53 protein-coding genes, 1 tRNA gene and 1 riboswitch (2 of these 55 cut by a window edge) are annotated in these 56,333 nt (G+C 71.2%); of the genes, 28 read left to right on the top strand and 26 right to left on the bottom strand.

Translation table 11 applies throughout. The features are described 5' to 3' along the window. From ABZ562_RS25525 to ABZ562_RS25500, 6 genes are all read right to left on the bottom strand, one after another. Positions 1-999 carry the 5' portion of a tryptophanase gene (locus ABZ562_RS25525; RefSeq protein WP_361483879.1) on the bottom strand. It extends 1,647 nt beyond the left edge of the window, so the window shows 999 of its 2,646 coding nt (coding positions 1-999); it begins with the start codon at positions 997-999; its stop codon lies beyond the left edge, outside the window. Positions 1,000-1,284: 285 nt separating this feature from the next. Further along, entirely contained in the window at positions 1,285-2,619 is a 1,335-nt protein-coding gene (locus ABZ562_RS25520; RefSeq protein WP_361483877.1) for a cytochrome P450, read from the bottom strand. A gap of 8 nt (positions 2,620-2,627) precedes the next feature. Beyond that, complete coding sequence (locus ABZ562_RS25515; RefSeq protein WP_055557696.1) at positions 2,628-3,218, bottom strand: ATP/GTP-binding protein; 591 nt, start codon at positions 3,216-3,218, stop codon at positions 2,628-2,630. Further along, positions 3,193-3,564 (bottom strand): DUF742 domain-containing protein, encoded by a 372-nt coding sequence (locus tag ABZ562_RS25510; RefSeq protein WP_361483874.1) that lies wholly within the window; start codon positions 3,562-3,564, stop codon positions 3,193-3,195. Before ABZ562_RS25510 ends, ABZ562_RS25515 begins: the two co-directional genes overlap by 26 nt. Then, positions 3,561-3,959 carry a roadblock/LC7 domain-containing protein gene (locus tag ABZ562_RS25505; RefSeq protein ID WP_055557694.1) on the bottom strand — a complete coding sequence of 133 codons (399 nt, stop codon included), beginning with the start codon at positions 3,957-3,959 and terminating at the stop codon, positions 3,561-3,563. The genes ABZ562_RS25510 and ABZ562_RS25505 overlap by 4 nt, the downstream gene beginning before the upstream one ends. Further along, positions 3,956-5,065, bottom strand: a complete 1,110-nt coding sequence (locus ABZ562_RS25500; RefSeq protein WP_361483872.1) for an ATP-binding protein — start codon at positions 5,063-5,065, stop codon at positions 3,956-3,958. The genes ABZ562_RS25505 and ABZ562_RS25500 overlap by 4 nt, the downstream gene beginning before the upstream one ends. Positions 5,066-5,687: 622 nt before the next feature. On the opposite strand from ABZ562_RS25500, the gene ABZ562_RS25495 reads away from it, so the two are divergent. From ABZ562_RS25495 to ABZ562_RS25455, 9 genes are all read left to right on the top strand, one after another. Continuing rightward, positions 5,688-6,941, top strand: coding sequence for a cytochrome P450 (locus tag ABZ562_RS25495; RefSeq protein ID WP_361483870.1), 1,254 nt, complete (start codon positions 5,688-5,690; stop codon positions 6,939-6,941). Positions 6,942-7,053: 112 nt separating this feature from the next. Further along, a complete protein-coding gene (locus ABZ562_RS25490) occupies positions 7,054-7,998 on the top strand; it encodes a transglycosylase family protein (RefSeq protein ID WP_361483868.1) in 945 nt (314 codons plus the stop codon). A 254-nt stretch (positions 7,999-8,252) separates the two neighbouring features. Continuing rightward, a riboswitch (cyclic di-AMP (ydaO/yuaA leader) is annotated at positions 8,253-8,419 on the top strand. A 6-nt stretch (positions 8,420-8,425) separates the two neighbouring features. Further along, on the top strand, positions 8,426-9,097 hold the full coding sequence (locus ABZ562_RS25485) for a transglycosylase family protein (RefSeq protein WP_361483866.1): 672 nt from the start codon (positions 8,426-8,428) through the stop codon (positions 9,095-9,097). A gap of 114 nt (positions 9,098-9,211) precedes the next feature. After that, on the top strand, positions 9,212-10,498 hold the full coding sequence (eno, locus tag ABZ562_RS25480; RefSeq protein ID WP_199831129.1) for a phosphopyruvate hydratase: 1,287 nt from the start codon (positions 9,212-9,214) through the stop codon (positions 10,496-10,498). A 109-nt stretch (positions 10,499-10,607) separates the two neighbouring features. After that, the gene (locus ABZ562_RS25475) at positions 10,608-11,081 is read left to right on the top strand and encodes a septum formation initiator family protein (protein ID WP_361483864.1); all 474 of its coding nucleotides are present in this window, start codon (positions 10,608-10,610) and stop codon (positions 11,079-11,081) included. Between the two features lie 67 nt (positions 11,082-11,148). Continuing rightward, on the top strand, positions 11,149-11,691 hold the full coding sequence (locus ABZ562_RS25470) for a DUF501 domain-containing protein (protein WP_361483862.1): 543 nt from the start codon (positions 11,149-11,151) through the stop codon (positions 11,689-11,691). Then, positions 11,688-12,650 carry a Ppx/GppA phosphatase family protein gene (locus ABZ562_RS25465; RefSeq protein WP_361483860.1) on the top strand — a complete coding sequence of 321 codons (963 nt, stop codon included), beginning with the start codon at positions 11,688-11,690 and terminating at the stop codon, positions 12,648-12,650. Before ABZ562_RS25470 ends, ABZ562_RS25465 begins: the two co-directional genes overlap by 4 nt. Positions 12,651-13,047: 397 nt before the next feature. Next, positions 13,048-14,436 (top strand): NAD(P)/FAD-dependent oxidoreductase, encoded by a 1,389-nt coding sequence (locus tag ABZ562_RS25460; protein ID WP_055557686.1) that lies wholly within the window; start codon positions 13,048-13,050, stop codon positions 14,434-14,436. Between the two features lie 233 nt (positions 14,437-14,669). After that, positions 14,670-15,986 carry a cyclopropane-fatty-acyl-phospholipid synthase family protein gene (locus tag ABZ562_RS25455; protein ID WP_361483858.1) on the top strand — a complete coding sequence of 439 codons (1,317 nt, stop codon included), beginning with the start codon at positions 14,670-14,672 and terminating at the stop codon, positions 15,984-15,986. 74 nt (positions 15,987-16,060) lie between these two features. On the opposite strand, the gene ABZ562_RS25450 is transcribed toward ABZ562_RS25455, so the two are convergent. Together ABZ562_RS25450 and ABZ562_RS25445 are read right to left on the bottom strand one after the other, a co-directional pair. Further along, positions 16,061-18,607 carry an ABC transporter permease gene (locus tag ABZ562_RS25450; protein ID WP_361483856.1) on the bottom strand — a complete coding sequence of 849 codons (2,547 nt, stop codon included), beginning with the start codon at positions 18,605-18,607 and terminating at the stop codon, positions 16,061-16,063. Positions 18,608-18,684: 77 nt separating this feature from the next. Next, positions 18,685-19,467, bottom strand: coding sequence for an ABC transporter ATP-binding protein (locus ABZ562_RS25445; protein ID WP_361483855.1), 783 nt, complete (start codon positions 19,465-19,467; stop codon positions 18,685-18,687). A 401-nt stretch (positions 19,468-19,868) separates the two neighbouring features. Between ABZ562_RS25445 and ABZ562_RS25440 the strand changes: the two genes are divergently transcribed. Further along, positions 19,869-19,951: transfer RNA gene (locus ABZ562_RS25440), tRNA-Leu, on the top strand. Positions 19,952-20,157: 206 nt separating this feature from the next. Then, positions 20,158-21,054: a Bax inhibitor-1/YccA family protein gene (locus ABZ562_RS25435; protein WP_361483853.1), complete on the top strand. Its 897-nt coding sequence runs from the start codon at positions 20,158-20,160 to the stop codon at positions 21,052-21,054. A gap of 330 nt (positions 21,055-21,384) precedes the next feature. Here ABZ562_RS25435 and ABZ562_RS25430 read toward each other — a convergent pair whose 3' ends face one another. Beyond that, positions 21,385-21,615 (bottom strand): DUF4287 domain-containing protein, encoded by a 231-nt coding sequence (locus tag ABZ562_RS25430; RefSeq protein ID WP_055557681.1) that lies wholly within the window; start codon positions 21,613-21,615, stop codon positions 21,385-21,387. Positions 21,616-21,738: 123 nt separating this feature from the next. On the opposite strand from ABZ562_RS25430, the gene ABZ562_RS25425 reads away from it, so the two are divergent. Next, entirely contained in the window at positions 21,739-22,077 is a 339-nt protein-coding gene (locus tag ABZ562_RS25425; protein ID WP_361483851.1) for a hypothetical protein, read from the top strand. A gap of 15 nt (positions 22,078-22,092) precedes the next feature. Here ABZ562_RS25425 and ABZ562_RS25420 read toward each other — a convergent pair whose 3' ends face one another. From ABZ562_RS25420 to ABZ562_RS25410, 3 genes are all read right to left on the bottom strand, one after another. After that, complete coding sequence (locus ABZ562_RS25420; RefSeq protein WP_361483849.1) at positions 22,093-23,049, bottom strand: hypothetical protein; 957 nt, start codon at positions 23,047-23,049, stop codon at positions 22,093-22,095. A gap of 244 nt (positions 23,050-23,293) precedes the next feature. Further along, positions 23,294-24,514, bottom strand: a complete 1,221-nt coding sequence (locus ABZ562_RS25415) for an acetyl-CoA C-acetyltransferase (RefSeq protein WP_361483848.1) — start codon at positions 24,512-24,514, stop codon at positions 23,294-23,296. 819 nt (positions 24,515-25,333) lie between these two features. Beyond that, positions 25,334-26,341: an SGNH/GDSL hydrolase family protein gene (locus ABZ562_RS25410; RefSeq protein WP_361483846.1), complete on the bottom strand. Its 1,008-nt coding sequence runs from the start codon at positions 26,339-26,341 to the stop codon at positions 25,334-25,336. A 190-nt stretch (positions 26,342-26,531) separates the two neighbouring features. Between ABZ562_RS25410 and ABZ562_RS25405 the strand changes: the two genes are divergently transcribed. Continuing rightward, the gene (locus tag ABZ562_RS25405) at positions 26,532-27,917 is read left to right on the top strand and encodes a cystathionine beta-synthase (RefSeq protein WP_361483844.1); all 1,386 of its coding nucleotides are present in this window, start codon (positions 26,532-26,534) and stop codon (positions 27,915-27,917) included. 251 nt (positions 27,918-28,168) lie between these two features. On the opposite strand, the gene ABZ562_RS25400 is transcribed toward ABZ562_RS25405, so the two are convergent. Beyond that, a complete protein-coding gene (locus tag ABZ562_RS25400; protein WP_361483842.1) occupies positions 28,169-28,579 on the bottom strand; it encodes a hypothetical protein in 411 nt (136 codons plus the stop codon). 84 nt (positions 28,580-28,663) lie between these two features. Here ABZ562_RS25400 and ABZ562_RS25395 point away from each other — a divergent pair, with 84 nt between their 5' ends. Next, entirely contained in the window at positions 28,664-30,046 is a 1,383-nt protein-coding gene (locus tag ABZ562_RS25395) for an acyl-CoA synthetase (RefSeq protein WP_361483840.1), read from the top strand. Positions 30,047-30,146: 100 nt separating this feature from the next. Further along, positions 30,147-30,422 carry a hypothetical protein gene (locus ABZ562_RS25390; RefSeq protein WP_361483838.1) on the top strand — a complete coding sequence of 92 codons (276 nt, stop codon included), beginning with the start codon at positions 30,147-30,149 and terminating at the stop codon, positions 30,420-30,422. Positions 30,423-30,442: 20 nt separating this feature from the next. Here the strand turns inward: ABZ562_RS25390 and ABZ562_RS25385 are convergent, their stop codons facing one another. After that, the gene (locus tag ABZ562_RS25385) at positions 30,443-31,231 is read right to left on the bottom strand and encodes a helix-turn-helix transcriptional regulator (RefSeq protein WP_361483836.1); all 789 of its coding nucleotides are present in this window, start codon (positions 31,229-31,231) and stop codon (positions 30,443-30,445) included. A gap of 350 nt (positions 31,232-31,581) precedes the next feature. Here ABZ562_RS25385 and ABZ562_RS25380 point away from each other — a divergent pair, with 350 nt between their 5' ends. Then, complete coding sequence (locus tag ABZ562_RS25380; RefSeq protein ID WP_361483835.1) at positions 31,582-32,844, top strand: tetratricopeptide repeat protein; 1,263 nt, start codon at positions 31,582-31,584, stop codon at positions 32,842-32,844. 8 nt (positions 32,845-32,852) lie between these two features. On the opposite strand, the gene ABZ562_RS25375 is transcribed toward ABZ562_RS25380, so the two are convergent. Next, complete coding sequence (locus tag ABZ562_RS25375; protein WP_361483833.1) at positions 32,853-33,314, bottom strand: SRPBCC family protein; 462 nt, start codon at positions 33,312-33,314, stop codon at positions 32,853-32,855. Positions 33,315-33,506: 192 nt separating this feature from the next. Between ABZ562_RS25375 and ABZ562_RS25370 the strand changes: the two genes are divergently transcribed. Further along, the gene (locus ABZ562_RS25370; protein WP_361483831.1) at positions 33,507-33,644 is read left to right on the top strand and encodes a hypothetical protein; all 138 of its coding nucleotides are present in this window, start codon (positions 33,507-33,509) and stop codon (positions 33,642-33,644) included. Between the two features lie 413 nt (positions 33,645-34,057). On the opposite strand, the gene ABZ562_RS25365 is transcribed toward ABZ562_RS25370, so the two are convergent. From ABZ562_RS25365 to ABZ562_RS25335, 7 genes are all read right to left on the bottom strand, one after another. Beyond that, entirely contained in the window at positions 34,058-34,576 is a 519-nt protein-coding gene (locus tag ABZ562_RS25365; protein WP_361483829.1) for a hypothetical protein, read from the bottom strand. 210 nt (positions 34,577-34,786) lie between these two features. Continuing rightward, positions 34,787-35,155 (bottom strand): hypothetical protein, encoded by a 369-nt coding sequence (locus ABZ562_RS25360; protein ID WP_361483827.1) that lies wholly within the window; start codon positions 35,153-35,155, stop codon positions 34,787-34,789. 174 nt (positions 35,156-35,329) lie between these two features. Then, complete coding sequence (locus tag ABZ562_RS25355; RefSeq protein ID WP_361483826.1) at positions 35,330-36,745, bottom strand: cytosine permease; 1,416 nt, start codon at positions 36,743-36,745, stop codon at positions 35,330-35,332. 6 nt (positions 36,746-36,751) lie between these two features. After that, a complete protein-coding gene (locus ABZ562_RS25350; RefSeq protein WP_361483824.1) occupies positions 36,752-37,687 on the bottom strand; it encodes an ABC transporter substrate-binding protein in 936 nt (311 codons plus the stop codon). A 34-nt stretch (positions 37,688-37,721) separates the two neighbouring features. Further along, positions 37,722-38,399, bottom strand: a complete 678-nt coding sequence (locus tag ABZ562_RS25345; protein ID WP_361483822.1) for an ABC transporter permease — start codon at positions 38,397-38,399, stop codon at positions 37,722-37,724. Between the two features lies 1 nt (position 38,400). Further along, complete coding sequence (locus ABZ562_RS25340; protein WP_361483820.1) at positions 38,401-39,042, bottom strand: ABC transporter permease; 642 nt, start codon at positions 39,040-39,042, stop codon at positions 38,401-38,403. Next, positions 39,039-40,130, bottom strand: a complete 1,092-nt coding sequence (locus ABZ562_RS25335; RefSeq protein ID WP_361483925.1) for an ABC transporter ATP-binding protein — start codon at positions 40,128-40,130, stop codon at positions 39,039-39,041. The genes ABZ562_RS25340 and ABZ562_RS25335 overlap by 4 nt, the downstream gene beginning before the upstream one ends. A 175-nt stretch (positions 40,131-40,305) precedes the next feature. Here ABZ562_RS25335 and ABZ562_RS25330 point away from each other — a divergent pair, with 175 nt between their 5' ends. From ABZ562_RS25330 to ABZ562_RS25320, 3 genes are all read left to right on the top strand, one after another. Further along, entirely contained in the window at positions 40,306-41,898 is a 1,593-nt protein-coding gene (locus ABZ562_RS25330) for an aromatic amino acid lyase (protein WP_361483819.1), read from the top strand. Positions 41,899-41,924: 26 nt separating this feature from the next. Then, positions 41,925-42,824 carry a MurR/RpiR family transcriptional regulator gene (locus ABZ562_RS25325; RefSeq protein ID WP_361483923.1) on the top strand — a complete coding sequence of 300 codons (900 nt, stop codon included), beginning with the start codon at positions 41,925-41,927 and terminating at the stop codon, positions 42,822-42,824. A gap of 78 nt (positions 42,825-42,902) precedes the next feature. After that, on the top strand, positions 42,903-43,463 hold the full coding sequence (locus ABZ562_RS25320; RefSeq protein WP_361483817.1) for a hypothetical protein: 561 nt from the start codon (positions 42,903-42,905) through the stop codon (positions 43,461-43,463). 88 nt (positions 43,464-43,551) lie between these two features. On the opposite strand, the gene ABZ562_RS25315 is transcribed toward ABZ562_RS25320, so the two are convergent. The 3 genes from ABZ562_RS25315 to ABZ562_RS25305 all read right to left on the bottom strand — a co-directional run bounded on the left by ABZ562_RS25315 (position 43,552) and on the right by ABZ562_RS25305 (position 46,983). Further along, positions 43,552-44,919: a diaminopimelate decarboxylase gene (locus ABZ562_RS25315; protein WP_361483816.1), complete on the bottom strand. Its 1,368-nt coding sequence runs from the start codon at positions 44,917-44,919 to the stop codon at positions 43,552-43,554. Positions 44,920-45,321: 402 nt separating this feature from the next. Beyond that, entirely contained in the window at positions 45,322-46,341 is a 1,020-nt protein-coding gene (locus ABZ562_RS25310; RefSeq protein WP_361483814.1) for an NADP-dependent oxidoreductase, read from the bottom strand. Between the two features lie 288 nt (positions 46,342-46,629). After that, a complete protein-coding gene (locus ABZ562_RS25305; protein ID WP_361483812.1) occupies positions 46,630-46,983 on the bottom strand; it encodes a hypothetical protein in 354 nt (117 codons plus the stop codon). A 337-nt stretch (positions 46,984-47,320) separates the two neighbouring features. On the opposite strand from ABZ562_RS25305, the gene hutU reads away from it, so the two are divergent. The 4 genes from hutU to hutI all read left to right on the top strand — a co-directional run bounded on the left by hutU (position 47,321) and on the right by hutI (position 52,903). Next, positions 47,321-48,979, top strand: coding sequence for a urocanate hydratase (gene hutU / locus ABZ562_RS25300; protein ID WP_361483810.1), 1,659 nt, complete (start codon positions 47,321-47,323; stop codon positions 48,977-48,979). A 95-nt stretch (positions 48,980-49,074) separates the two neighbouring features. Next, positions 49,075-50,262, top strand: coding sequence for an allantoate amidohydrolase (locus tag ABZ562_RS25295; RefSeq protein WP_361483921.1), 1,188 nt, complete (start codon positions 49,075-49,077; stop codon positions 50,260-50,262). Continuing rightward, a complete protein-coding gene (locus tag ABZ562_RS25290) occupies positions 50,259-51,632 on the top strand; it encodes a formimidoylglutamate deiminase (protein WP_361483919.1) in 1,374 nt (457 codons plus the stop codon). The genes ABZ562_RS25295 and ABZ562_RS25290 overlap by 4 nt, the downstream gene beginning before the upstream one ends. A 74-nt stretch (positions 51,633-51,706) precedes the next feature. Next, a complete protein-coding gene (gene hutI, locus ABZ562_RS25285; RefSeq protein WP_361483808.1) occupies positions 51,707-52,903 on the top strand; it encodes an imidazolonepropionase in 1,197 nt (398 codons plus the stop codon). Positions 52,904-52,983: 80 nt separating this feature from the next. On the opposite strand, the gene ABZ562_RS25280 is transcribed toward hutI, so the two are convergent. Further along, positions 52,984-53,931, bottom strand: coding sequence for an RNA polymerase sigma factor SigF (locus ABZ562_RS25280; protein WP_361483806.1), 948 nt, complete (start codon positions 53,929-53,931; stop codon positions 52,984-52,986). Between the two features lie 252 nt (positions 53,932-54,183). On the opposite strand from ABZ562_RS25280, the gene ABZ562_RS25275 reads away from it, so the two are divergent. From ABZ562_RS25275 to ABZ562_RS25260, 4 genes are all read left to right on the top strand, one after another. Beyond that, positions 54,184-54,552 (top strand): STAS domain-containing protein, encoded by a 369-nt coding sequence (locus ABZ562_RS25275; protein WP_055557610.1) that lies wholly within the window; start codon positions 54,184-54,186, stop codon positions 54,550-54,552. A gap of 183 nt (positions 54,553-54,735) precedes the next feature. Continuing rightward, complete coding sequence (locus tag ABZ562_RS25270) at positions 54,736-55,257, top strand: ATP-binding protein (RefSeq protein WP_361483804.1); 522 nt, start codon at positions 54,736-54,738, stop codon at positions 55,255-55,257. 252 nt (positions 55,258-55,509) lie between these two features. Continuing rightward, positions 55,510-56,304 (top strand): LPXTG cell wall anchor domain-containing protein, encoded by a 795-nt coding sequence (locus ABZ562_RS25265; RefSeq protein ID WP_361483802.1) that lies wholly within the window; start codon positions 55,510-55,512, stop codon positions 56,302-56,304. 9 nt (positions 56,305-56,313) lie between these two features. After that, positions 56,314-56,333, top strand: partial view of a hypothetical protein gene (locus tag ABZ562_RS25260; protein WP_361483801.1) — the start only. It continues 892 nt past the right edge of the window; the window shows 20 of its 912 coding nt (coding positions 1-20); its start codon is at positions 56,314-56,316; its stop codon lies beyond the right edge, outside the window.

Raw genomic sequence — 56,333 nt, 5'->3', positions numbered from 1 at the left:
CGCGATCAGGCCCGAGCCGTCCTCCAGGGGGCGCGAGGTGATCGCGCCCAGCGCCCGGTCCAGCGCCGTGCCGTCCATGCCGTGGCGGCGCAGGACGGCCATGGCCCGCTCCCGCGCCTGGGCGTCGTCGCGCACGTAAGTCCGGACGGGCACATGGGAGGTGAAGCCGCTGGGCAGGCCGGTGCGCGTCTCCGTGATGGAGTGGCAGGAGATGGCGGGCCGGCCGTACAGCCCCTTGCCGGTCCCGGCCGGGAGGCCCGCGGCGGTGCGGAAGAACTCCTCCAGTCGCGCCCGGCCGGGGTGGGGAGCCATCCGGGAGAGGGTGGCGGCCCGGTCGGGGGACAGGCCGTGGTGGGAGAGGTAGACCTTCAGGCGTGGCGCGGACCACTCGCCGAGGTCCAGGGCCACGAACGGGTAGCCGTCGGCCGCCGGCAGGGTGTCGAACGCCTGGCGGCAGCCGAGCCGGTCCAGTGCCTCGCCGACGGTTTCCGCGGCCCGGTCCGGGCCGTTGGCCGAGGGGTTGAGGTACACCTTGACCGCGGGGACGCCGCCGGGGCGCAGCTCCAGGGCGCACCACAGGGCCAGCGGTCCGACGGGGGAGTCGGGGAAGAACAGGTCCTCGAGCCGGTCGAGCCGGTCGGTGGAGAACGCCCAGCGGTCGGCCATGGCGCGGATCGTGCGCAGGCCGATGCGGCCGTTCTCCCTGAGGTCTTCGGCTTGGCACCCCGGCTCCAGCAGCACCCTGAGCGCCGGAAGCCGGTCCGGGGTGAAGGCCAGGGAGTACTCGACCGGGGTGTGGTCGTCGGACAGGAAGCTGGGGGACGGCGGCGGCAGCTCCAGCGGGCGCTTGGCCACCGGCCCCAGGGTCTCGGTCACGATCTGTGCGTAAGCCGTGGTGTCGGCTTCGCTCAGCCCCGCCACCTCGCCCAGCCGGGTGAGCTGGCTGGTGACGAGGTCGCCGAGCCGTGTGGGGTGCGTACGGGTTTCGCGCGCCCCCACACGTCTCCTCCCCCCGAAGCGGAAGAGCTTCACCGAACCTCCCGAGGCGCGGTGGAGTGAAGAAAACCGGGTTGGGGAGGAGTGAAAACGTAGTGTGGCGTCACACTTCGTCGACCCAAAAGGGGTTTGAGTGAAACCGCGGAACTTCGATCAACGCCGGGGTGGTCGGCGATAGGCTGCACGACAGCTCCTTGTTCTCATTTAACCAAGAAATTTTCGCGATACGACCTACCCGATCGATTGATTAAGCATGCGGTGCGAAAAAAGTGGGTGACGTTGCGTGGGTCACACCCTCCACCAGGCGAGGAACGAACTCCACAACCCGCCCTTTTCCCGCTTGGTGTTCGGTCGGCTCTGATCCCCGGACGTAACAGGCTGTTGCTGCGGAGTCGGGTGTTTATCCATCCGTATGGGAGTGAAACGGGCGGGCAGTGCCGCCAGGCCGCGGTTGAAGGGGCCGGGACGCCAGGTCAGGCTTTCGCTGGGCACCGCCAGCTCGACGTCGGGCAGCTGGTTGAGCAGGTTCTCAATGGCCGACACCGTGATGAGCTGGGCCGGATCCTTCGCCGGACAGGCGTGCGGACCGGCGCTCCAGGCGAGGTGGGCACGCTTGCTCTGCTGCTCGCGGGAGGCGGCGAGCGCCGGATCCGAGTTGGCCGCGGCGTAGCTGACCAGGACGAGATCGCCCGCCCGCAGCTTGGTACCGGCGAATTCAACATCGGACACCGGGTAATGCGGCGAGTAATTCGCCATGGGCGGGCTGTTCCACAGCACATCGTCAATGGCGTCCTCGACCAGCAGTCCGCCACCCGAATACCGGTCGTCGGAGAGCAGCAGGTGGAGGCAATTGGCGATGAGATTCCGCAGCGGTTCCGCACCGGATCCCAGCAGCAATACCAGCTGATGCGCCATTTCCTCGTCGGTCAGCTGCGCATGGTGCTGCATAAGCCAGGACGTGACATCGTTCCCGGGGTTGGACCGTTTCAGCGCGACCAGCTCGCTGACGCTCTGGGTCAGTACCTCGTTGGCCTTTTCGGCGTTGATGCCGTCGAAAATGCCGGAGATGCCGAAGATGACCCGGTCACCGATTTCCGCGGGGCAGCCGAACAGCTCGCTGAACACGAAGAGCGGCAGCAGTTTGGCGTAGTCGTTCAGCAGGTCGACCGAACCGCGCGAGCTGAACTGCTCGATGAGGTAGCGGGAGACCCCGTCGACGTGCCGGCTCAGCTGGTGGGTGTCCACCTTGGCCAGGCTGTCGGTGACCGCCTGGCGCAGCCGCATGTGGTCGGCGCCGTCGGTGAACATGCAGTTCGGGCGGTACGCGAGCAGGGGCACAACCGGACTGCTGGGGCTGATCTTGCCCTCGTTCAGATCGCGCCAGCGGCGTGCGTCCTTGCGGAACGTGTCCGAGTTCTGCAGCAGCTGGAGCGCGGCCGAGTAGTCCGTGACGAGGGTGGCTTCGACACCGGGAGCCAATTCCACCGGAGCGGCGGCACCGTAACGGCGCATCCAGTCGTAGTACGCTTCCGGATTCGCCTGGAACTCGGATCCGTGCAGGGGCACCCGCCCATGGGCAGGGCAACCCGGCGGCGGAGCCGGGAAGTCCGATTGAGTGTCCATTCTTGCTCCTAGCGGGTACGTTCCTGTAGATAGCGGACAAGTGCCATCAGGGCATTGGCCGATGACTTCTCGTCACGCGCGTCACAGGTGACGATGGGTGTCTCGGGCAGCAGATCGAGCGCCTCGCGCAACTCCGCGTCGGGCCGGGCCGGCGTGCCGTCGAAGTGATTCACGGAAATCGCGTAGGGAAGTCCGTACTGCTCCACCAGGTCGATCACGGGGAAGGACTCCTTGAGCCGTTCCGGATCGACGAGGATCAATGCCCCGAGGGCGCCCCGGGTCATGTCTTCCCACACCTGGACGAAGCGTTCCTGTCCCGGTGTGCCGAAGAGATAGAGGACGAGGCGTTCGCTGAGCGTGAGGCGGCCGAAGTCCATGGCCACGGTGGTCGTGGTCTTGCCCCGGGTGCCCATCAGATCGTCGACGTGCGCACCGGCCTGCGTCATCCGTTCCTCGGTGCGCAGCGGCGGGATTTCCGACATGGTGCCGATGAACGTCGTCTTTCCGACCGCGAAGTGCCCCACGACCAGGATCTTGGCCGCGATCTGCACCGCGTCGTCCAGATAGACGTCCTCATCCGAAGCGGGCCTGGAGACCATCCAGTACCTCCTGAAGGAGTGAAACGTCGACGAGCTGGGCGGGAGGCGCGGGGGCGCGCGTGACCAGATAGCCGTCCGACGACAGGTCGGACAGCAGAACCTTGACGATGCCGATCGGAAGCCCCATATGGCCCGCGATCTCGGCAACCGAGAGATAGCCTCCTGAACACAGGTCCAGCAGGCTCCGCTTTTCCGGGTCGAGCGTCGGGGAACGTCTCTGCTCGGAGGCGGTCACCAGGGTGATCAGGTTGAACTGGTCGCTGTCCGGGAGTCCACGGCCGTTGGTGATGACGTACGGTCGCACTAATCCGGCGGACTCGGGCTCTTGCTCCTCCGGGGCAGTCATGCCTGAACGCCCGATTCACGGGGTGGAGTGGTCAGCGCCTTGCCGAGCTGACCGACGAGCTGCTGCATGCGGAAGGTGATGTCGGCCATGTCGACGTCGGGCGCGGAGGAGACCGCCAGATAGGCGCCCTCGCCGGCCGATATGAGGAAGACCCAGCCGCCGTCGAACTCGACCAGCGTCTGGCGCCAGTTCATGTGCGGGCCACCACAGAAGCCGGCCATCGTGCGGCTCAGCGACTGGATGCCGCTCATCGCGGCGGCGACGGTGTCGGCCTCGTCCTTCCTGACCTCTTGAGATCGGGCCATCAGCAGACCGTCGGCGGAAACCAGGATCGCGTGACGCGCCCCGGGTACTTCCAGGGCGCTGTCAAGCATCCATGACAGGTCGTTGTTCACTGAGGATCATGCCCTTCCCTGTTCGGGTTTGCGGAGCGACCGGACTGTGTGCCGCGCTGGAAGGCGCCCATGATCGAGGCGGTTTCCTCGCTCGTCCGGGCGGGAGCGTTCGCGGTGTCTGACTGCGGCACGATGGAGATGGACCCCTTGCGGCGGCGTTTGGGCAGGCCGCCCGCGGTGGAACCGCTCTCTTCCGGGGTGGGAGCCGTGGACTGACGGGGTGCGGGCTGCTCTTCCGGCTCGGGCATGTTGGTCAGAAGGTCCTCGGGAAGGAGCACTACGGCGCGCACACCACCGTAGGGAGAGGCCGAATCGACGGAGACGGTGAAGCCGTAGCGGGAGGCGAGCACACCGATCACCGCGAAGCCGAACTGAGGCGGATTGCCCAGGCCCGTGACGCCCGACGCGCGCTGCGCGGAGAGCAGTTCGTCGGCCCGGTTCTTCTCCTCCTCGTTCATACCGACACCGGCGTCATCGATGATGATGCAGACGCCCTTGGGGACGGTGCGGATGGTGATGTCGATGGGGGAATCGGGGGCGGAGTAGCTGGTCGCGTTGTCCAGCAGCTCGGCCAGGGCCAGAGCGACCGGTTCGACGGCCCGGCTGACCAGGGCGAAATTGCTCTGGGAGCGAATCTCGACGCGCGTGTAGTGGCGGATGCGGCCCTTGGCGCTGCGCACCACGTCATAGACGGAGGCGACGGCCCGCTGACGGCCCAGCCAGCCGTCACACAGCACGGCGATCGACTGCGCACGGCGGCCGAACTGCGAGTTCATGTGGTCGATCTCCAGCAGATCCTGGAGAATGTGGTGCTCGCCGTAGCGGTCCTGCAGCTTCGAGATGGCCAGCTGCTGCTCGTTGGCGAGACCCTGAAGCGTCCGCATGGCGGACTTCAGCGCGCTCTTGGTGGCTTCCTCGGCGCGTACGTGAGCGTCTTGGACCGCGGCCGCGTAGTTGTTCTCGAGTTCGGCGTTGCGGTTCCCCAGTTCCGCCTTCTCGGCGCTGAGCTTCGCTCTCGCTTTCCGCCCGCGAATTATGGCGGTTGCGGCGAGAGGCGTGCCAGCGATCAGGGCCCAGAGCGCAGGATCCTGTATGTAATGCGTCATAAGACTCTCTTTAAACGACTAGACCGCCAGGGACTGAAGGGGTGTGCTGCGTGAATAAGAATCCGGGGGTTTCGGAGGGGCGGCGGTAAGTCAGCGCCCGTACGGCGTCCGAGGGGACGCGGCGCACCGCACTCGTCCTGCCGCGGGCAGCGCACGGGCTCGGGTGCGCCGGTACGGCCCCATATGCCCAACTCGCGGCATAGTGCTCCTCGGAAGTGGTAACCCTCTCGGCTGATTCACCGGATCGCCGTGTGTCTTACGGGCCCTTGGCTCGCCTGGCAAGCGCGGTGATCGTATCACCAGGGTCAGGAGGCCCCGTGCATGTGCCGGTGTCTCATTCAACCACCTGACAGTGTTTCAGCCACCCCCGCATTTTGCCTCATTGGTCGACGTCAGCGCGTGTTCCGCGGGTCCGGGTGAGGTTCGCCGCCGACTGCTCCGGGCGGTGGTTCCAGCCATCAGATATCGGGCATTCACCGCGCGCTGTGAGCGCATTGTGGAGGGTGTGTGGAGATGGTCGTCGAATTGCATCGACATTAATTGTCTTTACTTTCGCGTTACGGATTTACTTCCGATAAGCGGCGTATCGGAATCCGCGGGCCGCGGCCGGTATCGTCGGGACGTGTCCGATCAGCCGTGCCCCGCCTCCGCTCCCACCCTCTTCACCTGGGAGTTCGCCACCGATCCCTACCCCGCGTACGCCTGGCTACGCGAGCACGCCCCGGTGCATCGGACCACGCTGCCCAGCGGGGTCGAGGCCTGGCTGGTGACCCGCTACGCCGACGCCCGGCAGACCCTCGCCGACGCGCGGCTGTCGAAGAACCCCCAGCGGCACAGTGAATCCGCTCACGCCCGGGGCAAGGTGGGCATCCCCGGCGAGCAGCGCGCGGATCTGATGACGCATCTGCTCAATATCGATCCCCCCGACCACACCCGGCTGCGGCGGCTGGTGTCCAAGGCGTTCACCCCGCGCCGCGTCGCCGCCTTCGCCCCGCGGGTGCGCGAGTTGACCGACGACCTCATCGACGCCTTCGCGGCCCGGGGGGAGGCGGACCTCATCCACGAGTTCGCCTTTCCTCTCCCCATCTACGCGATCTGCGATCTGCTCGGCGTCCCCCGGGAGGACCAGGACGACTTCCGGGACTGGGCCGGAACGATGATCCGGCACGGCGGGGGCCCGCGCGGCGGAGTGGCCCGCGCGGTGAAGCGGATCCGCGCGTACCTGGCCGAGCTGATCCACCGTAAGCGCGCCGCCCTCGGCGACGACCTGATCTCCGATCTGATCCGGGCCAGCGACCACGGCGACCACCTCACCGAGAACGAGGCCGCGGCGATGGCCTTCATCCTTCTCTTCGCGGGCTTCGAGACCACCGTCAATCTGATCGGCAACGGCCTCTACGCGCTGCTGCGCAACCCCGGGCAGCGGGCCCGGCTGCAACGACACCTGGAAGAAGCGGAAGAAGGGGACGAGGGGCTGCTCGCCACCGGCGTCGAGGAACTGCTCCGCTACGACGGCCCGGTGGAGATGGCCACCTGGCGGTTCGCCACCGAGCCGGTCACCATCGGCGGGCAGCACATCGCCGAGGGCGAGCCGGTGCTGGTGGTGCTCGCCGCCGCCGACCGCGACCCCGAGCGCTTCGCCGACCCCGACGTCCTCGATCTGGCCCGCACCGACAACCAGCACCTCGGCTACGGCCACGGCATCCACTACTGCCTGGGCGCCCCGCTGGCCCGCCTGGAGGCACAGACCGCGCTCGCCACCCTGCTGCGCCGGATCCCCGACCTCCAACTGGCGGCGGATCCGGAGGACCTGCGCTGGCGCGGCGGACTCATCATGCGCGGGCTGCGCACCCTCCCGGTGACCTGGGGGAAGTGACTGCCGGTCAGGCGCGTGACCGCGGCGTGACCTGGGATACACCGGCTTGTGATGATCGTGTGACGTCGCTATGTTCAACCGGCAAACGACCCCCACACGAGAGGCGATTCGCATGCTTTCCGGGAACGGACGTCACCGCCGCCCCCGCCAGGCTCCGGCCATCGTCGTCGCGGCGGGGGTGACCGGCGCGAGCATCGCCATCCCGCTCCTCGGAGCGACCGGCGCCCAGGCCGCCCCGGCCTCCACCTGGGACCGGGTCGCCGAGTGCGAGAGCGCCGGGATGTGGAGCGCCAACGAGGGCAACGGCTTCTACGGCGGTCTCCAGCTGACCCTCGACATGTGGAAGAAGTACGGCGGCACCGACTACGCCCCGCGCCCCGACCTCGCCAGCCGCTCCCAGCAGATAGCCGTCGCCGAGGCGATACTCGGCGACCGCGGCCCGGACGCCTGGCCCAGCTGCGCGCTCAACGCCGAGCTGACCGACGACGGCGACGCCCCGGATGTGAACCCGGGCAGCACGGCGCGCCCCTCCCAGCAGCCCCCGCAGCGTGGCGACTCGGGCCGGGACGCCGGAGAGCCGGAGCGGCCCCACCTCTCCAAGGCCCCCGACGGGCTGGACGACGACGCGCCCTCCCCGTCCCCTTCTACTGACGCGCCGGACCCCTCGCCGTCCCCGTCCTCTTCTTCGTCTCCCTCCTCCGACGAGGACGAGGGCGAGGACGCCTCCGAAGGACCCGCCACGACCCCGACGCCCCCCTCCGCGGACGCCTCGGATGCGTCCGGCGCCTCCACGCCCTCCGGCAAGCACCGGGGCGAGCCGGAGAGGGACGCGCGACCGGGCGACCGTGCCTCGCGTGGCGGAGCGCATCGTGCCGAAAACCCCACGGATGGCGGCTACACGGTGCGTCCGGGTGACAACCTTTCAGCAATCGCCGAAAAGCAGGAATTGGGCGGCGACTGGCGGCAGATCTACGAAGGCAACGAGAACCTCATCGGAACCGACCCGGATCTCATCCTCCCTGGTCAGCGACTTGACCTGACTGTCAGGGGCCAGTAGTTCGGGGTGATTTGCCCGATCTGGCGCCGGTGAGACATACCTCTCGTCACATTTTCCGGGCCGTCCCTGGTGTCCGGTCTCTCCGCACCCGGCCCCACCTGCGCCGATGTGGCCCGAGTGAGATCGATAACAGCCCTCTTCGCTGCGATAAGGGTGTTTGAACGTTTCCCGCACGTGTGTTTAACGTCTTTCCGCTCGCCACCGCGAGCACCGTCGACCGTCACGCCGAGTCCTGCCGGCGGTCGTCCGGTACCGACGCGCCAGCGCCGAAGGCAGGAGCGGGGGACCCAAGGTAAGTGCCGCGAGGCCGGCGAAACCGGCCGAACGGCTAGGGGTGAAGCCCGGTGCGAACCCCGCACCGGGCCGGGCAACTCACGCCCGAACCCGACAGCTCACCTCGTAGGCGTCGGTGAGGAAACGAACGAACATGTCCAACGCTCAGGGCAAGCACCGTCGTCCTTCCAAGGCCACCCGCATCACCGCGCTCGTCGGCCTCGCCGGAGCCGCCGTGGCCACTCCGCTCATCGGTGCGACGTCCGCCTCTGCCGCCACCAGCTCCCAGTGGGACCAGGTCGCGCAGTGCGAGTCCGGCGGCAACTGGTCGATCAACACCGGCAACGGGTACTACGGCGGCCTGCAGTTCTCCTCCTCCACCTGGGCCGCCTACGGCGGTACCGCGTTCGCACCGACCGCCGACAAGGCGGGCAAGTCCCAGCAGATCCAGGTGGCCGAGAAGGTCCTCGCCAGCCAGGGCAAGGGCGCCTGGCCGGTCTGTGGCAAGGGCCTGACCAGCGGCGGCGCCCCCGCCCCCGCGCCGTCCGCGCCGCAGCAGAGCCAGTCCGACTCCACGCAGCCGGCCCCGTCCGCCAAGCCGAAGGCCGCGCCGCGCAGCGCGCCCGAGCACGCCGCGCGCTCCGAGGCCCGTGGCCCGGTCAAGAAGGGCGACGGCGAGTACAAGGTCAAGTCCGGTGACACCCTCGGCAAGATCGCCAAGACGGAGGACGTCAAGGGCGGCTGGAAGAAGCTCTTCGAGCTGAACAAGAACGTCGTCCAGCAGGCCGACCTGATCTTCCCCGGCCAGCAGCTCCACCTCAGCTGAGCCGCACCACCGTAGTCAACGAGCCCCGGCGGGGTGCGCCGCCCCCACGGTGCACCCCGCCGGGGCTTCGGTGCGGTTAGGCTCATGCTGCTACCGAAGACCCATACGAAGGAGATCCTCGTGCCGTCCATCGACGTCGTCGTAGCTCGCGAGATCCTCGACTCGCGAGGCAACCCCACGGTCGAGGTCGAGGTCGGCCTCGACGACGGCAGCACCGGCCGTGCCGCCGTCCCGTCCGGCGCCTCCACGGGCGCCTTCGAGGCCCTCGAGCTCCGTGACGGCGACAAGAACCGCTACGGCGGCAAGGGCGTGGAGAAGGCCGTCCTCGCCGTCATCGAGCAGATCGGCCCCGAGCTGGTCGGTTACGACGCCACCGAGCAGCGCCTGATCGACCAGGCGATGTTCGACCTGGATGCCACCCCGGACAAGTCCTCGCTCGGCGCCAACGCCATCCTCGGCGTCTCCCTCGCCGTGGCGCACGCCGCCTCCGAGGCGTCCGACCTGCCCCTCTTCCGTTACCTCGGCGGTCCGAACGCGCATCTGCTGCCGGTCCCGATGATGAACATCCTGAACGGCGGCTCGCACGCCGACTCCAATGTGGACATCCAGGAGTTCATGATCGCGCCGGTCGGCGCCGAGTCCTTCTCCGAGGCCCTGCGCTGGGGTGCCGAGGTCTACCACACCCTGAAGGGCGTGCTGAAGGAGCGGGGCCTGTCCACCGGCCTCGGCGACGAGGGCGGCTTCGCGCCGAACCTCGACTCCAACCGGGACGCCCTGGACCTGATCGTCGAGGCCATCAAGAAGGCCGGCTACCAGCCGGGCCAGGACATCGCGCTCGCGCTCGACGTCGCCGCCTCCGAGTTCCACAAGGACGGCGTCTACCAGTTCGAGGGCAAGGACCGCACCGCGTCCGAGATGACCGCGTACTACGCCGAGCTGGTCGAGGCGTACCCGCTGGTCTCCATCGAGGACCCGCTGAACGAGGAGGACTGGGACGGCTGGAAGACGATCACCGAGCAGCTGGGTGACAAGGTCCAGCTGGTCGGCGACGACCTCTTCGTCACCAACCCCGAGCGGCTGGCCCGCGGCATCGAGAACGACACCGCGAACGCCCTGCTGGTCAAGGTCAACCAGATCGGCTCGCTCACCGAGACCCTCGACGCCGTCGAGCTGGCCCAGCGCAGCGGCTTCAAGTGCATGATGTCGCACCGCTCCGGTGAGACCGAGGACGTCACCATCGCCGACCTGGCCGTCGCCACCAACTGCGGCCAGATCAAGACCGGCGCCCCGGCCCGCTCCGAGCGGGTGGCCAAGTACAACCAGCTGCTGCGCATCGAGGAGATCCTGGACGACGCCGCGGTGTACGCGGGCCGCTCCGCCTTCCCGCGCTTCAAGGGCTGACAGCGGACACGTCTGACGCCTGTCCCCGGCCGCGGTCCCGTACCGTGGCCGGGGACAGCCCCTACTCAAGCGGGCCCTGCTCAAGCGAAGTCATCACCGGGGAGGCGACGTGCCGGCGGATCGGTTCTCCACCGCGACCAGGCTCAAGGCGCTCGGCGAACACGCCGCCGCCCGGGTCTACCGCGCCCGGATCAAGCGCCGCAGCCGGCTCACCGGCCGGGCCGCCCTCCTCGCGCTGGTGGTCTGCTCCCTCGTGGTCGCCCTGGCCTATCCCATGCGGCAGTACATCTCCCAGCGCTCGGAGATCGCCGACCAGCGGCGCCAGGCCCAGCGCGAACGCGCCGAGGTGGCCAAGCTGCGCGAGCAGAAGGCCCGGCTGCGCGATCCCGCGTACATCGAGCGGCGGGCCCGCGAGCACCTGCACTATCTGATGCCGGGCGAGACCGGCTTCAGCATGGTGGACCCCGGCGCCAACGCCGAGCACTCCACCGACCAGGGCGCGGCCGACCGCCCCTGGTACACCAACCTCTGGGACACCGTGGACACGGCGGACGAGCCGAAGGCGGCCGCCGCGGACCGCTGACGCGCCGCGCCGGCGCCCGTCACGGTCGCACCCGGTCCGACACCGAGCGAAGAGAACTTTTCCCCTCATGGACACGCCCCCTCCGCAGACGGAGCCCACCGCGCCCACCGCCGCGGACATCGCCGCCGTCAAGGAGCAGCTGAACCGCGTACCGCGGGGGCTGCGCGCCGTCGCGCACCGCTGCCCCTGCGGCAGCCCCGATGTCGTCGAGACCGCGCCGCGCCTCGAGGACGGGACCCCGTTCCCCACCCTCTACTACCTGACCTGCCCGCGCGCCGCGTCCGCGATCGGCACGCTGGAGGCGGAGGGCGTGATGAAGGAGATGACGGCCCGGCTCGGCAGCGACCCCGAGCTGGCCGCCGCCTACCGCGCCGCCCACGAGGACTACATCGCCCGCCGCGACGCCATCGAGGAGCTGAAGGGCTTCCCGAGCGCGGGCGGCATGCCGGACCGGGTGAAGTGCCTGCACGTCCTGGTCGGCCACTCCCTCGCGGCCGGGCCCGGGGTCAACCCGCTCGGTGACGAGGCGATCGCGCTGCTGCCCGAGTGGTGGCGCAAGGGCCCGTGCGTCGCGCCCTGTGCCGGGCCGACCGAGGGGGAGAGCGCATGACCCGCGTCGCGGCCGTGGACTGCGGCACCAATTCGATCCGGCTGCTGGTCGCCGACGCCGACCCGGCCACGGGCGAGCTGACCGAGCTGGACCGCCGGATGACGATCGTCCGGCTGGGCCAGGGCGTGGACCGCACCGGCCGGCTGGCCCCCGAGGCGCTGGAGCGCACCTTCGCCGCATGCCGGGAGTACGCGGAGGTCATACGCGAGCTGGGCGCCGAGCGCGTCCGCTTCGTCGCCACCTCGGCCTCGCGGGACGCCGAGAACCGCGAGGAGTTCGTGCGCGGCGTCGTGGACATCCTCGGCGTCGAGCCCGAGGTGATCACCGGCGATCAGGAGGCGGAGTTCTCCTTCACCGGCGCGACCAAGGAGCTGACCGGGCATGAGCATCTGAGCGGTCCGTTCCTGGTGGTGGACATCGGCGGGGGTTCGACCGAGTTCGTCAGCGGTGACGACGGGGTGCGGGCGGCCCGCAGCGTGGACGTCGGCTGCGTACGGCTGACCGAGCGTCATCTGGTGGTCAACAATCAAGTCTCCGATCCGCCAACGCCCGGTCAGATTGATGCCATGAAGGCGGATATCGGCCGGGCGCTGGACCTGGCCGGGGAGACGGTGCCGCTCCCGGGGGCCTGCCGCCCCGGGGACGGCGGGCACACCCTGGTCGGACTGGCCGGTTCGGTCACCACCGTCGCGGCCATCGCGCTCGGTCTGGCGGAGTACGACTCGGCCGCGATCCACCACGCCAGGGTTCCGGCCGACCGGGTCGCTGAGATCACCGGCAAGCTGCTGACCTCGACGCATGCCGAACGGGCGACGATCGGGGCGATGCATCCGGGCCGGGTCGACGTGATCGGCGCGGGTGCGCTCGTGCTGCTTTCGATCATGGAACGGACCGGTGCCGAGGAGGTCGTGGTGAGTGAACACGACATCCTCGACGGCATCGCCTGGAGCATCGCCTGAGCGGGCCCGTTACCGTATGAGCGGTGCCGGAGGGCCGGATCGGGGGCCTTTGGCAAAGGCCCGCCACAAGAGTTCGTGAAATCCTTCACATGAAAAAATTGCCTGGTGGCCGCCTCCTGGGGGTCGCCGAGGGCGCTTTTGGTGACGGTGTTCAACAAGTGGCCGGATCATGGGCCGGCCCATCCGGTACGGCGGATCGCGCGGGAACCCTGTGGTCTACTCCCGCGTTCAACGACTATCGCTGCTCAGCGGGGCTGGGAACGTCTTGATCCGCTTACCGGTTCCCCCGCGCCGCTATGGCGTCCATCACGAGGGCGGCGGAGTGTAGCAGATACCCCCACATTGCTTGTGAAGGGGCTCACGAGGTCCCCCTCCTGGGGTGCTGGATACTCGAATCATGAGCACCACGGAGCGTCCCAGGATCCTCGTTGTAGGCGGTGGGTACGTAGGCCTGTACGCGGCGCGCCGCATCCTCAAGAAGATGCGGTACGGCGAGGCGACTGTCACGGTCGTCGACCCCCGCTCGTACATGACGTACCAGCCCTTCCTCCCCGAAGCTGCGGCCGGCAGCATCTCTCCGCGCCACGTCGTGGTTCCGCTGCGGCGTGTGCTCCCCAAGGCGGAGGTCCTCACCGGCCGGGTGTCCAACATCGACCAGGACCGCAAGGTCGCCGTCGTCCAGCCGCTCGTCGGCGAGTCGTACGAGCTGCCCTTCGACTACCTGGTCATCGCGATGGGCGCGGTCTCCCGCACCTTCCCGATTCCCGGCCTGGCCGAGAACGGCATCGGGATGAAGGGCATCGAAGAGGCCATCGGCCTGCGCAACCACGTTCTCGAGCAGCTCGACAAGGCCGACTCCACCACGGATGAGGACATCCGCCGCAAGGCGCTCACCTTCGTCTTCGTCGGCGGTGGCTTCGCGGGTGCGGAGACCATCGGCGAGGTCGAGGACATGGCCCGCGACGCGGCGAAGTACTACCCGAACGTGAAGCGCGAGGACATGCGCTTCGTGCTCGTCGACGCGGCCGACAAGATCCTCCCCGAGGTGGGCCCGAAGCTCGGCCAGTGGGGCCTGGAGCACCTGCAGAAGCGCGGTGTCGAGGTCTACCTCAACACCTCGATGAACTCCTGCGTCGACGGCCACGTGGTGCTCAAGAACGGGCTCGAGGTCGACTCGAACACCATCGTGTGGACCGCGGGCGTCAAGCCCAACCCGGCGCTCGCCCGGTTCGGCCTCCCGCTCGGCCCGCGCGGCCACGTGGACACCGGCGCCACCCTCCAGGTGAAGGGCACCGACTACATCTGGGCCGCGGGCGACAACGCCCAGGTGCCGGACCTCGCCTCCGGCGAGGGCGCCTGGTGCCCGCCGAACGCCCAGCACGCGCTGCGTCAGGCCAAGGTCCTCGGCGACAACGTGATCTCGGGCATGCGGGGCTTCCCGCAGGGCGAGTACAAGCACGCCAACAAGGGCGCCGTCGCGGGTCTCGGCCTCCACAAGGGCGTCGCGATGATCGTCATGGGCAAGATGAAGATCAAGCTCAAGGGCCGGCTGGCCTGGTACATGCACCGTGGCTACCACGGTCTGGCGATGCCGACCTTCAACCGCAAGATCCGGGTCATCGCCGACTGGACGCTGGGCATGTTCCTCAAGCGCGAGGTCGTCTCCCTCGGCGCCATGGAGAACCCCCGCGAGGAGTTCTACGAGGCCGCCGCCCCGGTCTCCGCGGCCGCCGCCGCGAAGAAGCCCGCCGCCGAGGTCACCGCGGAGAAGGCCAAGGCGTCCTGACGCCGGACCGGCGGCACCGGGCACGCCCACACCGGGCACTCGTACATCTGAACATCGGACACATCTGAACATCGAGCAAGCGCCGAGGGCGTCCGCCATCCGTGGGGCGGGCGCCCTTCGCATGCGCGCTTTTTTACCGATTCCAGACGTGTCGGCGGGACTGTACGGGCGGTTCCATGGTGTTTACGTGGGGAGTGAATCTTCCTGACTCGCCATCATGGAGGTGTGCCGACATGACCCACGCCGCCGCGCGACTGGCCGCCCTGGCCGAGGAGGTGGTGGGAGCCCCGCTCCCGCTCCGCGTCCGGGCCTGGGACCGCAGTGAGGCCGGGCCGCCCGGCGCCCCGGTCCTGATCCTGCGGCGCCGGCGGGCGTTGCGCAGGATGCTGTGGAAGCCGGGCGAACTGGGCCTGGCCCGGGCCTGGGTGGCGGGGGACCTCGACATCGAGGGCGACCTGTACGAGGCGCTGGAGCGGCTGGCCGGGCTGCTGTGGGAGAAGGACGAGCCCGCCGCCTCGCGCTCGGCCCGCCTCGCCACGGCGTGGAAGTCCCTGCGCGACCCGGGGACGCGCGCCGCCGTCCGCGATCTGGTCGCCCTCGCCGGCCCCGGACTGCCGCCCGCCCCGCCGCGCGAGGAGGCCGGGACGGGCCGTGGGCCGCTGCACACGCTGCGCCGTGACAAGCGGGCCATCAGCCACCACTACGACGTCGGCAACGACTTCTACGAGCTGGTGCTCGGCCCCTCGATGGTCTACTCCTGCGCCTACTGGGAGAGAGCCGACACCACGCTGGAGGAGGCCCAGCGGGCCAAACTCGACCTGGTCTGCCGCAAGCTCGCGCTCGAACCCGGGCAGCGGCTGCTGGACGTGGGGTGCGGCTGGGGCTCGATGGTGCTGCACGCGGCGCGCGAGTACGGGGTGCGGGCGGTCGGCATCACGCTCTCCGAGGAACAGGCCGGCTACGCCCGCAAGCGCGTCGCGGACGCCGGGCTGACCGAGAAGGTCGAGATCCGGGTGCAGGACTACCGCGAGATCGACGACGGCCCGTACGACGCGATCTCCTCGATCGGCATGGCCGAGCACGTGGGTTCCGTGCGGTACGCCGAGTACACCGGCATCCTGCACCGGCTGCTGGTCCCCGGCGGGCGGCTGCTGAACCACCAGATCGCGCGGCGCCCCGAACCGGACGAGGAGGCGTACCACGTGGACGAGTTCATCGACCGCTACGTCTTCCCCGACGGGGAACTGGCCCCCCTCGGCCGGACCGTGACCCAGCTGGAGGAGGCCGGTTTCGAGGTGCGCGACGTGGAGGCGATCCGTGAGCACTACGCGCTCACCCTGCGCCGCTGGGTCGCCAACCTGGAGCGGTCCTGGCCGCAGGCCGTCCGGCTGACCTCCCCGGGCCGGGCCCGGGTCTGGCGGCTCTACATGGCCGCCTCCGCCCTGTCGTTCGAGCGCAACCGGATCGGCGTCAACCAGGTCCTGGCCGTCCGTACGCCGGACAGCGGCGCGTCCGGGCTGCCGCTGCGGGCCCGCGACTGGCGCGGCTGACCGGCGCCGGGAACGGTGAACGGGCTCGGTGCGCCGCGCGGCACACCGAGCCCGTTCACCGTCATCCGGGGCCGCTACTCGGCCTTGATGGCCTCCAGCATGTTGAGCTTGGCCGCCCGGCGCGCGGGCCACAGGGCCGCCAGCACGCCCACGACCGCGGCCATCGCCAGGAACAGGCCCATCCGGCCCCACGGCAGGACCAGTTCGTAGGTCGTAAGACCGGTGGAGATCAGCTCACCGGCCGCCCAGCCGAAGAAGACCCCGAGGCCGATCCCGAGCACCCCGCCGAAGAGCGAGATGACCAGCGACTCCAGCCGCACCATCCGCTTGATGCCGCGCCGGTCCAGGCCGATGGCCCGCAGCATGCCGATCTCCTGCGACCGCTCGAAGACCGACATGGCCAGGGTGTTGATGACCCCGAGCACCGCGACGATCACGGCCATGGCCAGCAGGCCGTAGAGCATGTTCAGCATCAGGGTGAAGAGCTTGGCGATGCTGTCGGAGATGTCCTGCTTGTTCTGGACCTGGAGGGCCGGGTTGTTGCCGAGCGCCTTGGTCAGCGCGTCCTTGTTGGCCTCGGTCGTCCCGCCCTTGGTCTTCAGCATCACCTGGAAGTCGGTGACGGTGGCCATGTGCGGGGTGATGGTGGCGGCGTCGACCATGACCCCGCGGATCATCTGGTTGCCCTCGTACACACCGCCCACGGTCAGCTTGCCGCCGCGGCCGTCCTGGTACGTCACCGGGATGGCCGAGCCGACCTTCCAGTGGTTGCTGTCGGCGGTCTTGTCGTCGACGACGACCTTCTGCCCGCCGAAGCCGGAGAACGACCCGTGGACGAAGTCCACGCCGACCAGCTGCTTGATGGCCTTCGGGTTGACCCCGGTCAGGGACTCGGTCTCGCCGCCGACCTTGGCCGGGGCCTGGCGCAGCGGGCTGACCGCGGTGACCTCGGGCTGCTTCTCCAGCTTCTCGGCCACGTCCGGGGACAGCGGCCGCGGCGCCCCGCCGGCGCCGCCCATGCTGACGACGTAGTCGGACTTCAGCCCGTCCGAGGCCATCTGGTCGATGCCCTTCTGGACGCTGCCCGCGATGACCGTCATGCCGGTGATCAGGGTGAGGCCGACCATGAGCGCGGAGGCGGTGGCGGCGGTGCGGCGCGGGTTGCGCACCGCGTTCTGCCGGGCGAGCTTGCCGGACATCCCGAAGAGCCGCAGCACCGGCGCGGCCGCGGCGATCAGCGGCCGGGACAGCAGCGGGGTGAGCACGAACACGCCGATCACCAGGACCGCCGCGCCGAACGCCATCGGGCCCTTGCCGTCCATGCCCTGGCCGGAGCCGTACAGCACCAGCGCGACACCGGCCGCGGCGAGCAGCGCGCCGATCGTGTTCCGTACCACCAGACCGCGGGTCGTCGGCGCGGCGTGCACGCTGCTCATGGCGGCGACCGGCGGGATCTTCGCGGCGCGGCGGCCCGGCAGCCAGGCGGCGAGCACCGTCACCACGACGCCGACGAGCAGCGAGACCGCCACGGTCGCCGGCTGGACGACCAGCGGCCCGTCCGGGACGGTGGCCCCGGTGGAGGACAGCAGCGAGCGCAGCCCGGCGCCGATGCCGACACCGGCGGCCATGCCCACGACGGCCGCGATGGCGCCGACGGCGGTGGCCTCGATCAGCACCGAGCGGGTCACCTGACGGCGGCTCGCGCCGACCGCCCGCATCAGGGCCAGTTCCTTGGTGCGCTGGGCGACCAGCATGGTGAAGGTGTTGGCGATGATGAAGATGCCGACGAAGAGCGCGATCCCGGCGAACACCAGCATGGCGGTCTGCATGCTGCTCATGCCCTGCTTGATCTGCTCGGCCTGGTCGTCGGCGAGCTTCTGGCCGGTGGCGGCCCTGGCGTCCGGCGGAAGGATCTTGTCGACCGCGGACTTCAGCGCGGCCTGCGAGGTCCCGGCGGCGGCCTTCACGTCGATCTCGTCGAACTGGCCGGGCTTGGCGAACAGCTTCTGCGCGGTGGCGTTGTCGTACAGCGCGAGGCTGCCGCCCGCCGCCACATTGCCGTCGTCGGTGGTGAAGACGCCGGAGATCTTCTCGGTGCGCACCGGGCCGTTCACGGACACCCGGATGGTGTCACCGGCCTTGTAGTGGCCCTTCGCGGCGGACTTGGAGTCGAGCGCGATCTCGCCCGGGGCCTTGGGCGCGCGGCCCTCGGTCATCGTGTACCGCGGGTCCTTGCCGTCGGGGCCCGGGTAGTAGTTCCCGCCGAGGGTGGAGAAGCCGCCGCCGAGCAGGTCGCCCTTGCGGTCGGAGAGGGCGGTGAAGCCCTTGACGACCCCCGTGGCGGAGGCGGCGCCGGGCACCTTGGCCGCCTTGTCGAGCACCTGCTGGCCGAGCCGCGGCGTGGAGCCGGGGACGCCCGAGCCGGAGTCGGACTTGTGCGGGGTGATGGCGACGTCGACGCCGTCGAAGCCCTTCTCGGAGCTCTTCTGGTAGGCGGCGGAGATGGTGTTGGTGAAGACCAGGGTGCCGGAGACGAAGGCCACGCCGAGCATGACGGCGAGGACGGTCATCAGCAGCCGGGCCTTGTGCGCGAGCACATTGCGCAAGGCGGTACGGAGCATGGGAAGTCAGTCCTGGGGAGGAAGGGAGACGTGCGGAGGCTTGGAAACGTCGTGCGGTGACGGGCGCGCGCCTCGCGTCAGCTCGTACGGCCCTTGGCGTCGAACCGCTTCATGCGGTCCAGCACCGAGTCGGCGGTCGGGTCGGTCAGCTCGTCCACGATCTGGCCGTCGGCGAGGAAGACCACCCGGTCGGCGTAGGCCGCGGCGACCGGGTCGTGGGTCACCATGACCACGGTCTGGCCCAGTTCGCGCACCGAGTTGCGCAGGAAGCCCAGCACCTCGGCGCCGGAGCGGGAGTCGAGGTTCCCGGTGGGCTCGTCCGCGAAGATGATCTCGGGCTTGCCGGCCAGCGCGCGGGCGACGGCCACCCGCTGCTGCTGACCACCGGAGAGCTGGCTCGGGCGGTGCTTGAGCCGCCCGGCCAGGCCGACCGTCTCCACGACCTGGTCCAGCCACTTCTGGTCGGCCTTGCGGCCCGCTATGTCCATCGGCAGGGTGATGTTCTCCAGCGCGTTCAGCGTCGGCAGGAGGTTGAACGCCTGGAAGATGAACCCGATCTTGTCGCGGCGCAGTTGGGTGAGCTTCTTGTCCTTGAGGGCCGTCAGCTCGACATCGCCGATGCGGGCCGAGCCGCTGGCGACGGAGTCCAGGCCCGCCATGCAGTGCATGAGCGTCGACTTGCCCGAACCCGACGGGCCCATGATCGCGGTGAACTCGGCCTGCCGGAACTCGACGGAGACGGCGTCCAGGGCGACGACCTGGGTCTCGCCCTGTCCGTAGACCTTGGAGAGGTCCGTTGCTCGGGCCGCCGCCGTCGTGGAACGGGCGGCGGTCTCGACGCCAGTGGTGGTGGTGGTCACGGTGCGGGGCTCCTGTCGTGCGGTGCGGGTCGTCCGGGACGTCCTTCCATCGTCCTTGCCGTGAGCAAGGACGGGATCCGTCGCTCCTCCGGTTCTGCGCGCGACTCGGGTCGTAGGCGCGCGGCCCGGAGTCCTCCTTGGGTAGGAGAGGACCCCCGAACGGGGGCATCGAGATTGCGTCAATCCGCCGTCAAAGGGGTCACAGGGCATATAAGCAGGTCCGGTCGGGCGCCGGCATCGGCGGGTAGCCTGACCCACTGCTGATGGGCCCTCAGTTGCCAATAAAATAAGACAACCTCGGTCCGGTGATTCGCTGTTCGGGTTCATCGGCCCGGATAGGCTCGTGCTGCTCTCCCATGGGGAGGGAGGTACGCAGGACGTACGTCCCAGGGTGAGCCGATGCCCGGATGGTGGAATGCAGACACGGCGAGCTTAAACCTCGCTGCCCCTCGCGGGCGTACCGGTTCAAGTCCGGTTCCGGGCACCTCCAGATCTCGTGGGCGCACTCTGCGTGCGTGGCCGGTCGCCCACCGTACGACCAGGGCTTATATCCGGCCCCGCACCGGCTCCCGCGGGGCCTCGCGCTGTCGTTACGCGCGTGAAAAGATCCTCCTTGGGCACTAGGGTGCTTTCTTTGCTTACCCATTACTCTTAGGTCAAGGTCGCGCAGGGCGGCCATGGAGGAGTGAGATGAGGAGCAGCAACCCGGTCTTCTCGCGACGGGGGTTCAGCCGCAGCGGCGGCTACGCCGGCTTCGGCGCGGCCCAGCAGGCCGGGGGCCCCGCCGCAGCCCAGGGCAACCCCTACGCGGGCAGCAACCCGTACGCGCAGACGCAAGCCGCACCGGCCAATCCCTATGCGGCCGGTGGCCAGCAGAACCTGACGCCCGAGCAGCTCCAGCAGATGTACGGAGCGCCCCCGGCCGGTCCGCAGACCGGCCGGATGACGATGGACGACGTCGTCATGCGCACCGGTATGACGCTGGGCACCGTCATCGTCGCCGCGGCCGTCGCCTGGATCGCGCACCTTCCGATCGGTGCGGGCATCGGCGCCGCGCTGGTCGCGATGGTGCTGGGCCTGGTGCAGTCGTTCAAGCGCACGCCCTCGCCCGCGCTCATCATGGGGTACGCCCTCTTCGAGGGGCTTTTCCTCGGCGTCATCAGCCAGGTGTACAACGAGCGCTGGTCCGGCGCCCCGATGCAGGCGGTCCTCGGCACGATGGCCGTGTTCGTCGGTGTGCTCGCCGCGTACAAGACCCGGCTCATCCGGGTGAACGCGCGCTTCCAGCGCTTCGTGCTCGCGGCGGCCATCGGCTTCCTCTTGCTGATGGCGGTCAACCTGCTGTTCACCGTCTTCGCCGGCGGTGACGGCATGGGCTTCCGCAGCGGCCCGCTGGGCATCGTCTTCGGGATCATCGGCGTCGTGCTCGGCGCCGCGTTCCTGGCGATGGACTTCAAGCAGGTCGAGGACGGCGTCCGCTACGGCGCTCCGCGCGAGGAGTCCTGGCTGGCCGCGTTCGGTCTGACGCTGTCGCTGGTGTGGATCTACCTGGAGCTGCTCCGGCTGATCTCCATCTTCAGGGACTAGCGCCCGGGACTAGCGCCCGGGACTAGCGCCCGGGACTAGCGCCCGGGGCCGGCGGCCCCAGCCGGTCAACGCCGAAGGGCCCGTGGAGGCAATTGCCTCCACGGGCCCTTCGCGGTCTTCTGTGGCCCCAGGGGGGTGGCCCGGCGTCTGGCACGGCACCTCGCGGCCCCGCGCTCGTCGCACGCAGCGCCGCTGCGCTCTCCTCACGCGGGTTGCGATGCACGGCACCAGACGCCGCTCGCTGATCCGGCCTGACCCACAAGCCACCCCCTAAGCCGCTCTCGTCTCGTGCCCCTCTGTGGTACACGCTGGAAGCCTCCGGGCAGCGGGCTACAGCAGCTTGCGCGCCGCGCGCCTCAGGTCGTGTTCGTGGATGATCGCTTTGGCGTGCCCATAGGCGAGCTGGTGCTCGCCCCGCAGCCAGCTGACCTTCTCCTCGAAGCGGAAGAAGGCGGGACCTTCGTCTACGGTGCGCAGCCAGTCGGCAACGTCACGGCCGGTGCATTGGGGGATGCGGGAGAGTAGGTTCCGGTGAGTCTCGTCGGAGAAGATCTGGGACATCGGCGCCTCCGGACGCGTCCATTCCGGACCCGGGTTCAATCACCCGGGTGGGGTCCTTCAGCTCACCGTGCCTGAGTGTTCGGCCGTTGGCAACAGTCCGTGGGTGGCGCATACGCTCTCGGCGTGGATGATGCGACCTCGTTGCTCCGTGCCGTAGACCGTCTCGCCGACCGGCTGCGCGCCCTCCCGCAGTCCCGGCTGCACCAGGGTGCTGCGGCCGAAGGTCTGGCCCTGGCGAGGGAATTGTCGGTGCGGGCCCAGCGTCTGGAGGAGCCCGGGATCCCGCCGCGGATCATGCCGGACGCGGGGGTCTTCGTGATCGCCGACCAGGTCGCGGTGGCCGGTCATGATTTGGTGCACGCGCTGGAGCGCGCGCCGGGTGGCGCCGCGGACGCGCGGAGCGGGCGCATATCCGAAGCGGTCGCGCTGGTCGAGGCGGCGGCCGGGCGCTGCGGCCTCTGAGGCCGCTTTACGGGGTCACAGCGAGGCGATGACGCGGTCGGCGAGGACGTACACGTTCTCGTCCCCGCACCCGAAGGTGAGCGCGTACGCGCCCGAGACGCCCGAGCCGCCGAGCAGCACCGGGGTGGTGCCCTCGCGCAGGGCGTCCGCCAGCCGCTCGGCCGTTTCCCGGTGGCCGGGGGTCATGCAGATCGTGGTGCCGTCGGCGAAGACGTACACGTCGAGCGTGCCGAGCGGCCCGGGGCGTACGTCCGCCAGCGGCGTACGGTCCTCCGCCAGCTCGGTCAGCCGGGCCACCGTCCGGTCGTGGTCGGCGATCGGCGACGAGGGCGTGAAGTCGGGGTGCGAGGGGTGGCGGCGGCGGGCGGCGGCCAGCTCGGGCGACTCGCCCGCCTCGGCCTCGTGCTCCGTCTCGGCGCCCAGCTCCGCGCCGACCTCGGCGCCCACCTCCAGCTCCATCGGGTCCTCCGGCTCCTGCTCCGCGGCGGAGTCGCGGGCGTCCGGCCCCAGCGCGTCCAGCCCGAGCAGGGGCTCGAGGCCCGCCAGATCGGCCTGGCGGGGCACGAAGAGCTGCGCGTCGTGCGGCGCGTCGTGCCGGTCGTCCTCGCCGAGCCCGGCCAGCCCGCCGAGCAGCGAGGGGGCGTCGGACGACCCGGCCGAGTCCCGCGCCTCCTGGGCCGCCCAGAACGCCCGGGCCTCGGCCAGCTCGCGCTCCCGCTCCTCGGCGAGCGCGTCGGCGACGGCCGCCCGTATCTCGGCGGCCGGAGTGGCGCGGGCGGCGGGCACCGCGACGGCGTCCTCCCCGGACCGGTCCGCCCGGCCGGCAGCGGTGGCGGCGGCGACCGTGGCGGCCAGCTCGGCGCGCAGCTCGGTGATCTGCCGCCGCACTCCGCGCGCGGTGTGCAGGGCTGCGGCGCCGGTGGCCGCGGCGGCCGCCGCGGCCAGCAGGAGGGCAAGGGTCATGGGGCTCACTGACGTAACTCCCGGTTGCTGTCGATCCCCCGAATTCCTACCTCAGCTTGACTCGGATCGCCTCTCGGCGTGAGGCCGTGACGTCGTCCAGCGGACCGAAGTCCATGCCGGGAAAGGGGCCGTCCACCGCTGCTGACCTGGGAAGACGCGGCTCCCCCAGGACGTTGGTCACATCCTGGGGGAGATTGGGTCACAACTCGCGCTCGGGCCGTGTATCCGCCGGAGTCCGGCCCGGCCGCCCGGATCAGCTCAGGCGCTCGATGACCATCGCCATGCCCTGGCCGCCGCCGACGCACATGGTCTCCAGGCCGAACTGCTTGTCGTGGAACTGCAGCGAGTTGATCAGCGTGCCGGTGATCCGGGCGCCGGTCATGCCGAACGGGTGGCCCACCGCGATCGCGCCACCGTTGACGTTGAGCCGGTCCAGGTCGATGCCGAGGTCCCGGTAGGACGGGATGACCTGGGCGGCGAACGCCTCGTTGATCTCCACCAGGTCGATGTCGCCGATCGCCATACCGGCCCGGGCCAGCGCCTGCTTCGACGCCTCGACCGGTCCGTACCCCATGATCTCGGGGGAGAGGCCGGAGACGCCGGTGGACACGATCCGGGCCAGCGGCGTGATGCCCAGCTCACGCGCCTTGGTGTCGGACATGATCACCAGCGCGGCGGCGCCGTCGTTCAGCGGGCAGCAGTTGCCCGCGGTGACCAGGCCGTCGGGGCGGAACACCGGCTTCAGGCCCTGTACGCCCTCCAGCGTGGTCCCCGCGCGCGGCCCGTCGTCCGTGGCCACCACGGTGCCGTCGGGGGTCGTCACAGGGGTGATCTCGCGCTCCCAGAAGCCCTTCTTGATGGCCTCCTCGGCGAGGTTCTGGGACCGCACGCCGAACGCGTCCATGTCCTCGCGGGTGATCCCCTTGAGCCGGGCCAGGTTCTCGGCGGTCTGCCCCATCGCGATGTACGCGTCCGGGATCAGCCCGTCCTCGCGCGGGTCGTGCCAGTCGGTGCCCGCCTGCTCGGCCCGCGCGGCCGTCCGGGCCTCCGCGTCGGCGAACAGCGGGTTGTGGGTGTCCGGCAGCCCGTCCGAGCTGCCCTTGACGCTGCGCGACACCATCTCGACGCCCGCCGAGATGAACACGTCCCCCTCGCCCGCCTTGATGGCGTGCAGCGCCATCCGCGAGGTCTGGAGGGACGAGGAGCAGTACCGGGTGATCGTGCACCCGGGCAGATGGTCCATCCCCATCTGCACGGCCACGATCCGCCCCAGGTTGTGCCCCTGCTCCCCGCCCGGCAGCCCGCAGCCGAGCATCAGGTCGTCGATCTCCCGCGGATCCAGCTGCGGAACCTTGGCGAGCGCGGCCTGAATGATCTCGGCGGTCAGGTCGTCGGGACGCAGATCCTTGAGCGACCCCTTGAAGGCACGGCCGATGGGCGAACGGGCGGCAGAGACGATCACGGCTTCGGGCATCACGGCTCCATGGGGCGGATCGGGGGTGCGACTGGGACTGTGAGGGAAGTTACCCGCACGTAGAGCGGGGGTCACGGGGCGAGTGCTGTGACGCGGAACTCTTTTTCCTAAGCGTACGCTCAGCCGCCCCACCCGGGGGCTCTTCCCCCACCCCGCCCCTCCCCGAAACCGTGGGCTGCGCCCCCGGGCCCCCGACCGGGCTCCGCCCCGGCGCCCCGTCGGGGCCTGGCCTGGCGGGCCGGCTGTCCGGCGCGGACGGCGAGGCGAAGCGCCCAGGGCCAACGCCCCCTCGGCCCAGGAGGCCCCCCGCCCACCGGGCCCGCTCCCCGGCCCAGGGGTCGCCGGTCCGGGGTCCGCCAGTTTCCGGCCTGGGCGCCGGGTCCCGGAGGGGGCCGCCATCCGGCCGTCGGGACTGCGGGTTGGGGGTCCGGCACCCGGCTCCGCCGGGTGGCGCCGCGGCCGGGCGGAGGCTGTCTCTCCGGGGCGCGGTCCGGTCCGGAGGTCCGCCGCCCAGCGCTTCTGGGAGCCTCCCGGGTCCGCCGCTCCGGGCCGGGGTGGCCGGCCCGGGACAGAGGCCCCATCGCCCTGCCCCGACCGGGCGTGCGGGTCTGGAGCGCGTCGGGGCCTCCGGGGTGTGCTGCGGGTCCCGCCCACCGGGGTGCGATTGCGGAGCAGGCGCCTCACCCCCAGCCCCTCCTGCGATTGAGGAGCGGGGGTGTGGGGGCGGAGCCCCCGCCCGGGGACGGGGCGGAGCCCCTCACGCGGCGGGGCCGCATATCCGGTGCTGCGGGAAGGGGCGGGGTGGGGAACAAGCCCCCCTCAGTGCGGCAGCGGGGGCACCGGGGCGGAACCCTCGGCAGGGGTCTCGGTGGGCGGCTGGCGGCGCCGCAACAGCCGGGCCCACGGCCCACGGGCCGCCGTCACCTCGGTGCCGCCCTCCGCCGCGGCCTCGGCCGCCGCCGTGGCCACCGGCAGGATGCCCTCGTCGCGGGTCTCCGGCGCCTCCTCCGGCCACAGCCCGAGCGCGTCGCACAGCGTGGGCAGCACGGCCATCGCGGCCGTCGCGTACCCCTCCGCCGAGGGGTGGTAGTTGTCCGGGCCGAACAGCTCCCGCGGATTGGCCGCGAACTCCGGCCCCAGCAGATCGCCCAGCGACACCGTACGGCCGCCCTGCTCCACCACCCCGATCGTCTGCGCCGCCGCCAGCTGGCGGCTGAGGCGGCGGGCGACGAAGCGCAGGGGCTGGTAGACGGGCTCGATCGTGCCCAGGTCGGGGCACGTACCGACGACGACCTCGCACCCCGCCTCGCGCAGCCGCCGCACCGCCTCCGCCAGCAGCCGCACCGACTGGGCGGGCGGCATCCGCCCGGTGACGTCATTCGCGCCGATCATGATGACGCAGACGTCCGGCAGCTGCTCCGGATCGTCCAGCACCAGCGTGACCTGCCGTTCCAGATCGCTGGACTGCGCGCCGGGGAGCGCCACGTTCCGCAGGTCCACCGGGCGTTCCGCCACCGCCGCGAGCCCCGAGGCCAGCAGCGCGCCCGGCGTCTGACTTGGGCGGTGGACGCCCTGTCCGGCGGCCGTGGAGTCGCCGAGAAAGGCCAGTCGCAGTGGGGGCTGGCCGGTCCTCCGGGCGAAGGCGAAACCGTAGCGGCCGTCCGCGCGCGGCGGGGCCTCCTCCGACCCGCCCACGATCCGTTTCGCGAGTGACACCTCGGTGAGCAACAGCACGGCGGTCACCCCGCCCAGCAGCCCGATCCCGCCGCCCCCGTACGCCGCCGCGGCCGCGATCCGCCGCGCAACCCTCGCCCTCGACATCGACATGGGTCCAGCCCACCTCCGTCCGAACGCCTTCTGTACCTTTGTACGCCTTGCTGACCAGTTGGTGCCCCCCGCGTGCTCGGCCCCAACCACACGGGCCGGCGGGCGGTTCCGCGCAATAAGCTGGCTCTACGGGCCCGCGACGCGGCCGTCCCGACGCGGAGATCCCGCGGATTCCGGACCAGGAGCAGGCGTGCAGTACTACGAATCGATGATTGAGCTGGTCGGCAACACCCCGCTGGTCAAGCTCAACACCGTGACCGAGGGCATCCGAGCGACCGTTCTGGCCAAGGTCGAATACTTCAACCCCGGCGGCTCGGTGAAGGACCGCATCGCGGTGCGCATGATCGAGGCGGCGGAGGCGTCCGGCGCGCTGAAGCCCGGCGGCACGATCGTCGAGCCGACCTCCGGCAACACCGGTGTGGGTCTGGCGATGGTCGCCCAGCGCAAGGGCTACAAGTGCGTATTCGTCTGCCCGGACAAGGTCTCCACCGACAAGATCAACGTGCTGCGGGCGTACGGCGCCGAGGTCGTCGTCTGCCCGACCGCCGTCGACCCCGAGCACCCCGACTCGTACTACAACGTCTCCGACCGCCTGGTGCGCGAGACCCCCGGCGCCTGGAAGCCCGACCAGTACAGCAACCCCGACAACCCGCGCTCCCACTACGAGAGCACCGGCCCCGAGCTGTGGGAACAGACCGAAGGCAAGATCACCCACTTCGTGGCGGGCGTCGGCACCGGCGGGACGATCAGCGGCACCGGCCGGTACCTGAAGGAGGCGAGCGAGGGCCGGGTCAGGGTCATCGGCGCCGACCCCGAGGGCTCCGTCTACTCCGGCGGCACCGGGCGCCCGTACCTGATCGAGGGCGTCGGCGAGGACTTCTGGCCCACCGCGTACGACCGGACCATCGCCGACGAGATCGTCGCCGTATCCGACAAGGACGCCTTCCAGATGACCCGGCGGCTCGCCAAGGAGGAGGGGCTGCTGGTCGGCGGCTCCTGCGGCATGGCGGTCGTCGGCGCGCTCAAGGTCGCCGAAGGGCTCGGCCCGGACGACGTGGTCGTCGTGCTGCTCCCGGACAGCGGCCGCGGCTACCTCTCCAAGATCTTCAACGACGAGTGGATGGCCGACTACGGCTTCCTGGAGGAGGACGGCCCGGCCGTGCGCGTCGGCGACGTCCTCCAGGGCAAGGCCGGCGGGCTGCCGTCGCTCGTCCACATGCACCCCGAGGAGACCGTCGGGGAGGCGATCGAGGTCCTGCGGGAGTACGGCGTCTCGCAGATGCCCATCGTGAAGCCCGGCGCCGGACACCCCGACGTGATGGCCGCCGAGGTCATCGGCTCCGTCGTGGAACGCGAACTGCTGGACGCCCTCTTCGCCCAGCGCGCCTCCCTCGGCGACCCGCTCGAGAAGCACATGAGCCCGCCCCTGCCGCACGTCGGCTCGGGCGAGGCGGTCGAGGACCTGATGGCCGTCCTGGGCCGGGCGGACGCGGCGATCGTGCTGGTGGAGGGCAAGCCCAAGGGCGTGGTGAGCCGGCAGGACCTGCTCGCCTACCTGGCCAACGGCGCGAAGTGACCCCCGGGTTGGCGCTTTGGCGAAGTGGTACGTGAGCGTCACGCGCCCGCAGCACAGCGTTAACACTGCCCAGGCAGATTAGGGGATGTCGGAACGGACGACACCGACATCCCTGAATGCGGCGACCAGGACATCCGGAGCGGCTCCCGGACCTCCACAGTCGCCCAGGACGCGGCCACCGCGTCCACGCGGGAACCGCCGTCGTCCCGCCCTCGGCACACACTGCCGGGGTGCGGCGGTTCCCGCGCCACTCATCGGTCCCGGCGGAACCGGGAGAAGACGCCCAGCGCGTGCACCGCGTTGACGCCGACGATCCCACCCCAGGTGATCAGCAGCCCGGTCTCCCCGGCGTTGACCGCGCCGATCGCCGACAGCGGCACCGCGAGCACCAGGGACACTCCGACGAAGGCGAACCGCTCGCCGAGCCCCAGCCCCGCCGCCTCCCCGTCACCGCCCGCGTTCGGGCGCGCGCCGCGCGCGGCGGCCATCTGGCGCTCGGCCTGCTGCCGCCGCAGCTCCCGGTCCGACGTGGCGTCGAAGCGCTGCTGAACCTTCTCCAGGAAGGCGTCGATCAGTTCCGACTCGTACTCCGCGCCCAGCTCCTTGCGGGCCTGCAAGGTCGCGTCGAGTTCCTTCTTGAGATCGGGCTCATAGCCGTCCATGCATCGAAAGGTACGGTCACGGGGACGCTGTGTCGGTAGGGCCAGCCCCCGAAAGGCATAAGGGGGCCGAAAGGAGTCAGTTCCGTGACCGCACCTCTCCTCACCTCCCTCGCCGCACCGGACGGTGACCGCCCCGACGCGCTCACCGTCGGCGGCCGTGCCCTCTCGCGCGAGGAACTGCTGGGCGCCGCGGGCGCGGTGGCCGCCCGGGTGGCCGGGGCGCCGGTCGTCGCGGTCCGCGCGACCGCGACCGCGGAGACGGTCACGGCGGTCGTCGGCGCGCTGCTCTCCGGGGTGCCCGTGGTCCCCGTACCGCCGGACTCCGGGCCCGCCGAACGCGACCACATCCTGCGCGACTCGGGCGCCACGCTGCTGCTGACCGGCGACGCCGATGTGGAGGCGCCGATCGAGACGATCCCGGTGGACCTGACCGAGCGGGCGGCGTGGACGAAGCCGGAGCCCGACCCGGAGTCGACGGCGCTCATCCTCTACACCTCCGGCACCACGGGCGCGCCCAAGGGCGCCCTGATCTCGCGCCGCGCGGTCGCCGCCGACCTGGACGGGCTGGCCGAGGCCTGGGCCTGGACACCGGACGACACCCTGGTCCACGGGCTGCCGCTGTTCCACGTCCACGGCCTGGTGCTGGGCGTCCTGGGCGCGCTGCGGACCGGCAGCCGCCTCGTCCACACCGGTAAGCCGACCCCGGCGGCGTACGCGGCGGCGGGCGGCAGCCTCTACTTCGGCGTACCGACGGTGTGGAACCGCGTCGTCCAGGACCCCGAGTCCGCCCGCGCCCTCTCCGCCGCCCGCCTCCTGGTCTCCGGCTCGGCGCCGCTGCCCGCCCCGGTCTTCCGCGACCTGGAGCAGCTCACCGGCCAGCGCCCGGTCGAGCGCTACGGCATGACCGAAACCCTCATCACCATCTCCACCCGCGCGAACGGCGAACGCCGCCCCGGCTCCGTCGGCACCCCGATCAACGGCATCCGCACCCGGATCGTCGCCGAGGAGGGCGCCGAGATCGGCGAACTCCAGCTCACCGGCCCCACCCTCTTCGACGGCTACCTGGGCCGCCCCGAGGCCACGGCCGGTTCGTACACCGAGGACGGCTGGTTCCGCACCGGCGACATCGCCGCGGTCGACCCGGACGGCTTCCACCGCATCGTCGGCCGCGCCTCCACCGACATGATCAAGTCCGGCGGCTACCGCATCGGCGCGGGCGAGGTCGAGAACGCCCTCCTGGACCACCCGGCCGTCCGCGAGGCCGCGGTCGTCGGCGCCCCGCACGACGACCTCGGCCAGCAGATCGTCGCCTACGTCGTCGCCGACGGCATCGGCGAACAGGACCTGATCGACTTCGTCGCCACCCAGCTCTCCGTCCACAAGCGCCCCCGCAAGGTCCGCTTCCTGGACGCCCTCCCCCGCAACGCCATGGGCAAGCCCCAGAAGAAGCTCCTGCCCCCGGCCTGACCGGGGCCGAGCCCTCGGTCGGGGTCCAGGCGCCATTGCCACCCATGAACTCCCTGTCTACCGTTGGCCATTCCGGACAGACGGATCAGTGGAGGAATCGATGGCCCGCGCCTGGGAAGCCGACCCGTCCGCCTCGTTCGCGCGCCGATTGGGGAAAACGGCGCGCGAACTCGGAAAGACCGGAGGGCGCGACGGATGCCCCGACATCTGGCAGCTCGACAACGGTGACATCGCGGTCATCGGCCGCGACCTCACCGACGCCTACCGCGCGAAACTCCCCGAGGACGCCAGCATCGCCCCGGACGAGCGCCTGGTCGTCATCCCGGGCGCCACCCTGAGCGCCGCGAAGCCGGACATACCCGACGCCCGGGCCTGACCGCCTCCGCCGCGAGTCGGTCACTCCGGTGGGACGCTGTACCGCTCCAGGGTCGCCTTGGACGTCGAGGTGTCCATCAACCGCAGTTCCCACGGGCCGGTGTTGACGTCGAAGTCCTTGCCGAACCCGACCCACTTGCCGGCCATGCGGCGGCCGGTCGGCTCCACGAGCATCTGGATCGCGCCGTGGTAACACGCGCCCTGGTAGTAGCCATCCGTGGCCGTCTGCTCGGTCCAGGTGCCCGTGACCACGCTGCGGCCGACGGTGAGGTCCAGGGAGAGCGGTGAATCGGGGTTCACCGACGCCCCGTTCAGCGACCGCCCCGTCAGGCGGTTGCCGTGCTGGACGAGCACGACGTAATGCCTGCCTTCGTAGACGTCCTCACGGCCTGACGAGTAGTACTCGTACCGGGAGAGCCAGACGCCGCTGAAGTTGTCTCCCGCCGTCTGCCCGCTCGCCCGGGTGTCGGCGGAGGCGGGTGCGATGCCCATGGTGTCCTCCGTGCTCGGTGCCATGTCGTGGCCTCCCGCCCCATCGCCCCGCACTCGCGCCATGGGCACCTGCGGCGCGAAGCCCAACGACTCGACCGGCACCCCTGTGACCTTCTCCAGCGCGCGGATGTAGACGGGCCTCGGCGATCTGCTGATACCGGATTCCCAGCGTTGGACCAGCCGCTTGCTGGCCTCGTTCGGCTCGCCCAGCTCCACACCTGCCCGGCGGAGCGCTCTCGCCAGGTCGTCCTGGCTCATCCGCAGGCCGATCCGCACGGCCCGCAGTGCGTCGTTCGGTGCGTGCACCTCGGTCGTCATGACGTCCACGCTAGCCTCAGATGCCCGTCAATGACACCTAAATGACGCCTTTTGAGGGACGCCCGAATAACACCTTTTCTGCCATCGCGGTGACCTGGATGCCGACGGCACCATCACGACCGAACACGACAGAGAAGGCGGATCGTGATGGACAGGGCAGCAAAGCGGCAACGGCTCATGAGCATGCGCGTATCCCGTGACAGCGGCCGTACGTGGGGCGCCGAGGTGGTGGTCATCGCCAGTGATCCGCTGGCTCCCCCGCTCAGCTCGGTGTGGCCACCGTGCCAATGTTTACGCTGCGTGGCCGGGCCAGGCGCGGCGCCTGACCGGTTCACCGGCGGGGCGACCCGGTGAACGGGGAACTGGGCCCGGGACGACCTGGTCAGGCCGAGGCGGCGTTGCGCCGGGTGTTGCTCTGGTATCTGCACTCCGCGGACGCGGCCCAGACCTGGATCAATCCGCACGAGGCCCATATCCCGCTCGAACCGCTGAGTGAGGGCGTCACCCCCGCCTCCTTCGCGGACTACGACGAGGCCATGCGGTGGTACGAGGCGGAGCGCGGCAATCTGCTGGCCGCGACGCGCGCCGCCGAGGAGGCCGGTCTCGACGCGATCGCCTGGCAGCTTCCGGCGGTGCTGCGGAGCGTGCACATGATCCTGAACCCGTTCGAGGAATGGCTCGCCATGAGCCGGATCGGGCTGGGCGCGGCGCGCCGGGTGGGCGACCGCACGGCGGAGGCCGAGCTGTTGGAAAGCCTCGGGATGGCCTGTACGCAGTCCCATCGCCTCGAGGAGGCCGCCGAGTACCACCAGGGTGCCCTGGCCGCCCGCCGGGAGACGGGGGACCGGCTCGGGGAGGCGCTGTCGCTCAACGACATCGGGCTGATCCACCTGCGGGGGCGGCGGCTTGCGGCGTCGAAGGAGCACTTCGAGCAGGCCGCACGCCTCTTCCGGGAGCAGGAGGCCGCCCACTGGGAGGCCGTCATGTTGTCGAACCTCGCCGAGGTGACGTACGAGCTGGCCCAACTGGAGGAGGCGTCGGCCTTTGTCCACCGGGCCCTGGAGATGCACCGCGAGCTGGGGAACCAGGGCGGCGAGGGCAACGCGCTGCGCATCCTGAGCGCCGTACAGCGGGAAAGTGGCCAGCCGGAGGAGGCGCTGCGGTCCGCACAGGACGCGCTGGAGATCGCCCTCAGCCACCGCAACCACATGTGGGAGGGGTACTGGCTGCTGGAGCTGGGCCGTGCACAGCAGGCGAACGGCGCGTTCGGCGACGCCCTGGTCTCGTTCCAGCGCGCCGCCTCGCTGCAGTGCCGCCTCGGAGACCGGGCGCGGGAGGCGCGGGCGTGGGACGGCGCGGGGGAGACGTACCGCCTGCTCGGACGTCCGGCGGAGGCGGCCGACTTCCATCGCCGCGCGGTGGCGGTCCACCGGGAGCTGGACGACGCGTGGCACATGGCGCTCGCCCTCGACGGCCTCGCCGGTGCGCTGCGCGAGGCGGACGAAACGGAGGATGCGCGGCGGAACTGGGCCGAAGCCCTGCGCGCGCTCACCCCCTACGACGACCCTCGGGCGGCCGCCCTGCGCGAACGCGTCACCGCCGCCCTCGCGTAACGAGGCCGTCAGGAATGCTTGCGCTCAACGCTGGAGGCCAGCGCCTCCAGCGTCCGTTCCATCGTCCATCGATTGCGAGCCGAGCGTCGGCCCAGGCCGGTGGTGACCACCGAGGTCGCCTTGAAGAACAGGCTGCGCCGATCGAAAGTCCGCTGCGTGACCTCACACCCGCCGTCGCGCGGGACGATCTCGAACTCCCAGGCCGCGACCGGCCGACCGGCCGCCTTCACGTCGAACGCGAAACGCTGTCCGGGGTCGGCCGCGGTGACGGTGCAGATCGTGCTCCACTTCACCCAGGGACGCCGGTTGTGTCCGCGGAAGGTCGATCCGACCGCCCCCGGCTCGCCCTTCAGCCACTCGGCTCCCGTCGCCTCAGGGCTCCACTCCCCGATCCGGGTCACGTCGGCGATCAGCTCGTACACGTCCTGGGGATCAGCGGCCATCACGCGCCGCGCCTCGACCGTGGCCACGAACAACACTCCTCGACTTCAGGCGTCCACGCGGTGGGGCGTCTGGTGGGTGATCAGAGACGCGAAGAATGTTCCCGCTCCTCAGCAGAGCCGCGACATGAGAGCTGCCCAAGTCCCGTTCGTTGCAAGGAAGAAGCACCCTTCAGGCCACGAAGAGTATCGGACGCTACGTCCGTAGGCGGCGGGCGCGCAGTGGCATCTCAGGCCGGTGGTGTGCTGCGCGAGGCGGACGAGGCGCCGCACTGGGCGGAGGCCCTGCGTGCGCTTGTCTCCTACGACGACCTGCGGGCGGCCGCTCTGTGTGAACGCATCACAGCCGCCCTCGCGTAACGCGGCCCGTCAGGAGGACTTGTCGCGGTCGAACGCGGCGGCTCCGGAGGGAGCCGGCCAGACGAGCCGCGCGGCCTGGATGGAGCCATCGGTCCGTGGGCCGAAATGCCGGATTGCCCGGTTCGGCGGCGCGGCCGCGCCTCTACAGGGGCGCGGGCGCCGGCCGGGGGCGGCATCTGCTGGACGTGCTGGTCGGTGCCCACCTGCTGGAGCCGACCGGGCCCGACCGGTGTGAAATCCACGAGCTGCTGCGCGCCTACGCCGCCGACGCTACGGGTTCGTCCAGTCGTACATCGCCATGTCGGCCAAGAGCCACCCGGCCATCAGCCGCGCTGGCACTGGTTTCGTACTACCCGGTGTGGCGGGCCGCCCGTAGGTCGGTCTTCCTTACCCGTCGTCGGTGCATTGTCCAATCAGCGACGGAGGCTGTGGACGAATTCGCTCATATGGCGTCCCGTGTTGCACCACCAGACGGCGTCCGAACCGTGGCGGGTCGGGTGCACGCCGGACCGGTGGTCGGGGCAGACCGGCCAGACCACGCCGTAGGTATCGGCCACGAAAGTCTGGACCGCGTCGGCCACCTCGACCAGGATGCCCACGGGGTCACAAGCGTGGACATCGGATTCGGCCACGCCGATGGAGCCCCCAGGGAGGTGCTCGTCCGGGGGGACGAGATACGGGGCGAGAGAGACGTCCCGGCCGGTGTCCAGACGTGCCGCGGTCGTGACCGATGCTACGGCGTCGGCGGTGAGGTTCGCCCGATGCTCGAATGCCAGATGGGCAAAGCGTGCTGAGGGCAACTCCCCGTGGGTCGTGAAAACTTCCCTGACCCAGCTCGCGGACTTCAGGTCTTGAGCCGAGATATGGAGATCTTTCTCGATCCTCTCGAGCCAGGTGATGAAATCCCGTTCGTAACGCTGTTCAATGTCCATGTCGTGTTCGCGGTCCTTGACCGTGCATATGGGCCGGTTCGGCCCTTCCGTTGTCCGGGAGGGCCGAACCGGGTATGACGCTTCAGGTGGAAAGATGGTCAGCGACGGTATCTGCCCCCCCCGGGGAACGATTAATCGGATACCGCGTCCTGAAATAACCGAGGTGGGGCAGCTTGGCCGTTCCGTTGCCCCACCTCGATGTGTGTCAACTCAGCATTCTCCGCGCCACCTGACGCTGTACGCGACGAGCTGGCGAGGGGCGTTCCATTGGTATTGCCCGGGCCCTGGGTTGTAGTGGAAGCACGTGGTGGCGGTGGCGTCACCTTCGTACCAGTAGGTCAGGTCGACGTGATCCGCGCCAGGGAAGCTGTATCCGTTGTTGAACACCCTGACGAAGGCAGCCTGTCCGCTCCAGTTTCCCGCCGTGTGCAGCGTCCTGTTGCCGTTCGCGTCCCAGGCGCAGAAGTACCCTTTTTCGCAGCCTGGCGGGTTGGGCTCTGCGGCTGCCGTGGGCGCGAATCCCACCACTCCGCCGAGCGCCGCCGCAGATGCCGCCACACCTAAAATGCTCTTGCGCATTCTGATACTCCCGTTTCCTGCGTGATGTCATGCGAGTTCCAGGAGCTACGTTCGGTGAGTAGTGTGTAATCCGGGAGCAAGGCGTGCAATAGGAATCACAGCATCCGGTAGACGGCCAAGGCGCCGGTTGCAATGACCTGACCCAAGGATCGAAGCATCACTCGATCGTGGCGCTCACAGTCGACCGGGCGCCGGGTCCGCCGAGGTGAGGATCATGCGGTCCGGGACGTGGTGGGTGTCGCGGCGGGCCAGGGCCCAGTACAGGGCGGCGGGGGCGGCCAGGCCGATGAGCCAGGAGATGTCGGCGCCGCCCAAGGGGGCGACGAGGGGACCGGTGTAGAAGGTGGTGGCCAGGAAGGGGAGTTGGGCGAGGACGCCGAGGGCGTAGGCGGTCAGGGCCTTCCAGCGCCAGGCGCCGTAGCGGCCGTGGGGGTCGCTGAGCGCCGGGATGTCGTAGCGCTCGCGCGCGATGGCGTAATAGTCGACCAGGTTGATCGCGCTCCACGGGGTGAAGAAGGTCAGCAGGAACAGCAGGAAGTCCTTGAAGGAGGACAGGAAGCTGTCCTTGCCGAGGAGGGCGACGGCCGTGCCCGCGACCATGATCCCGGCGATGTAGGCGGTCCGGGCTCGCGGCGAGAGGGCGGCGTTGCCGCGGAAGCCGCTGACGCTGGTCACCATCGACATGAAGCCGCCGTAGGTGTTGAGGACGTTGATCGTCAGTTTGCCCAGCGCGATGACGAAGTACAGCAGTGAGGTGATCACGGCCGCGCCGCCGCCGAGTCCGACGACGTAACTGACCTCGTGGCCGACGAAGGCGTCGCCGGCCGCGGCGGCCGCGAGGGCGCCGAAGGTCATGGACCACTGGGAGCCGAGGACGCTGCCCGCGAGGGTCCAGGAGAAGGTGGCCCTGGCGGAGGTGGTGCGCGGCAGGTAGCGGGAGTAGTCGGCGACGTACGGGCCGAAGGCGAGCTGCCAGGACGCGGAGAGCGACACCGCCAGGAGGAAGAGCGGGAAGTCGAAGCTCCGGTCGTGGAGGAGGGTGGCCAGGTCGGCGCGGTCCAGCAGCCGGATCCCCAGGTAGACGAAGGCCAGGGCGCAGATGACGCCCGCGATCCGGCCCAGGGTGTGGATCAGGCGGTAGCCGACGGCGGCGGCCACGGCGGTGATCAGGGCGAAGAGGACGATGCCGGTCGTGTCGCCGAGGTGGGTGAGTTCGCCGACGGCCTGGCCCGCCAGCACGCTGCCGCTGGCGAAGAAGCCCACGTACATGACGATGACCAGCAGCAGCGGGACGATCGCGCCACGGACCCCGAACTGGGCCCGGGAGGAGATCATCTGGGGGAGGCCGAGCCGTGGTCCCTGGGCGGAGTGGAGCGCCATGACCGCTCCGCCGAGGACGTTGCCGACCAGCAGGGCGATGACCGACCAGAAGGCGCCCACGCCGAAGACGACGGCCAGGGCGCCGGTCACGACGGCGGTGATCTGGAGGTTCGCGCCGAGCCACAGGGTGAACTGGCTGAAGGCGGTGCCATGGCGCTCCGCGTCGGGGACGACGTCGATCGAGCGCCGCTCGACCAGGGGTGTGGGCATACGCCGCTACTTCTTCGTCAGGCCGTGGTCGGCGGACCACTGCGCGGCCACCTCGTCCGGGTCCTTCTTGTCCTTGTCGACCAGCTTGTTGAGGCGGGCCAGCTCGTGGGTGGTCAGGGCGATGCCGAGTTCGGCCAGGGCCTTGCGGACCTTGGTGTCGGCCTTGGCGCCGCGCACGACGGGGACGATGTGCTGGGCGGGGATGAGGGCCTTGGGGTCGGCGAGGATGACCCAGCCGTTGGCCTCGATGTCGGGGTCGGTGGAGAAGAGGTTGGCGACATCGACGTCGCCCTTCTTCAGGGCGCCCTTGACCAGGGGGCCGGAGGCGTCGAGGGCCTTGAACTCCTTGAAGGTGACGCCGTAGCGGGACTTGAGGCCGACGAGGCCGACGACCCGGTTCTTGTCCTCCGCCGGGCCGCCGAAGACGAGTTTGCCGTTCTGCTTCTTGAGGTCGGAGAAGCTGCGCAGGCCGTACTTGTCGGCGGTCTCGCGGGTGACGCAGAAGACGTCCTTGTCCTCGGCGGCCGCGTACGAGAGGGCTTCGAGGCCGGTGGGGAGGGCGACGGTGAGGGCGTTCTGCAGGTCGCCCGCCTGGGTCTGGGGGGCCTTGTCGTCGAAGTGGAGGAGCAGGTTGCCCTGGTACTCGGGGAGCAGGTCGATGTCGCCCTGGCGGAGGGCGGGGATGACGATTTCGCGGGAGCCGAGGTTGGGCCGGACGCTGGCCTTGACGCCCGCACCGCCCAGGGCCTCGGCGTAGAGGTAGCCGAGGAGCTGGTTCTCGGTGAAGTTGGCGGTGCCGATGACGAGGCCGCCCGCGCTGCTGCCGCCGCCCCCGCCGCCGGAGCCGTCGCCCTTCAGCGAGGTGATGCCGCCGCTGCAGGCGGCGAGGGTGGGTACGGAGGCACCGGCGAGCAGGCCGCCGAGCAGTTTCCTGCGGTTCATGGGTCTCCTTGGGGCAGGTCGGTGCGGGCAGGCGTCAGTGCGCGGGGGAGGGGGCGGGGCGGTTGCGGAAGAGCAGGCGCTGCACTCCGGCAAGGGCGAGATCCAAAAGGATGGCCAGGATGGCGACCAGGACCGCGCCGCCCAGGACCTGCACCAGGTCGCGCTGGGCGAGCCCGTCGAAGACGTAGCGGCCGAGGCCGCCGAAGCTGACGTACGCGGCGATGGTGGCGGTGGCGACGACCTGGGTGCAGGCCAGCCGCAGCCCGGTCATGATCAGGGGGAGGGCGAGGGGCAGCTCGACCTGGAAGAGGACCTGGTGCCAGCGCATGCCCTGGCCGCGTGCCGCGTCCCTGACCTCGGGGTCGACGGCGGCCATGCCCGCGTAGGTGTTGGTGACGATGACCGGGACCGCGAGGGCGACCAGGGAGATGTAGACCGGCCACATGCTCAGCCCGCTGGCCAGGAAGACCAGGGTGACCAGGCCGACGGTGGGCAGCGCGCGGCCGAAGCCGGAGAGGTTGATCGCGAGGAACGCGCCGCGCCCGGTGTGGCCGATGAGCAGCCCGACGGGGAGGGCGATCAGGGCGGCGACGAGGGTGGCGAGGACCGAGTACTGGAGGTGTTCCAGGAGCCGGGTCGTGATGCCGTCGGGCCCCGACCACTGGGCGCCGCTGGTCAGCCAGCGGCCGAGGTTCTGCAGCAGTTCGATCATGTCAGGCACGCCTCCTCAGCCAGGGGGTGCACAGCCACTGGATGGCGACCAGGACGGCGTCCGCGACCAGGGCGAGCAGGAGGGACAGGACGACTCCGGCGACGACCGGGGTGGGGTAGTCGCGCTGGAAGCCGTCGGTGAACAGCTGGCCGAGGCCGCCGTATCCGATGTAGCTGGCCACGCTGACCAGGGAGATCGCCATCACGGTGGAGACCCGTACGCCCGCCATGATCACCGGGAAGGCGAGCGGCAGCTCGACGGTGAGCAGGGTGCGCAGCGGGCGCGCGCCCATGGCGGTGGACGCCTCGCGCGCCTTGACGGGGACGCTGTCCAGGCCCTCGACGGTGTTCCGGAGCAGCACGGTCAGCGTGTAGATCGTGAGGCCGGTGATCGCGGTGGTGCGGGTGAGGCCGGTGATCGGCAGCAGCAGCACGAAGATCGCGATGGAGGGGATGGTGAAGAGGACGTTCGACATGCCGAGGAGGACGCCGCGCAGCGGCCGTACGCGGTGCGCGATGACCGCCAGCGGCACCGCTATCAGCAGTCCGAAGAGGACGGCCGGAACGGCGGTGGAGAGGTGGTCGAGGGTGAGCGTGGTGAGATCGTCCACGTGGTCGGGGAACCAGCCCCAGTCGACGGTCATGCGGTCACGCTCGCGTCGGGGTCGGGAGCCTGCGGGCGGCCCGCCTCCGTGTGGCGGCGGCCCGCGTGCTCGTGGATCCGGTCGCGCCCGGTGACGCCGGTGAGCACGCCGTCCGCGTCCACCCGGGCGACCAGCCCGGCGGGGGAGGCCAGCGACTCGTCGAGGGCGGCCAGCAGGGTGTCGGTGTCGCGCAGCGGGCGCACCGGCAGCAGCGGGGCCTTGTCACCGTCCGGGCCCTCGGTGTCGCGCCAGCCCAGCGGCTCGCCGCGGCCGGAGGTGACCAGCCGCCAGCGGTCCGTGCCGGCGGTGGGGGCGGGCTCCTGCGGAACGTCGGCGAGGGTGGACAGCGAGAGCAGCTTGAGCCCGCGCTCCGCTCCGAGGAAGCCCGCGACGAAGTCGTCCGCGGGGGCGGCCAGCAGCTCGGCCGGGGGCGCGCACTGCACGAGGTGGCCGCCGGTGCGGAAGATCGCTATCCGGTCGCCGAGCCGGACCGCCTCGTCGATGTCGTGGGTGACGAAGACGACCGTCTTGCGCAGCTCGCTCTGCAGCCGCAGCAGCTCGTTCTGGAGCTGGGTGCGGACGACCGGGTCGACCGCGCCGAACGGCTCGTCCATGAGCAGCACCGGCGGATCGGCGGCCAGCGCGCGGGCCACGCCGACGCGCTGCTGCTGACCGCCGGAGAGCTGGTGCGGATAGCGCTTGCCGGATCCGGCCGGCAGTCCGACCAGCTCCAGCAGCTCGGCGGCGCGCGCCCGCGCCTTGCGGCGGCCCCAGCCCAGCAGCAGCGGGACGGTCGCGATGTTGTCCAGGATCGTGCGGTGGGGGAAGAGCCCCGCCTGCTGGATCACGTAGCCGATGCCGCGCCGCAGCTCGGCGGCGTCGGCCTGGAGGACGTCACGTCCGCCGACGCTGACCGTGCCGCTGCTCGCCTCCACCATGCGGTTGACCATCCGGAGGGTGGTGGTCTTACCGCAGCCCGAGGTGCCGACCAGGACGGTGATGTCGCCCTCGGGTAGTTCAAGATTCAGATCGTCGACGGCGGTGGTGCCGTTCGGGTAGTGCTTGCTGACGTGCTTGAAGCTGATCATCCGCTTCCCCTTGCCCTGTCTGCATATAGTCATGCACAGTCATAGTCGAGTGAATAGAAGTCAATAGGTCTGCGTTAATCGCCGGTTACTTCTGCTCGCAATATGGGACGAAAACGCTTGGCGGCTAGCCCGATAAGGGTGCGTTCGGAAGGGGTTGCCCTGGATGGTGTCTCACATGCTGGATTCGACGGCCACCGGCGCGGCGACCGCCGCACCGGCCACGACGGCGGACCGCACCGCTGCTGCCGCGCCGCGGATCACCCTTGACGGCCGCGGCCTGCGCGTCGCCGACGTCGTACGCCTGGCCGACCGCAGAAACCTACCCGCCGCCCCCGACCCCGCCGCCCTCGCCCTCACCGAACGCGCCTGGGAGACCGCCGACCGGCTCGCCGCCACCGGACGGGTCTACGGCCGCTCCACCGGCGTCGGCGCCAACCGCACCGAGGACGTCGGCCCCGACGCCGACCACGGCCTGCGGCTGCTGCGCAGCCACGCCGGGGCCATCGGCGCCCCGCTGCCCGGCCGCGAGGTCCGCGCCATGATGGCCGTCCGCGCCAACCAGGTGCTCGCGGGCGGCGCCGGACTGCGCCCCTCCGTCGTCACCTCCCTCGTCCAGGCACTGGACGCCGGTGTCCACCCCGTGGTCAACGAATTCGGTGCGGTCGGCACCGGCGACCTCGCCGCCCTCGCCCAGGCCGGGCTCGCCCTCGTCGGCGAGCACCCCTGGGACCTCACCGACGCCGCCCCCGGCGGCCGCGCCCCCGACCCCATCACCCTCGACAGCAACGACGCCCTCGCGCTCATCAGCAGCAACGCCCTCACCCTCGGCCAGTCCGCCCTCGCGCTGGACGACCTGCGGCGGCTGCTGTCCGCCTCGCTCGCCGTCGCCGCGCTCTCGCTGATCGCGGTCGGCGGCTCGTACGAGGCGTACGCCGAACCCGTCCAGCTCGCCCGCCCGCACCCCGGCTCCATCCGCGCCGCCGCCCGCATACGCGCCCTCCTCGGCGCCCCCGCCCGGCCCACCCCGCCGCTCGGCCGCATCCAGGACCCGTACGGCTTCCGCTGCCTGCCGCAGATCCACGGCCCGGCGCTGGACGCCGCCGACGCGCTGGAGCGGGTGCTGAACGTCGACGTCAACGCCGCCGCCGAGAACCCGCTGATCAGCGCCGAGGACGAGGCCGCGTACCACCACGGCAACTTCTACGCCGCGCACGCCGCCCTCGCCCTCGACCACTTCCGGCTCGCCGCCCTGCAGACCGCGCGGCTGTCCACCGCCCGGCTCGCCGCGCTCAGCGAACCCGACTTCACCCGGCTGCGGCCCTTCCTCGGCGACCCCGCGCCCGCCAGCTCCGGCGTGATGATCCTGGAGTACGCGGCGGGCGCGGCCCTCGGCGAGATGCGGGCCGTCTCCCACCCCGCCTCCCTCGGCCACGCCGTGCTCTCCCGCGGCGTCGAGGAACAGGCCAGCTTCGCCTCGCTCGGCGCCCGCCAGACGCTGCGGGTGGCCGACCACTACCGGCAGGTGCTGGCCTGCGAACTGGTCGCGGCGGTACGCGCGCTGCGGCAGCGCGGCATGGAACCGGAGCCCGGCGTACCGGCGGCCACCGCCTACGCGCTGGCGGCGGAAGTTCTCGATCCGCGGATGGAGGACCGGCCGTTGACGGAGGATGTGGCGGACGCGGTGGGTCTGCTGGACCCGCTGGCCGACGTGTGCGAGGCCGTTGAGCTTGCCGTGGCTCGTGAGAGTGCCGAGGGTCAGGAGGACTGATGAGTACGGACAACGGGGTGGCGGGCATGGCCGGTGCGGCGAGTACGGCCGACGGGGCGAGTACGGCGAGCGCGGCGAACGGGGCGGTTTCGGGCAGCACCGCCCGTCTCCAGGCCCTGTTCGAGGGCCACCGCCTCACCCCCACCCAGCGCCGCATCGCCCACTGCATGGTGCGGCGGGCGGCCGACGCCCCGTTCCTCTCCAGCGTCGAACTCGCCGAACTCGCCGGGGTCAGCCAGCCCTCCGTGACCCGCTTCGCCGTCGCGCTCGGCTTCGACGGCTACCCCGCGCTGCGCAAGCACCTGCGCGACGTCGCCCCCGCCGCCGAGGAGCGGGCCGCCGGGGACGGGGCGTACAACGAGTACCAGCAGGCCGTGCAGTCAGAGATCGACAACCTGCGCCACCTCGCCGCCCTGCTCGCCGACCCCGAACCCGTCCTCCGCGCGGGCCGGCTGCTCGCCGCGTCCCGCCCGCTGCCGGTCCTCGGCCTGCGCGCCGCCTCCGCCCAGGCGCGCGGCTTCACCTACTTCGCGCGCAAGGTCCACCCCGACGTCCGGCTGCTGGACGAGGGCGGCACGATGCTCGCCGACCGCATCGACGCCGCCCACCGCGCGGGCGCCACCGCCCTGCTGTGCTTCGCCCTGCCGCGCCACCCGCGCGAGGTCGTGGAGGGTCTGGAGTACGCCCATGACACCGGCCTGACCGTCGTCACCGTCGCCGACAGCGCCTTCGCCCCGGTCGCCCGCCACAGCGACCTGCTGCTGCCCGCCGCTGTCGGCACCGGGCTGGCCTTCGACACCGCCTGCGCGCCGATGCTGCTGGGCCGGGTGCTGCTGGAGGCCATGTGCGACGCGCTGCCGGAGGCGCAGGCGCGGCTGGAGGAGTTCGACGCGCGGGCAGCCGCGCGCGGGCTGTTCGTGGAGTAGGTCCCCCTCTCACCTTTTTCTCAGCCACCCTGACTACAGTCCCGCGCTCGATGGCCTGAGACGTCGAGGAGGTCGGCAATGGGACGAGGGACGTATGCGCTGGTACGGGTTGCCGTGATCGTACGGGCACCCGCCGGATGGCTGTGGTGGTCCGGACTCCTGGCCGCGGGCATCGGAACGTTGCTCCCCGGCCTCACCGGACGCCGCATCGGCCTGCTGGCCGGGGCGGCCCTCTTCCTGCTCGCGGCCGCCGTCGTCTTCGTCGTGCGGCGGGGCCGGTATCTGACGCTGGCCCAGGAGGCCACCCGGGCGGCCAAGTCGGTGTTCCTCCAGGACCGCGCGGTGACCCTGCGAACCCGCCGCCGAGCCCTGCGGTGGTGGCTGCTCCTGGCCTTCCTGGCCGCCGTCGCCTCGTCCTTCGCCGTCCCCGCCGCGGGCGGGCTGTTGCTGGCGGGCCTCGGCGCGGGGCTGTGGGCCAAGGCGCTGTGGCTGGGCCGCTGGGAGCACGCCCACGACGCCCTGCTGTGGGTCCGTACGGACCGGGTCCCCCGGGGCCGCCCGGCGGGCCCCGCCGTCCGCGCCTACCAGACGACGGGCCCCGCGGCGGGCGACGCGGGGCCGGGCGGCGCGAAGCGGTGACCCCTGGCGGGGTGCGGGTGGGTGTGTTCGTGGGCGCGGGTGGGTGGTGACCCCACCCCTGCGACCCCGCCCCTCACGCCGATGGCCCTCACAAGGCCGTCAGCCCCTCCGCTTCGGCGCCGCCGCTTTCCGCCACGATCTCCGCCACCGTCTGGGGCTTCCGTACCTCCGCGAAGCGGATCCCGTCGCCGTCGGGTGCGAAGCCGTACACGCCCGGCCGGGGCAGGCTGTTGTAGGCGAAGTGGTTGGAGAAGTAGTACGCGCCCGTGTCCAGCAGGCCCACCAGGTCCCCTGCCGCCAGCTCCGGCAGGGCCCGGTTCTCGGCCACCAGGTCGCCCGCGAAGCAGCAGGGGCCCGCGATGTCCTGGGTGACCGGGCCGTCGGGGCCCGTGCGCTTGGGGTGGCCGTCCGCGTCGTACGTGGCGACCCGTAGCGGCCAGGAGGTGGGGGCGAAGACCGTACGGGTGGCCAGCTGCGCGCCCGCGTGCGTCACGGCGATCGGGCGCCCCCCGGCCGACTTCGCGTATTCGACGCGCGCCAGCACCACCCCCGACTTGGCGAGGAGCGACCGCCCGAACTCGGTGACCAGGCCGTACCGGCCGTCGAGGAGCCCCGGCACGGTGGCCTTGAGGAGTCGCGCGTACTCCCGGTAGCTGGGCGTGATCTCGTCGGAGGTGAAGTTCACGGGGAGGCCGCCGCCGATGTCGAGGGTGTCGATCTGGCGGCGGCCGATGGTCGCGTTGATCTCCTCGGCGAGTTCGTACGCGGCCCGGACGCCCGCCGCCATCAGCTCCAGCGGGCACCCCTGCGAGCCGACGTGGGCATGCAGCCGGGTCAGCCAGGGGCGCTCGGCGAAGGCGCGTACGACCCAGTCGCGCGCCCCTACGTCGCGCAGCGCGACCCCGAACTTGGAGGTCGCCGTGGCGGTGCTGAGCGCGTCGATGCTGCCGCCGCCCACCTGCGGGTTGACCCGCAGGCCCAGTGGGGAGCGGGTGGGGGCGGCGCCCACGAGCGAGTCGAGCCGGGCCAGCTCCTGCGGGTTGTCGGCGTTGAGGGCGATGCCCAGGTCGAGGGCTTCGCGCAGCTCGGCGGGGGTCTTGGCGGGCGAGTCGAGGACGATGCGGTCGGGGGCCGCCCCGGCGGCCCGGGCGAGGGCCAGCTCGCCGGGGCTCGCCACCTCGCAGCCCAGCCCCTCGTCGGTCAGCAGCCGCAGGACGGGCACGAGGGCGGCGGCCTTCACGGCGAAGGCGTGCAGAACGGGCGTGCCGGGCGCCACGACCTCGTCGAAGGCCGCCCGCAGCTCGGCCGCGGCGGCGCGGATGCCGGTGACGTCGAGCAGCCCCACGACGGGCTGCTCGGGGCCCAGCAGGCCCTGCTCGACGGCGGCGCGCACGGCCCGCTCCCGCCGCTCGACGGCGGTGGCCGGGGCCGGGTTCGAGACCGGGTTCGCAGTCATGCCCTCAGCCAACCACCCGACCGGGGCCACGGGCCAGGCCACCGGGTGCGCTTCGGCGGGGCGCGGAAACGGCCCGCCGCCGGGCCCTCGCCGTTTGGGTGCGCCGTTTGGGCGCGGAGGCGGGCCGGGGGCGAGGCCGCACCGACCCAGGGGGCCGCCCTCGCACGCCCCTCGGCACCGAGGACGCGCGTCGGTCCGCCGTGGTGCCGTGTCGGGGCAGGGCGGGCGTGTGGACCGGGCGTTCCGTACGCCGTCCCGGTGCGGGGCCGGGCCTCGACCCCGCGCTGACCCGGCGCCGGCGGGCGTCCCGCTCCGCCCGTACGCCCGACCGCACGGCTCGGCGCGGCGGCGGGCTCCCCGTCGGCGGCGGTCCGGACGGGGCCGGAGCGGGGGCGCGGCCGCTCACAGCTCCACCAATACCGCGCCCAGGTGGCGGCCCTCCAGCAACTCCACCAACGCGCGCGGGGCTTGGGCGATGCCGGTGAGTCGGGTGTGGGGGTAGGTGATCGCGCCCTCGCGCAGGGCGTGGCCGAACTCGCGCACGTACGTCGGCAGAGCGTCCGGGTGGTCGTAGGCGCTGATGCCGCGCAGGGTGACGCCGCGGGCGATGAGGGCGAGGGTGCTGATCGGGGTGGTGGCGAGGGCGCCGTCGGACAGCTGGGCGGCGAGCGCGCCGACGATGGCGAAGCGGGCCTTGCGGCGGGCCAGGGCGAGCGCGGCCCGCAGTTGCTCGCCGCCGACGGTGTCGAACAGGACGTCGATGCCGTCCGGTGCCGCCGCGCGCAGCTGCTCCTCGACGGGGCCCGCGCCACGGATCACGACGGCGTCGTAGCCCAGCTCCTCGACGAGCCGGTCGGCCTTCGCACGGGAACCGGTGGAGCCGATGACCCGCGCGGCGCCGTGGAGCCGCGCGAACTGCCCGGCCAGGGTGCCGACCCCGCCCGCCGCGCCGGTGACGAACACCGTGTCGCCGCGCCGCACCCCCGCGCCGCGCACGACGCCCAGCCAGGCGGTGAAGCCCTGGGAGAGGTACGCGGCGGGGTCGGGCAGCGCGGCGGGGTCGATCGGGGGCGCCTCGGCCGGGTCGAGGACGGCGTACTCGCGCCAGCCGGAGTGGTGGCGGACGAGGGCGCCGGGGGTCAGCCCGGTGTCCGGCGGGGCGCTGATCACCTCGCCGAGGGCGGGGCCCCGCATGACGTCGCCGACCCGGTTGCGCAGCTGCGGCAGGCCGAGGGCGCCGGGGTCGGCCGAGGTGAGCGGGCGCATGGCGGCGGTGACGCTCATCAGCCGGTTCCGTACCAGCACCTGGCCGTGGCCGGGGGCGGGCAGCGGGGCGTGGACGACCGCGAAGTGGTCGGTGGTGAGCGGCCCTTCGGGCCGGGCGGCGAGGCGCACCTCGCGATGGGTCGCGGGCAGGGACACGGCGGGCTCCGGGGGCGAGCGGCGGCGGGGGACGCCATGACGCTAACGAGATCGCTTCAGGGCATCTCGCAGATCCCGCGTTTCGTGGCTGCCGGTGTCCCCGGACGGCGTGGCCGGTCTCGGCGGCGCCGGGGTGACGGCTGGTCGGGCCGGACACGCTGATCGCCGGAAGAGTCCTGGTCGGACTGGCCTTCGCCGTGTGGCTGGTCTCGGTGGGGTGGTATCTGCTCTGCCGAACGGGCCTTGGCGGCCCGCCGGTCGAACCGGCGGGCCGCCAAGGAGGCGGGGTCAGGTGAAGTGGATACACCTGACGGTTTTCGCGGGGGTGATGTTCCTCCAGTGGGCGGCGTCGACGCTCCTGTACAGGCCGGTGCACCTGCCTTGCGAGGGGGCGCCCGAGTAGAGGAACACCTTGCCCGTGGTGGTGTTCTTCACCGATCGCATCGTGAATGCCGCGATCGGCACGTCCTTGAGCGGTGAGGGCCGGAGGAACGTCTTGCAGGTCCCCCTCAGATCCGCCTGCGAGCACAGCGTGACGCTGCCCGCCACGGAGGACCGCGTCTGCGCCGCTTCGGCGACGGGGACGGTGACCAGCCCGGTGACAAGCGTGGCCACCGCAAGGGTCGTGATCTGCTTGAACATGTCGGGACTCCTGTCTGCGAGCGCGTGACCTGCCGACCGGCAGAGACTGATTCCTGAATTCCACTCGGAAGACTGGAAGAACCCCGGTATTCGATATTTGCCAGGAAGTGCCCTGTTTAGTCGGTTTTGAGTGCTGTTTGTGGCGGCAGGGTGCGACTGCTGCCCGAGAAGGGTCAGGCGGTTACCGGGTTCGTTCGTAGTGGTGGTTGAGGCGGCGGGCGCGCCCTTTTGTGGAACCACCCGGGTGTATGCCACCGCCGCCCCTATTGACTAGCTATATTCATCGCATCCAAGATGTGAATAACTCGATCCAGTCGATGGCAGGGAGGCACGGCCCATGTCAGGACCGCGACCCGTACGGGCCCCGCGTGGTACGGAGCTGAGCGCCCGGGGGTGGCAGCAGGAAGCCGCCCTGCGGATGCTGCAGAACAACCTCGACCCGGAGGTCGCCGAGCACCCCGACAAGCTCGTCGTCTACGGCGGCACCGGCAAGGCGGCCCGCGACTGGCGTTCGTTCGACGCCATGGTCCGCACCCTGCGCACGCTGAAGCAGGACGAGACGATGCTCGTCCAGTCGGGCCGTCCGGTCGGCGTCATGCAGACCCACGAGTGGGCGCCGCGCGTCCTGATCGCCAACTCCAACCTGGTCGGCGACTGGGCGAACTGGGAGGAGTTCCGCCGCCTGGAGGCGCTGGGCCTGACCATGTACGGCCAGATGACCGCTGGCTCGTGGATCTACATCGGCACCCAGGGCATCCTCCAGGGCACGTACGAGACGTTCGCGGCCGTCGCGGAGAAGAAGTTCGGCGGCACCCTCGCCGGGACGATCACCCTCACCGCCGGTCTCGGCGGCATGGGCGGCGCCCAGCCGCTCGCGGTCACCATGAACGACGGCGTCGCGATCTGCATCGACTGCGACCCGCGCGCCATCGAGCGCCGTATCGAGCACCGCTACCTGGACGTGCGCGCCGACAGCCTGGACCACGCCCTCCAGCTCGCGACCGAGGCGCGCGACGCCCGCCGCCCGCTGTCCATCGGCGTGCTGGGGAACGCGGCCGAGCTGGTCCCGCAGCTGCTCGCGATGAACGCGCCGATCGACATCGTCACCGACCAGACCAGCGCCCACGACCCGCTGTCGTACCTGCCGATCGGCGTGGACTTCGACGAGATGGCGTCGTACGCCGCCGAGAAGCCCGCCGACTTCACCCAGCGGGCGCGCGAGGCGATGGCCCGGCACGTGGAGGCCATGGTCGGATTCATGGACGCGGGCGCCGAGGTCTTCGACTACGGCAACTCGATCCGGGGCGAGGCCAAGCTCGCGGGCTTCGAGCGCGCCTTCGCCTTCCCCGGCTTCGTGCCCGCGTACATCCGGCCGCTGTTCTGCGAGGGCAAGGGCCCGTTCCGCTGGGCGGCGCTGTCCGGCGACCCGAAGGACATCGCGGCCACGGACAAGGCGATCCTCGACCTGTTCCCGGAGAACGAGTCCCTGGCCCGCTGGATCAAGATGGCGGGGGAGCGGGTCCACTTCCAGGGGCTGCCCGCCCGCATCTGCTGGCTCGGCTACGGCGAGCGCGACAAGGCGGGCGAGCGGTTCAACGAGATGGTGGCCGACGGGACGCTCGCCGCGCCGCTGGCCATCGGCCGCGACCACCTGGACTGCGGCTCGGTGGCCTCCCCGTACCGCGAGACCGAGGCCATGCTCGACGGCTCGGACGCGATCGCCGACTGGCCGCTGCTGAACGCCATGGTCAACGTGGCCTCGGGCGCCTCCTGGGTGTCGATCCACCACGGCGGCGGGGTCGGCATGGGCCGCTCGATCCACGCGGGCCAGGTGACGGTCGCCGACGGTACGCCGCTGGCGGGCGAGAAGATCCGCCGCGTCCTGACGAACGACCCGGGGATGGGCGTGATCCGCCACGTGGACGCGGGCTACGACCGCGCCGACGAGGTGGCCGCCGAACGCGACGTCCGCATCCCCATGAGGGAGTCGGAGTGACCGTTGTGCCCGCCCGTCGGCCCGCACCCGCTCACGAAACGGAGGCTGAGACCACAGTGGGCACACCCCCCACGACCGGCGCGTCGTTCCACGAGATGTGGCGCGACCTCGCCCCCATCGGCCGCCACGCGGAATCCGGCGGCTACCGCCGCTATGCCTGGACCGGCGCCGACACCGACTGCCGGGCCTGGTTCCAGGCACAGGCGGAGGCCCGCGGCCTCACCTACGAGCTGGACCGCAACGGCAACCAGTGGGCCTGGCTCGGCGACCCCGCAGCCGGAGACGCCGTGGTCACCGGCTCCCACCTGGACTCCGTCCCCGACGGCGGCGCCTTCGACGGCCCCCTCGGCGTCGTCTCGTCCTTCGCCGCCCTGGACCAGCTCCGGACACGCGGCGTCGCGCCCACCAAACCCCTCGCCATCGTCAACTTCGGCGACGAGGAGGGCGCCCGCTTCGGCCTGGCCTGCGTCGGGTCCCGGCTCACCGCGGGGCAGCTGGGCCCGGAGCAGGCGCACGCCCTCCGGGACGCGGACGGGGTCACGCTGCCGCAGGCCATGGAGCGCGCCGGGTACGACCCGGAGGCCATCGGGCCCGACCCGGAGCGGCTGGCCCGCATCGGCGCCTTCGTGGAGCTGCACATCGAGCAGGGCCGGGCCCTGGACGACACGAGCCACCCCGTGGGCGTCGCCTCCGCGATCTGGCCGCACGGCCGCTGGCGGTTCGACTTCCACGGCGAGGCCAATCACGCCGGGACGACCCGGCTCGACGACCGCCGCGACCCGATGCTCACCTACGCGAACACCGTCCTCGCGGCCCGCAAGAAGGCTCGCCTGGCCGGGGCGCTCGCGACCTTCGGCAAGGTCGGCGTCGAGCCGAACGGGGTGAACGCGATCGCCGGCCTGGTGCGCGGCTGGCTGGACTCCCGGGCCCCCGACGAGGAGACCCTGGCCGCCGTCGTCGGCGAGATCGAGCGCGCCGCGGTCGAGCGCGGGCAGCGCGACGGGGTGGACGTCCGGGTCACCCGGGAGTCCTTCACCCCCATCGTGGAATTCGCCCACGACCTGCGTGACCAGCTGTCGGGCCTGCTCGGCGGCGTTCCGGTCCTCCCCACCGGGGCCGGGCACGACGCGGGCATTTTGTCCGCGTCGGTTCCGACCGCCATGCTGTTTGTAAGGAACCCCACCGGCGTCTCGCACTCACCCGCGGAGACGGCGGGCGAGGATGACTGCCTCGCCGGTGTGGCCGCGCTCGCGCAGGTACTGGAGGGGTTGGCGTGTCACTGACGGCGCAGACCTACTGGGCGGAGTACGCCTGGCTGGACGGGCAGGTGGTGCCGGACGTGGTCATCGTGGTGGCCACGGACGGGCGGATCAAGGCCGTGCGGCCCGGGAGCCCCCTGCATCCGGCCGGCTCCGTCACCCTGCGCGGTCTGACCGTCCCCGGCCTGGCCAACGCGCACAGCCATGCCTTCCACCGGGCGCTGCGCGGCATCGTGCAGGCGGGCGCCTCGGCGCGCCCGTCGGACGGGGCGGCGCCGGACTCCTTCTGGACCTGGCGCAAGGTGATGTACGAGGTGGCCGACCGGCTCACCCCGGACAGCTACTTCGATCTCGCCCGCGCCGTGTACGCCGAGATGGCCATGGCGGGCATCACCTGCGTCGGCGAGTTCCACTATCTGCACCACGCGCCCGGCGGCGGCCGCTACGCCGACCCCAACGCCATGGGGGAGGCCCTGATCGCGGCCGCGGCCGAGGCCGGTATCCGCATCACCCTCCTCGACACCTGCTATCTCTCCTCCGGTTTCGGCAAGGAGCCCGACCAGCACCAGCTCCGCTTCTCGGACGGCACCGCGGACGCCTGGGCCGAGCGGGTCTCCGCGCTGAAGAGCGACGGCAACACCCGCATCGGCGCCGCCATCCACTCGGTGCGGGCCGTGCCCGTCGATCAGCTCGCGACGGTGTCCGGCTGGGCCGAGGGACAGGCGGCGCCCCTCCACGTCCACCTCTCCGAGCAGACCGCCGAGAACGACGCCTGCGTGGAGGCGCACGGCTTCACCCCCACCCGGCTGCTCGCCGACCACGGGGTGCTGGGCCCGCGCACGACCGCCGTGCACGCGACCCACCTCACCCCCGGCGACATCCGGCTGCTGGGCCACTCGGCCACCGGTGTGTGCATGTGCCCGACCACCGAGCGGGACCTGGCCGACGGCATCGGCCCGGCCGCCCAGCTGGGCCAGGCGGGCTCACCGCTGTCCCTGGGCAGCGACAGCCATGCCGTGATCGACATCCTCGAAGAGGCCCGCGCCATGGAGCTGGACGAGCGGCTGCACACCCGCACCCGCGGCCACTGGACCGCCGCCCAGCTGCTGCGCGCCGCCACCGCCGACGGTCACGCGGCGCTCGGCTGGGGCGCGGACACCGGCCGGATCGAGGTGGGCGCGCTCGCCGACCTCACCACGATCGCGCTGGACTCGGTCCGCACGGCGGGGCCGCCGGCCCGGCTGGGCGCCGAGACGGCGATATTCGCGGCGACCAACGCGGACGTCCGGCACACCGTGGTCGGCGGCCGCCACGTCGTACGGGACGGGGCGCACCAGCTCGTCCCGCGCGTCCCCGAAGCACTGGCCGGAGCCATCGCGGCCCTGCACGGCTGACCAGGCCGACCAGGCCGACCACATTGACCAGGCCGACCAGGCCGAGCCGGCTGATCAAGGAGAACGCCCCCACCATGACCACCGCCACGGACACGGTCGCGACCCCCACCACGACCGCCCTCACCCACATCTCCAGCCTCGTCACCAACGACCCCTCCCTCGGCGAAGGCCCCCTCGGTCTGATCCAGGACGGGGCGGTCGTCATCGACGGTGACCGCATCGCCTGGGTCGGTGAGACAAGCAAAGCACCCGCCACCGACAACCGGGTCGACGCGGCGGGCCGGGCCGCCATCCCGGGCTTCGTCGACTCCCACTCCCACCTGGTCTTCGCGGGCGACCGCACCGAGGAGTTCAACGCCCGGATGTCCGGCCGGGCCTACAGCGCGGGCGGCATCCGCACCACCGTGGCCGCCACCCGCGCCGCCTCGAACAACGTGCTCAACGCCAACGTCGCCCGGTATGTGGTGGAGGCCCTGCACCAGGGCACCACCACCCTGGAGATCAAGTCCGGCTACGGCCTCACATCGGAGGACGAGGCCCGCGCCCTGTCCATCGCCGCCGCCCACACCGACGAGGTGACCTTCCTCGGCGCGCACATCGTCGCCCCCGAGTTCGCCGACGACCCCGCCGCGTACGTCGACCTCGTCACCGGCCCGATGCTCGACATGTGCGCCCCGCACGCCCGCTGGGTCGACGTCTTCTGCGAACAGGGCGCCTTCGACGGCGACCAGGCCCGGGCCGTCCTCACCGCCGGGAAGGAGCGCGGGCTCATCCCGCGCGTCCACGCCAACCAGCTCTCGTACGGCCCCGGTGTGCAGCTGGCCGTCGAGCTGGGCGCGGCCTCCGCCGACCACTGCACCCATCTCACCGACGCCGACGTGGACGCCCTGGCACAGGGCGACACCGTCGCCACCCTGCTGCCCGGGGCGGAGTTCTCCACCCGCTCCACCTATCCGGACGCGCGCCGGCTGCTGGACGCGGGCGCCACGGTCGCGCTGTCGCCGGACTGCAACCCCGGCTCGTCCTTCACCAGCTCGATGCCGTTCTGCGTCGCCCTGGCCGTACGGGAGATGGGGATGACCCCCGACGAGGCGGTCTGGGCGGCCACCGCGGGCGGGGCGCGGGCGCTGCGCCGCGACGACGTGGGGCGGATCGCCCCCGGCGCCCGGGCCGACCTCGCGCTGCTGGACGCGCCCTCCCACGTCCACCTCGCCTACCGTCCCGGCGTGCCGCTGGTCTCGGCGGTCTGGCGCGCCGGCACGCTCGTCTGACCGCGCATCGGAGGAACCGGGCACGAATAAGGACCCGTCCCGAACGAGCGGGGGCGGGCCCTTATCCGTCTGCGGAAGCGTTACTCCTCGATCATCAGTCCCTTGCGGAGCCGGCGGAGGGTGCGCGACAGCAGTCTGGAGACGTGCATCTGGGAGATGCCCAGTTCCTCACCGATCTCCGACTGCGTCATGTTGGCGACGAAGCGCAGGGAGAGGATCTGGCGGTCCCGGGCGGGCAGATCGGCGATCAGGGGCTTCAGGGACTCGACGTACTCGATGCCTTCGAGCCCGTGGTCCTCGTAGCCGATGCGGTCCGCCAGCGCGCCCTCGGAGTCGTCCTCCTCGGGCTGGGCGTCCAGCGAGCTGGCGGTGTACGCGTTGCTCGCGGCCATGCCCTCGACGACCTCGGCGGTGGTGATGTCCAGGCGCTCGGCCAACTCGCCGACGGTCGGCGCGCGGTCGAGCCGCTGGGCCAGTTCGTCGCCGGCCTTGGCCAGGTCCAGCCGCAGCTCCTGCAGCCGCCGGGGGACGCGCACGGACCAGCTGGTGTCCCGGAAGAAGCGCTTGATCTCGCCGACGATGGTCGGCATCGCGAAGGTGGGGAACTCGACACCCCGACCCGGTTCGAACCGGTCGATGGCCTTGATGAGGCCGATGGTGCCGACCTGGACGATGTCCTCCATCGGCTCGCTGCGGGAGCGGAAGCGGGAGGCGGCGAACTTGACCAGTGCCAGGTTCAGCTCGACCAGGGTGTTGCGGACGTAGGCGTACTCGTGGGTGCCTTCTTCGAGCACCCCGATCCGCTCGAAGAGCGTCTTCGAGAGGGCCCTCGCGTCGACCGGACTCACCGTCTCGAACGACGGGATTTCCGGCAGATCGGACAGTTCGGTCAATTCGTCGAAGGAATATCCGGCGATCGCCTGGGCATCCGCATCAGGGACGAACTGTTCGGGTACGTGAGTCGACGAGGCGGTGGCCCTGGTACTCCAAGACGGGTCGGTACGCGAGTCGTCGAGCTGGGGTGACATAGTCTCCTCCGTCGTTCTCGGCATATGGCTGCCGATGCCATGACGTGCTGCTCCGGTGAGCGGCGCCTCCAAAGCCGGGCCGTGTTCGGATGTGTTCCTCCTACGCCTACCCGTATTCGCTGGTGCGTGGCAAGTCCACGTTGTCCATATTTGCCGAACTATGCGAAATGTTCGGCTACCGGAGGACCCGCCAAAGGCGTAAGGTTCATTGCGCGCAATCGAAAGCAACGAGACGCCAGAAGAGGTGCGCACATGGACCGCGGGATGGTCGGCAGCGCCAGCAAGGGCCGGCTCCAGGTCGAGGTTCGGCACCACGGGGCGAGCGCGGTCGTGACACCGACGGGTGAGTTGGACCACCACACCGCCGAGGTGCTGCGGGAGCCGCTGGAGAAGTGCGTGGAGGGGGGACGCGTGCGACTGGTGGTGGACTGCTCGCATCTGGAGTTCTGCGATTCCACCGGGCTGAACGTGCTGCTCGGCGCACGTCTGAAGGCCGAGGCCGAAGGCGGGGCCGTCCATCTGGCCGGCATGCAGCCGGTCGTTGCCCGTGTGTTCGAGATCACCGGCGCGGAGGCCGTTTTCACGGTCCACGAGTCCCTTGACGCAGCGCTGGTCGAGTGATCTCCGCCACTCCTGTTCCCGGTGTGTCGGCAGGGTGTCATCGAGGCGTTGTCCGCGTCACATGAGCCGTACCGGGGAAGTGGGTGTTCTCACGCTTTGGCCGGGCAGGAGACAGGCTGAAACTGTTGAAGAGATCAGGTATCCCTTGTCCCTGAATCGGTGAATCGGTGAGGTGAAGCGCTGATGAGCACCACCCGGCCGTACCCGCCGGGCGACCGCGGCCCGGATCCGGACGGCCCTGCCGCTTCGGCTGCCCCACCGGCCACTCCTCCCCCCGGGCCGCCCCCCGGGCGGATCCGTCAGCTCCGCAGGCTCCATCTGATCGGGGCCAGCGGTGCGGTGCCGCGCGCCCGGGACTTCACGCGCGAGGCGCTGCGTGACTGGGGCTGGCTTCCGGCCGCGACCGCTGATCAGCGGGCCGCGGCGGAGGATGTGCTGCTCGTCGTCTCCGAGCTGGTCACCAATGCCTGCCTGCACGCCGACGGCCCCGAGGAGCTGCGGGTCAGCTGCAACGCGAAGGTGCTCCGCCTCGAAGTCGTGGACCTCGGCACCGGGACGCCCGCACCCCGCACCCCGCACCGCGCCGGGCGGCCGGGCGGCCACGGCATGTTCATCGTGCAGCGGCTGTGCCTCGACTGGGGGGTCGTGCGGAACGCGGAGGGATCCGGCAAGACCGTCTGGGCCGAGCTGGCCGCGCCCGCCTGAAGAGCACGGCCCCGGCCCCTCTCCGCCCGGGTGCCGAGCGCCCTCCAGTACGGCCCTCCGGGGCCGTCTTCCGGCCCGTTGTCCGGCCCGTCTCGGCCCGTGCTGACGTGCCGCACCCAGTTCATCCATGTCACGCCGATTCGGCGTGCTCTTTGTCTTCCCTCGGCAAGGTCCCCGGCGTACTGTCGGCGCCCGATCTGATGTGCCGTCAGTTAGCTTGCGGCTGCGGCGCTTGGCGAGAGGGGATCTCAGGTGTCCCGACCACAACGCCGTACGGCCAGTCGCGGCGGTGCCCTCACGTTGGCCGCGGCCGTGGCCGGTTCGGCGGTACTGCTCACCGCTCCGGCCGCCCACGCGGCCACGGTGGACGTCAACTATCAGTGCAAGACGCCGATCGGCGACAAAAGCGCCGTATCGCCCATCGATATCAAGGGCGTTCGGAGCGGCAGCGCCTACAAGCTCACCATGTCCTTCGAGAAGGGTGTCTCCTCCAGCCCGGTGGAACTGGGCAAGGGGGCCATGCATCCGAGCGCGCTCATCAAGCTGGGCGGCGCGGAGACCGGCACCGTTTCGGTGTCGGGCCCGCCCAACTCGCAGGCCATCCCCGCCAACACGCCCATCAAGATCAGCACCCTGACGGGCACGTACACCCCCAAGAAGAGCGGAAAGGTCACCTTCACCGCCTCGACCCTGACCATCAAGGCGCTGGGCACGACCACGACCTGCACGCCGGGCAACAACCCCAAGCCCTCGCTGACCCTGGACGTCACGGCCGCGGGCGGCTCATCCGGCGGCTCCGACTCCACCGGGGGCACGAGCGGCAGCGGCGGTACGGGCGACAGCGGCGGTACGGGCACCACGGGCGGCACCGGCAGCACCGGCGGTACGAGCGGCAGCGCCGGTACGAGCGGCACCGGTGGCGGCGAGCTGCCGCAGACCGGACCCGCCGACTCCGCCATCGCGCTCGGCACCCTCGGCGGCACGGTGCTCCTCACCGGGGCGGCCGGGGCGCTCTGGCTGACCCGCCGCCGGCGGGCCGCGCGCTAGAAGCGGGCGATGCCGTCCCGTACCGGCGC

It is taken from the genome of Streptomyces sp. NPDC019937, from assembly GCF_040631655.1.
In the GTDB taxonomy this organism is placed as follows: domain Bacteria; phylum Actinomycetota; class Actinomycetes; order Streptomycetales; family Streptomycetaceae; genus Streptomyces.
The sequence above is the reverse complement of the archived record's forward strand: the minus strand, read 5'-3'. Positions and strand labels throughout refer to the sequence as shown.

Excerpts from the sequence above, each read along its gene's own strand:
- ABZ562_RS25275 (WP_055557610.1), top strand. The coding sequence starts at position 54,184 with ATGGACCGCGGGATGGTCGGCAGCGCCAGCAAGGGCCGGCTCCAGGTC.
- ABZ562_RS25485 (WP_361483866.1), top strand. The coding sequence starts at position 8,426 with ATGTCCAACGCTCAGGGCAAGCACCGTCGTCCTTCCAAGGCCACCCGC.
- ABZ562_RS25335 (WP_361483925.1), bottom strand. The coding sequence starts at position 40,130 with ATGATCAGCTTCAAGCACGTCAGCAAGCACTACCCGAACGGCACCACC.
- ABZ562_RS25410 (WP_361483846.1), bottom strand. The coding sequence starts at position 26,341 with ATGTCGATGTCGAGGGCGAGGGTTGCGCGGCGGATCGCGGCCGCGGCG.
- ABZ562_RS25345 (WP_361483822.1), bottom strand. The coding sequence starts at position 38,399 with ATGATCGAACTGCTGCAGAACCTCGGCCGCTGGCTGACCAGCGGCGCC.
- ABZ562_RS25360 (WP_361483827.1), bottom strand. The coding sequence starts at position 35,155 with ATGCGCAAGAGCATTTTAGGTGTGGCGGCATCTGCGGCGGCGCTCGGC.
- ABZ562_RS25430 (WP_055557681.1), bottom strand. The coding sequence starts at position 21,615 with ATGTCCCAGATCTTCTCCGACGAGACTCACCGGAACCTACTCTCCCGC.
- ABZ562_RS25460 (WP_055557686.1), top strand. The coding sequence starts at position 13,048 with ATGAGCACCACGGAGCGTCCCAGGATCCTCGTTGTAGGCGGTGGGTAC.
- ABZ562_RS25350 (WP_361483824.1), bottom strand. The coding sequence starts at position 37,687 with ATGAACCGCAGGAAACTGCTCGGCGGCCTGCTCGCCGGTGCCTCCGTA.
- ABZ562_RS25295 (WP_361483921.1), top strand. The coding sequence starts at position 49,075 with ATGTGGCGCGACCTCGCCCCCATCGGCCGCCACGCGGAATCCGGCGGC.
- ABZ562_RS25270 (WP_361483804.1), top strand. The coding sequence starts at position 54,736 with ATGAGCACCACCCGGCCGTACCCGCCGGGCGACCGCGGCCCGGATCCG.
- ABZ562_RS25510 (WP_361483874.1), bottom strand. The coding sequence starts at position 3,564 with ATGACTGCCCCGGAGGAGCAAGAGCCCGAGTCCGCCGGATTAGTGCGA.
- ABZ562_RS25315 (WP_361483816.1), bottom strand. The coding sequence starts at position 44,919 with ATGACTGCGAACCCGGTCTCGAACCCGGCCCCGGCCACCGCCGTCGAG.
- ABZ562_RS25305 (WP_361483812.1), bottom strand. The coding sequence starts at position 46,983 with ATGTTCAAGCAGATCACGACCCTTGCGGTGGCCACGCTTGTCACCGGG.
- ABZ562_RS25355 (WP_361483826.1), bottom strand. The coding sequence starts at position 36,745 with ATGCCCACACCCCTGGTCGAGCGGCGCTCGATCGACGTCGTCCCCGAC.
- ABZ562_RS25400 (WP_361483842.1), bottom strand. The coding sequence starts at position 28,579 with ATGGACGGCTATGAGCCCGATCTCAAGAAGGAACTCGACGCGACCTTG.
- hutI (WP_361483808.1), top strand. The coding sequence starts at position 51,707 with ATGACCACCGCCACGGACACGGTCGCGACCCCCACCACGACCGCCCTC.
- ABZ562_RS25340 (WP_361483820.1), bottom strand. The coding sequence starts at position 39,042 with ATGACCGTCGACTGGGGCTGGTTCCCCGACCACGTGGACGATCTCACC.
- ABZ562_RS25500 (WP_361483872.1), bottom strand. The coding sequence starts at position 5,065 with ATGACGCATTACATACAGGATCCTGCGCTCTGGGCCCTGATCGCTGGC.
- ABZ562_RS25520 (WP_361483877.1), bottom strand. The coding sequence starts at position 2,619 with ATGGACACTCAATCGGACTTCCCGGCTCCGCCGCCGGGTTGCCCTGCC.
- ABZ562_RS25435 (WP_361483853.1), top strand. The coding sequence starts at position 20,158 with ATGAGGAGCAGCAACCCGGTCTTCTCGCGACGGGGGTTCAGCCGCAGC.
- ABZ562_RS25415 (WP_361483848.1), bottom strand. The coding sequence starts at position 24,514 with ATGCCCGAAGCCGTGATCGTCTCTGCCGCCCGTTCGCCCATCGGCCGT.
- ABZ562_RS25470 (WP_361483862.1), top strand. The coding sequence starts at position 11,149 with ATGGACACGCCCCCTCCGCAGACGGAGCCCACCGCGCCCACCGCCGCG.
- hutU (WP_361483810.1), top strand. The coding sequence starts at position 47,321 with ATGTCAGGACCGCGACCCGTACGGGCCCCGCGTGGTACGGAGCTGAGC.
- ABZ562_RS25390 (WP_361483838.1), top strand. The coding sequence starts at position 30,147 with ATGGCCCGCGCCTGGGAAGCCGACCCGTCCGCCTCGTTCGCGCGCCGA.
- ABZ562_RS25280 (WP_361483806.1), bottom strand. The coding sequence starts at position 53,931 with ATGTCACCCCAGCTCGACGACTCGCGTACCGACCCGTCTTGGAGTACC.
- ABZ562_RS25450 (WP_361483856.1), bottom strand. The coding sequence starts at position 18,607 with ATGCTCCGTACCGCCTTGCGCAATGTGCTCGCGCACAAGGCCCGGCTG.
- ABZ562_RS25365 (WP_361483829.1), bottom strand. The coding sequence starts at position 34,576 with ATGGACATTGAACAGCGTTACGAACGGGATTTCATCACCTGGCTCGAG.
- ABZ562_RS25465 (WP_361483860.1), top strand. The coding sequence starts at position 11,688 with ATGACCCGCGTCGCGGCCGTGGACTGCGGCACCAATTCGATCCGGCTG.
- ABZ562_RS25455 (WP_361483858.1), top strand. The coding sequence starts at position 14,670 with ATGACCCACGCCGCCGCGCGACTGGCCGCCCTGGCCGAGGAGGTGGTG.
- ABZ562_RS25385 (WP_361483836.1), bottom strand. The coding sequence starts at position 31,231 with ATGACGACCGAGGTGCACGCACCGAACGACGCACTGCGGGCCGTGCGG.
- ABZ562_RS25330 (WP_361483819.1), top strand. The coding sequence starts at position 40,306 with ATGCTGGATTCGACGGCCACCGGCGCGGCGACCGCCGCACCGGCCACG.
- ABZ562_RS25490 (WP_361483868.1), top strand. The coding sequence starts at position 7,054 with ATGCTTTCCGGGAACGGACGTCACCGCCGCCCCCGCCAGGCTCCGGCC.
- ABZ562_RS25320 (WP_361483817.1), top strand. The coding sequence starts at position 42,903 with ATGGGACGAGGGACGTATGCGCTGGTACGGGTTGCCGTGATCGTACGG.
- ABZ562_RS25515 (WP_055557696.1), bottom strand. The coding sequence starts at position 3,218 with ATGGTCTCCAGGCCCGCTTCGGATGAGGACGTCTATCTGGACGACGCG.
- ABZ562_RS25325 (WP_361483923.1), top strand. The coding sequence starts at position 41,925 with ATGGCCGGTGCGGCGAGTACGGCCGACGGGGCGAGTACGGCGAGCGCG.